Genomic DNA, 57179 nt, shown 5'->3' on the forward strand with positions numbered 1-57179 from the left:
TGGTCGATCCGGAGCAGATCGCCGAAGACCTCGGGGTTCTTGCCGTGCCGGTCCTCCATCTCCCGCAGCTGCTGGGCCTGCTGGTGGACGATGGCCTGCACCCGGCGGGCGATGTTCACAAAGGCGCGCTGGGCGGACTCGCGCAGATCCTCCTCGCGGGCGACCGCGTCGAGGATGGAGCTGAGGACGATCTGATGGTCCGGGGACGCGCCCACGGAGTCGAGGATGTCCTCGGGGAACTCGCCCTTGCGCAGCCGCTCCACGACCTCCGGCAGCAACTCGGCGACGAGCCGGTTGTTCTCGGCCTGGGCGTGGGCGAGATGGGCCTCGCGCTCGGCGAGCCGGGCGGAGAGCAGGGTGACGCGGCGGCCTCTGCGCACGGTCTCGGCGCAGGAGATGGCGATGGCGAGGACGGCGACGATGTCGACCCAGATGACGACGGTCCGGGCGGAGCCGGAGACGACGGCCGCCGGGATGACCGCGGCGATGGCGGTGACGACGACGGGGACCAGCCACACAAGGGAAGCCGCAGGCCGCGGATTTCCGGTCGACGTTTCCTGTCGGACCATCAGCACCCTCAAACCATCGGAACGGGAATGATCATATGACGACAGTCGGCGAGCATATCCATGTCCGGTTAGGACAGATGACGGTGGGTTAATAAATTGGCGTGAAGTAGATGCTTCGAGATGGCGCAGAAGCCCAGGTCCAGCGGGAGTGGCGGGAGATGGGCGATTTTCGGCCAAATTAGAGGTTGAGTCAGCGGGGCCCGGTCGCCGCCCCGGACGGGGCAGGTGGCGCGGGGGGTGGAGGGCCGCCCGGAGGGGCGGGGCGGCCGGGGCGCCGCGCGGGCGGGATGAACGGAATCGGCCACCCGCCGCCCGGGGACATACCGGGAAAGACGGGACGGGCCCGGGTCCGGCGATCATCCACCGGACCCGGGCCCGTCCCCGGTGCCCCCGGACGGATCCGGGGGCATCATGCGCGAGAGGTCAGGCGGAGGCCGCCGCCGCGTCCGCCGCCTGCGCCCGCAGCGCCCGCTCGACACCCGAGCGGGACTCCAGCACCAGCCGCCGCAGCGCCGGCACCGGCCGCGCCGACTCCAGCCAGGCGTCCGTGGCGTCCAGCGTGGCCTGCGAGACCTGGAGCGAGGGGTAGAGACCGACCGCGATCTGCTGGGCCATCTCCGGGCTCCGCGAACCCCACACGCCCTGGACGGCGGCGAAGTACTTCTCCGCGTACCCGGCGAGCAGCTCCCGCTGGTCCGTCTGGACGAAGCCGCCGATCACCGCCTCCTGCTTGGCGTTCGGCAGGCTGTCGCTCTCCACGACCGCCGCCCAGGCCTCCGCCTTGGCCCGCGCCGTCGGCCGGGCCGCGCGCGCGGTGTCCGCGTGCCGCTCACCCGCCGCCGTGCGGTCCCGCTCGTACTCCGCCGCGATGGCGTCCTCGTCCAGCACCCCGGTCGCCGCCAGCCGCTCCACGAAGGTCCAGCGCAGCTCGGTGTCGACGGCCAGACCTTCGATCGAGTCGGTGCCGTCGAGCAGCGTCTGGAGGAGGTCCAGCTGCTGCGGGGTGCGCGCGGTGGCCGCGAAGGCCCGCGCCCAGGCCAGCTGGTGGTCGCTGCCGGGGGCCGCCGCCCGCAGATGTGCCAGGGTCGCGTCGGTCCAGCGGGAGAGCCCCGCCTCCCGCCACTCCGGCGCCGCGTACTGGTCGATCGCCAGCTTCACCTGGCGGTGCAGCGACTGCACCACACCGATGTCCGACTCCTTGCCGATGCCGGAGAGCACCAGCGAGAGATAGTCCCGGGCGGCCAGCTCGCCGTCGCGGGTCATGTCCCAGGCGGAGGCCCAGAGCAGGGCGCGCGGCAGCGAGGTGGCGAAGTCGCCCAGCCGCTCGGTGACGACCTTCAGCGACTCCTCGTCCAGGCGGACCTTCGCGTACGACAGATCGTCGTCGTTCAGCAGGACCACGGCCGGACGGCGGGTGCCCGCGGGCAGCGGCACCTGGGTCAGTTCACCGTCGACGTCCAGCTCGATCCGATTGGTCCGCACCAGCCGGCCCGCGTCCGCGGGGTCCTGGTCGTAGAAGCCGATCGCGATCCGGTGCGGGCGCAGCGTCGCCTCGCCCTTGGCGCCGGCGGGCAGCGCCGGGGCCTCCTGCCGTACCGCGAAGGAGGTGATGACCCCGTCGGCGGAGACCTCGATCTCCGGGCGCAGCACATTGATGCCGGCCGTCTCCAGCCAGAGGGTCGACCAGGAGGTGAGGTCCCGGCCCGAGGTCTTCTCCAGCGCGCCGAGCAGATCGGTCAGCACGGTGTTGCCGAAGGCGTGCTCCTTGAAGTACGCCCGCACCCCGCGGAAGAAGGCGTCCTCGCCGACATAGGCCACCAGCTGCTTGAGGACGGAGGCGCCCTTGGCGTAGGTGATGCCGTCGAAGTTCACCAGGACGTCGTCGATGTCCCGGATCTCCGCCATGATCGGGTGGGTGGACGGCAGCTGGTCCTGGCGGTAGGCCCAGGTCTTCATGGAGTTCGCGAAGGTGGTCCACGAGTGCGGCCAGCGGGAGCCCGGGGCGTCCGCCTGGCAGGCGATGGAGGTGTACGTGGCGAACGACTCGTTCAGCCAGAGGTCGTTCCACCACTCCATGGTGACCAGGTCGCCGAACCACATATGGGCCAGCTCGTGCAGGATGGTCTCCGCGCGCACCTCGTACGCCGCGTCCGTCACCTTGGAGCGGAAGACATACTGGTCACGGATGGTGACCGCGCCCGCGTTCTCCATCGCGCCCGCGTTGAACTCCGGCACGAAGAGCTGGTCGTACTTGGCGAACGGGTAGGCGTAGTCGAACTTCTCCTGGAACCAGTCGAAGCCCTGCCGGGTGACCTCGAAGATGGCGTCCGAGTCCAGGTACTCCGCGAGCGAAGGACGGCAGTAGATGCCCAGCGGCACGGTCTGCCCGTCCTTCTCGTACGAGCTGTGCACCGAGTGGTACGGGCCGACGATCAGGGCGGTGATGTACGTGGAGATCCGCGGCGTCGGCTCGAACCGCCAGACGTTCTCCACCGGCTCGGGAGTCGGCGAGTTCGAGATGACCGTCCAGCCGGCGGGCGCCGTCACGGTGAAGCGGAAGGTGGCCTTCAGGTCCGGCTGCTCGAAGTTGGCGAAGACCCGGCGGGCGTCCGGCACCTCGAACTGGGTGTAGAGATACGCCTGGTCGTCCACCGGGTCGACAAAGCGGTGCAGACCCTCGCCCGACTGGGTGTACGCGCAGTCCGCGACGACCGTCAGCTCATTCGGGCCCTCGTGCAGATGGGGCAGGGCGACCCGGGAGTCCCGGAAGACGGCGGCCACATCGAGCCGCTTGCCGTTCAGGGTGACCTCGTGCACCGCCTCGGCGACCAGGTCGATGAACGACTCCGCGTTCTGCTCCGCGCAGTCGAAACGCACGGTGCTCACCGAACGGAAAATGCCACCCTCCTGCGCACCGGTCAGATCGAGATCGATCTCATAGGCGTGGGTGGTGAGCAGTCGCGCCCGCTGCTGGGCCTCTTCGCGGGTCAGGTTCGTGCCAGGCACGCTGTCATCTCCTCGTTCATGACGTACTTCGTCAGATTTGCCGCCATCCTTCCACGGCGGGCGGCGGGGGCGCGCGCCGGTATTTGCCCGGCTCGCCGGGGGTGCGAGGTCCGAAACCCGCCGGAGCCCCGGACGGCCCACGGGCAGGCTGGGCCCATGACCGACACCATCACCCCGGCACACCACGCCCGGCCCGCCGCCCTCCGGTACCGGGCCCTCCCCATCGACCCCGCCGTCCTGGACGGGCTGCGGACCACCGACGACGCCGGACGGCCCTGCCTCCCGTACACCGTCACCGAGGAGGGGGCCCCGCTCCGCTGCTGTCTGCGGCGCGCCCGGGTGGGGGAGTCCATCGCCCTGGTCTCCTACGCCCCGCTGCGCCGCTGGGCCGCCGAGCGGGGGGTGGTGCCGGGGGCCTATGACGAGCAGGGGCCCGTCTTCATCCATGGGGCGAGGTGCGGAGGCCCGGCCTCCGGACCCTTCCCGGGCTCCTCCTCCGGACCCTTCCCGGGGCCGGCGGAGCACCTCTTCGTCCGGGAGGGTGTGCTGCGGACCGTACGCCGTTACGACGGCGAGGGGCGGATCGCCGGGGGCCGGATGGTGGAGTTCACCGAGGACGCGGTGGCCGATCTCGACCGGGCGCTGGACGAGGCCTTCGCCGACCCGGCGGTGGCCGTGGCCCATGTCAGGGCGGTGGAGTACGGCTGCTTCCTCTTCGAGGTCCGCCGGCCGTGAGCGACGGTCCCGTCCGTGGGTGCCGCGCCCGCCGGGCTCCGGCTCACCGGGTCTCCGGTACGGGCGCTGCCCCGGTCGCCGCCGCCGCTCCGGTGACGGCCGCTGCCCCGGAGACCGCCACCGCTCCGGTGACGGCCGCCGCGAACTCCCGGGCCAGGGCCGTGCCCTCGCCCCGCCGCCAGATCACCCCGAGCGAGGTCGGCGGCAGCCCGTCCACCGGCACGAAGACCAGACCGGGCCGTGCGTAGTACTCGGCGGCGGGCCGGCAGAGCAGCATCGTGCCCAGCCCGGCGGCGACCAGCGTCAGCCCCTCCTGGAGGGTGCTGACCTCGGGCCCGTCCCGGTGACCCGGTGCCTGCGCCAGGCGCCAGTACTCCGGGGCCGGGCCCGCCGGGGCGATCAGCCCGGCCTCGGTCAGCTCCCCGGCGGGCACCGCCGGCAGGGTCGTGTAGCGGTGCCCTGCCCCGACCGCGAGGGTCTGCGGCTGCCGGGAGAAGACCGCCCCCAGCTCCAGATCGGGCTCCGCCACCGGCAGGGTCACCACCGCTGTGTCCACCTCGCCCCGCCGCACCGCCCCGAAGGGATCCGCCAGCGGCAGCTCGACCACCGTGGTCACCACCCCGGGACGGTCCGTGCGAAAGGCGGTGATCGCCCGCATCATCTGCGCGTTCACCAGGCACTGGAAGCCGATCCGCAGGGTGCCGGTCCGGCCCAGCGCCGCCTCCCGCGCCGACTCGACCACCGAGGTCAGCCGCTCGTACGCCGGGCGCAGCTCGGTCAGGAACCGTTCCCCGGACGGGGTCAGCCGGACCCGCCGGCTGGTGCGGTCCACCAGCCGGGTCCCCACCCTGCGCTCCAGCGCGGCGAGCAGCTGGCTCACCCTGCTCTGGGACAGATAGAGCCGCCGGGCCGCCCGTCCGAAGTGGAGTTCGTCGGCGAGGGCGAGAAAGCACTCCAGCTCCCGTGTCTCCAGCTGACCCATGCGCCCCGGCCCCTTTCCGCCCGTCCGGGGCCCGATCGATGAGCCCCGCTCATGGAAGGCTGAGCACTTCACCGTTGTTCCCGCCCCGGGCCGGGCCGAGGCTGGAGGGCATGACCACCGATCTCTCCCGGACCCCCGCCGGACCCGAACGGACCCCGCCCGCCGGATCCGCGCCCGTGCCGCCCGTGCCCGTGCCCGGAGCCGCGCCTGCGCCCGGACCGGCGCCCGCGCCCGGCCGGGGCGCCGCCGTCCTCGCCACCGCCGGGGCCACCTTCACCGTCGTCACCTCCGAGATGCTGCCCGTGGGACTGCTCAGCCCCATGGCCGCCGGACTCGGTGTCTCCGAGGGCGCGGTGGGCCTCACGGTCACCCTCCCCGGGCTGATCGCCGCCGTCACCTCGCTGCTGCTGCCCACCCTCGCGGGCCGCGCCGACCGCCGCACCCTGCTCTGCGGGCTGCTGCTGGTCCTCGCCGCCGCCAACGCGCTCTCCGCGCTCGCCCCCGGTTTCGGGGTGCTGCTCGCCGCCCGGCTGCTCGTCGGTGTCTGTGTCGGCGGGGTCTGGGCGCTCGCCGCCGGGGTCACCCACCGGCTGGTCCCGCCCGAGGGGGCGGGGCGGGCCATCGCCGTCGTGTTCAGCGGGATAGCCATCGCCTCGGTCCTGGGTGTCCCGGGTGGCGCGCTCATCGGTGAGCTGGCCGGGTGGCGCTGGGCCTTCGCGGCCGCCGCCGTGCTCGCCCTCACCGTCGCCGTGCTCCTCGCGGTCCTGCTGCCGCCGCTCCCGGCCGGGCGGACCGTCCGTCCCCGGGAGGTGGTGGCCCTGCTGGCCCGTCCGTCGGTACGGAGCGGACTGGCCGTGGTGGTCGCGCTGGTGACCGGGCACTTCGCCGCGTACACCTATGTCCGTCCGGCGCTGGAGCGGGTCGACGGGGTGGCGTCCGGGGCGATCGGCGGACTGCTGCTGCTCTACGGGGTCGCGGGGATCGCCGGGAACTTCCTGGGCGGCGCCCAGGCCGCGCGCTCACCGCGCCGGACGCTGCTCGTCGTCTCCGCCGCGCTCGCCGTGCTCCCGGCCCTGCTCGCGGGGACCGCCGCGCTGCTCTGGCTCTCGGTGGCGCTGCTGGTGGGGTGGGGGCTGGCGTACGGGGCGGTCTCGGTCTCCGCGACCAACTGGATGCAGGCGGCGGTGCCGGACGCCCGGGAGGCGGCGTCGGGCCTCTTCTCGGGGTTCTTCAATCTGGCCATCGCGGTGGGCGCGGGGGTCGGCGGGATGGCCGTGGAGGGCTTCGGGGAGGCGGGGGCGCTGCTGCTGGGCGCCGGGCTGGCGGCGCTCGCCTTGGTCCTGGTGACGGCGGCCCGGGAGCCGGGCACCACCGGCTGAGGCCCCGGGAACGGGAGCGGGCCTGCCCCAAGGCGATCCGCCCCGGGACAGGCCCGCTCCGCCGTTCGCCGGCTCGGGCGGTGGATCAGGCGGCGGAGCCCTTCAGCTCCTCGGCCACCAGCTCCGCGATCTGCACCGCGTTCAGCGCGGCACCCTTGCGGAGGTTGTCGTTGGAGATGAAGAGCGCCAGCCCGTGCTCCACCGTCTCGTCCACCCGGATCCGGCCCACATAGGAGGCGTCCCGGCCCGCCGCCTGGAGGGGGGTCGGGATCTCGGACAGCTCCACGCCCTCGGCCCCGGCCAGCAGCTCGGTGGCGCGCGCCACGCTCAGCGGACGCTCGAAGCGGGCGTTGATCTGGAGGGAGTGGCCGGTGAAGACCGGCACCCGGACACAGGTGCCGGAGACCTTCAGCTCCGGCAGCTCCAGGATCTTGCGGGACTCGTTGCGGAGCTTGCGCTCCTCGTCGGTCTCGAAGGAGCCGTCGTCCAGCAGATTGCCCGCGAGCGGCACCACATTGAAGGCGATGGGGCGCTGGTACACGGCGGGCTCGGGGAAGTCCACGGCCCGGCCGTCGTGGGTGAGGCCGGTGGCGCCCTCGATGGTCCCCTTCACCTGGCCGTCCAGCTCCGCGACGCCGGAGAGGCCGGAGCCGGAGACGGCCTGGTAGGTGGTGGCGACCAGCGCGGCCAGACCCGCCTCCCGCGCCAGCGGCTTCAGCACCGGCATGGCGGCCATGGTGGTGCAGTTCGGGTTGGCGATGATCCCCTTGGGGCGGTCCTTGACCGCGTGCGCGTTGACCTCGGAGACGACCAGCGGCACCTCGGGGTCCATCCGCCAGGCGGAGGAGTTGTCGATCACGACGGCACCCTGTCCGGCGACCTTCTCGGCCAGCGCGCGGGAGGTGGCGCCGCCCGCCGAGAAGAGGGCGATGTCCAGACCGGAGAAGTCGGCCGTCGCGGCGTCCTCGACGGTGATCTCGCGGCCCTCCCAGGTGATGGTGGACCCGGCGGACCGTGCCGAGGCGAACAGCCGCAGCTCCTCGACCGGGAACTTCCGCTCCGCGAGGATTCCGCGCATGACTGTGCCGACCTGACCGGTGGCTCCGACGATTCCGACCCTCACGGACGTCTCCTTCGTACCTGTTCGTACTGATTTCGGTGGCGGGGTGCCGCTCCATGATGCGTATGTCCCCGGCCGGGTTGTCCAGTCCATTGTCCAAGGGGCGGAACGTGTGACACGCCTCATGCCCGACGCGGGCGCCCCCGGGTACGGCGAAGGGGGCGCCCGCCGGACCGGCGGACGCCCCCTCTCACCTCAGGGAGGCTACGGCGTGACCTTCTCGATCACGGCGCTGCCCGCGCCCGCGGTGGTGCCGCGCGCGTTCTCCAGCCGGGCCTCGCCGAAGAACTGACGTCCCTCGGGAGCCGCACCGGCCACCACGACCTCGGCGGTGACCTGCGTCGACTCACCGTGGCCCAGCTTGACGGCCGCGTTGCCCGGGACATCGATCCGGCCCAGCGCGGGCGTGAAGTAGACATCGCGGTAGTCGTACGCGGTGCCGCCCGCGGCCACGTCGTACCCGATCACCTGGAAGGTGTAGGTACCGGCGGCCGGACGGGTCAGGCTGACGGCCTCCTCGGAGTCGCCGTCCGCGGAGGAGCCCACCCGGACACCGTTGCGGAGGACCACCAGGTCGAGGTCGGCGTTGGCGTCGGAGACATTGCCGATGGCGACGTCGAGACGCTCGACACCCTCACCGATGACGGTCGTGGTCCGCCGGACCTCGCCCATCTGGATGGTGGGGCGGTCGACCTTGGCCGAGCCGAGCGAACCGCCGGCCAGCTTGCCGTCGACGGTGGCGCCGTTGTTGGTCACCTTCCACTGGACCGGGGCCGGGGTGCCGATCTTGGCCTCGGGGATGGTCTGGACGGCCGGGTCGAAGTCGGCGCCCAGCACGGTGATGTCCAGCTTGAACGGGTTGTCCAGCAGCGGCGAGGTACGGCGCGACTCGACCTCGATCTCCCAGACACCCGGCGCCGGGTTCTGGTACGACCGCAGGTCGGGGCGGCAGGTGTTCGCCGGGTTGTAGTGCGGGTAGCAGTAGATCGTGGCGCTGTCCTCCATCTGCACCCCGTACGGGTGGAGGGAGATGAACCGCGTCTGGCTGTTCTGCGCGAGCCCGCCCAGCGCGACCTCCAGCGTCTTCGCGCCCTCGGGCACGGTGACGAAGTACGAGGTGTGGCTGTTGCGCTGCACCGTGCTCTCGGCGGAGAAGGTGTAGCCGGGAGCGGCCAGCGGGGTGGAGACCACCACGGTCGACAGGATCTGCTTGTCGACGCCCTCGGTGCGCGGGTCGTCCGCCTGGAGGATGGCGCTGTGGACACCGGCGGTCTTCGCCCGCGCCTGCACCGTGACGGTGACCGGCTGGTTCAGCGGCAGCCGGACCCGGTCGCCGTTCAGCAGCCGGAAGGTGCCGTCGTTGTACTTCCAGCTCAGGTTGTGCCAGAGCGCGCCCTTGGGACCGGAGGTACGGGTGACGGTGATGTCGTACGTACGCGACTTGTTGACCTTGAGGCCACCCTCGCGGTCATAGAGACCGGTGCCGAAGCCGGGCGTCTTCAGCGCCTCGTCGATGGCGGTGTCCACCGGGGCCTTGACGTTGTACTCGTGCGCCTTGGCACCGTTGCGGACCGAGTCCCAGGCATCCACGATGTCGATCAGACCGGCGCCCTGCTCATGCGCCTTGGTCCCGCTGATCTTCTTCGCGGTGGAGGTCAGCGCGGTGCGCAGCTTCGCCGGGGTCAGGTCGATCCCGCGCTGCTTCGCCGCCGACAGCAACAGCGCGGAGGCGCCCGCGACCTGCGGCGAGGACATCGAGGTGCCCTGCATCATCGAGTAGCCGGGCGGCAGCTCGTAGCCCGCCTCGGCGACCGGGCCACCCTTCGACCAGGTCTGGGTGGTGTTGATCGCCGCACCCGGGCCGGTGATGGTCGGCGTGAAGCCGCCGTCCTCACGCGGACCCCGGGAGGAGAACGGGATCATCGCGTACTTCTTGGTGACGCCGGAGCCGTAGTTGGCGGCCCAGGTCTCCTTGCTGATGGCCGCGCCGACCGAGATCGCCTTGTCGGCCACGCCCGGGTCGCCGATGGTGTTGACGCCGGGGCCGTCGTTGCCCGCGGAGATCACCAGCTGGACGCCGTAGAGGTCGATGAGCCGGCTGTACATCGCCGCGCGGACGTTGTTGCCGTCGTTCAGCGCCGGCAGACCGCCGATGGAGATGTTGACGATGTCGACACCGCGCTCGATGACCAGGTCGGCCAGACCCTCGGTCAGGGCGACATTGGTGCAGCCGCCGCTCCAGGTGCAGGCGCGCGAGGAGACCAGCTTGGCGCCGGGGGCGGCACCGTTCATCTTGCCGCCGAAGAGGCTGTTGGCGGCGGTGATGCCCGCGACATGGGAGCCGTGGGAGCCCTCGATGATGCCGAGGTTGACGAAGTCGGCCTTGGCGCCGGCGGCGTTGTGGACGACGTCCTCACGGACCTCGATGACAAAGGGGATCCGCTCGGCGACCGGGGTCGACGGGTCGTCCTTGCCGAAGTAGCCGAGCTGGTGGCCGTTGCGGAACGGCTTCATCACCTTGTCGTTGCGGAAGTTCGCGTCGTTGTTGAGGTCGACGCGGGCCGTCCGGGTCTGCCCGTCGTACAGCACGCCCCAGCTGTCGGTGGTGTCACCGTCGCGGTTGAGGTCGCCCGCCATGTCGCCACCGAGGGTGGCGCGCTCCTGGAAGACGGCGAAGGTGTAGAAGTCGCCGTCGGGGGCGGTGTAGGTGCGGCCCCCGGCGGTGAAGGAACCGCCGCTGACGGCCTGGTCCATCCGCAGCCAGGTGCCGTCGCCGTCCACGACCGGGTCGGTCGCGGTCACCCAGTCGACGATCTTCCGCTCACCGGTGGTGGTCTTCTGGAGCGCGGGGTGGGCCGGGTCGACGCCCGAGTCCAGGATGCCGATGGTGATACCCCGGCCGTCGGCCTTGGGGTTCTCCTTGACGAACTGCACCGCACCGGTCTCGAAGGACGGGTTGTACGGGTTCTTCGCCGGGGTGTCCTTGCCGGGGGCCGGGTACGCCTGGGCCTGCTTGGCCGCGGTGCGCGCCGCCTTGGAGCGGTCGCCGCCCGGGGACGGGTCCTCCCGCTTGACCTCGTGCTTGAGGTCGATGCCCTGGACCGTGCTCAGCTTGGCCGCGGAGAGCAGCGCGGACTTCGCGCGCTTGGTGGGGATGGTGGCCCGCACATAGCCGAGGCGGTCGTAGGTCTTGCCCACGATCGTGCCCTCGACGGCGTCGAGCTGCTGGGCGACCTGCTCGGTCTCGCCGGGCTTGGTGGCGACGATGACCGTGACGGTCTTGTCGCCCTCGGCCTGGGCCTCGGCGAGCAGCTCCTCGTCGGCCGCGCCGAGCTTCTCGGAGGTCTGCGCGGTCTTGGCGCCGGCGTCGATCCGCGGGTCGTCGCCCGGGCCGTCGGCGAAGGCCGGCACGGTGCCGCCGGCGACCAGCGCGGCCACCATCGAGGCCGCCGCCGCGACGCGGGCGGCGCGTCTGCGGCCTGCGGTGGAGCGCCCGGATATGGAGCGCGGGGAATCGAGGGTCATCAGCATCCCTGGTTGTGAAAAAGAGACGGGTTCCCTGGTGGTGCGGTCAGTCCGGAATTCGGTGCCGGATGACCGCTCAGCCTTACGTACCGGACAGGGGTTTGTGGAGAGGTGGCGAAGACCTGATGGGTACATGGCATGGATCCGCCACCGTGGACAATGCGCCACAGGGAACAAAGGGGTCGATAGAGACCGCAACACCTTGCACAAGAAGGGCTTTTGGGAAGTCCGGCCCCGGAAGGACGCGGGCGCCCCAGAGGAAGAGCCGTCCGCATGGCGGAAGGTTCCCGGGTCCGGGAACGGTCCTTCCTGGGGGCGCTTTTCAGCCGTGCACGCGCCGGGCGCGTGATCAGTCGGTGCCGATCCGTTGTGCGCGGTCCCCTCCATGGCCGTCCTCCGCGCCGCCCACGCGCATCCGCCCCCTCGGGGGGCCTACCCACCCGGGGCCCAGGGCCGGTACTCCTGCCGGCACCGGGCGCGACACGCGCCGGTACGTGGACGGTCCGCCCCGGGCGGGCCCATGGCCCGGCCGGTCCTGCTGTCCTGGGCGGCGGCCCGCGCGGCCCAGGACTCCCGGACGGGCCCGTGCTCCCGACGGACCCGGTCCCCGGGTGGGCGATTGTCCCGGGCGGACCCGGTGTCCCGTGCCGGCCTGGGGTGCCGCACACGCCGGGTACATGGACGGTCCGCCCCAGCTGGTCCTGGTGTCCCGGGTGGACCCGGCGCCGGACGGACCCGGTGTCCCGGGGATCCCGGGGCGTGTCAGGGGATCGGTCACGCACCTGCCCGGCGCCGGACGGACCAGGGGCCCGTGCCGCGCACGGGCCCCTGGGCACCGGTCGAGTGGGTCAGGCGACCTGACCGGAGGTCAGCCCGCGACGGCGGCCGCCTCGGCGTCACGGCGCTGTCCCCGCAGACCCCGCGCCAGGTCGTCCCGGCACTCCAGCACGATCCGGCGCAGCGCGGGCGCCGCGTCCTCGTGCGCCGCCAGCCACGCGTCCGCCGCCGCCAGCGCCCGCTCGCCCTGGAGCGAGGGGAAGAGCCCGCCGACGACATCCATCCCGATCTGGATGGACCGCTCCGCCCACACCCGCTCCACGGCCGCGAAGTACCGGTCGGTGTACGGCGCCAGCAGCTCCCGCTGCCCGGCCTGGCCGAAGCCCGAGATGGTCGCGCCCACCAGCGCGTTGGAGAGCGCGTCCGACTCCACCACCGAGGCCCACGCCGCTTCCTTGACCTCCGCCGACGGCCGTGCGGCCAGCACCCGTACCTGGTGCCGCCGCCCGGCGGCGGTGTCGTCGCGCGCCAGCTCCGCGGCGACCGCCTCCTCGTCCGCCGCGCCGTGCGCGACCAGCGGCAGCAGCAGCGCCCAGCGCAGCTCCTGGTCCACCTCCAGACCGTCGATCTTCTCGGTCCCGTCCAGCAGCCCCTTCAACAGGCCCAGCTCGGCCGGCGAACCCGCGCGCGAGGCGAGGAAACGGGCCCAGGTCAGCTGGTGCTGGCTGCCCGGCTCCGCCGCCCGCAGCTCGGCGAGGGCGCCCTCGGCGAGCAGCCGCCCGCCCCGCTCGCGCCAGTGCGGCGCCACATAGTGGGCGAGCGCCGACTCGGCCCAGGCGTGCAGCATCTGGAGCACACCGATGTCCGTCTCGCGCCCCGCGAACCGCAGCACCAGATCGATGAAGTCCCGGGCCGGCAGCAGTGCGTCCCGGGTCATGTTCCACAGCGCCGACCAGGCCAGCGCCCGCGCCAGCGGATCCCGCAGCTCCCCGAGGGAGGCCCGCAGCGTGTCCAGCGACCCCGTATCGAAACGGATCTTGCAGTAGGTCAGGTCGTCGTCGTTGACCAGCACCAGCGCGGGGCGGTCCGCCCCCGCCAGCTCCTCGACCACGGTCCGCGCACCGGTCACGTCCACCTCGGCGCGGGCATAGCGCACCAGCTCGCCGCCCTCGTGCCGGTAGAGGCCGACCGCCACCCGGTGCGGGCGCAGCTCGTCGCCGTCCTGCACCACGGCCAGCTCGCCGATGGCGCCCCGCTCGTCGTACCGCAGCTCCGGGGTGAGCGCGTTGACGCCCGCCGTCTGGAGCCAGGAGCGGGACCAGGCGGTCATGTCCCGGCCGGAGGTCTCCTCCAGCACGGAGAGCAGATCGCCGAGCCGGGTGTTCCCGTACGCGTGCCGCTTGAAGTAGCGCCGCGCGCCCTCCAGGAACGCCTCCTCGCCGACATAGGCCACCAGCTGCTTGAGGACGGAGGCGCCCTTGGCGTAGGTGATGCCGTCGAAGTTGAGCTTGGCGTCCTCCAGGTCCCGGATGTCGGCGGTGACCGGGTGGGTGGAGGGCAGCTGGTCCGCCCGGTACGCCCAGGCCTTGCGGTTGTTGGCGAAGGTGATCCAGCCGTTGGTGAAGCGGGTCGCGCCGACCATCGCGTACGAGCCCATGAAGTCGGCGAAGGACTCCTTGAGCCAGAGGTCGTCCCACCAGACCATGGTGACCAGGTCGCCGAACCACATATGGGCCATCTCGTGCAGGATCACATTGGCCCGGCGCTCATAGGAGGACTGGGTGACCTTGCCCCGGAAGACGAAGTCCTCGTGGAAGGTGACACACCCCGGGTTCTCCATCGCGCCGATGTTGTACTCGGGGACGAACGCCTGGTCGTACTTGCCGAAGGGGTACGGGAAGTCGAACCGGTCGTGGAAGAAGTCCAGCCCCTGGCGGGTGACGAGGAAGATGTCGTCGGCGTCGAAGTGACGGGCGAGGCTCTTGCGGCACAGGGCGCTGAGCGGGATCTCCCGTACGGTGCCGTCCGCGTCCGTCCGCCGGTAGACATCGGTCTCGCAGTGGTACGGACCGGCCACCACCGCGGTGATGTACGTGGAGATCGGCAGGGTCTCGGCGAACCGCCAGACCCCGTCCGCCCCCCGCTCGCCCGCGCTGTTGTTCCAGACCTGCCACCCCTCGGGCGCCGTCACCTCGAACCGGAAGGGCGCCTTGAGGTCGGGCTGTTCGAAGGTGGTGAAGACCCGGCGGGCATCGGCGGGCTCGTAGTGGGTGTAGAGGTAGACCTCGCCGTCCTCCGGGTCGACGAAGCGGTGCATGCCCTCGCCGGTCCGGCTGTAGGCGCACTGGGCCTCCACCACCAGGACGTTCTCCTCGGCCAGCCCCTCCAGGGCGATCCGCGACCCGTCGAAGACCGCGGCCGGGTCCAGCGCGGTCCCGTTCAGGGTCACCGAGGTGACGGCGGGGGCGATCAGATCGGCGAAGGACGAGGCGCCGGGCTCCGCGCAGCGGAAGCGGAGCGTCGTCACCGACCGGAAGGTACGGGCCCCACCGCTCTCGCCGGACCCACCGTTCTCACCGGACCCGTCGTCCCCGGCGGATCCGGCGGGGGAGTCCCCCACGGCGGACCGCAGATCGAGGGCGACCTCGTACCCCTCGACGGACAGCAGCTCCGCCCGGCGGCGGGCCTCGTCGCGGGTCAGATTCTCACCGGACACGGGCACTCCTTCATGTTTTGTGCAGCAGCGCGCTCGGGCACCGCCTCAGCAGAAGCGACAAACGCCCCGATACTCCCATGGGCGCCCCGACTCCGGAATCGGGGAATCGGCTGGTGACCGACGGTGTTGTGGTGGAGGACACAACCGCCGGGCCCCGTCGGGCCCTCCGATTGGGAGTGAGATGTCAGAGAACGGCAAGACCCCCGTCGACTTCTGGTTCGATCCGCTGTGCCCCTGGGCCTGGATGACGTCCCGCTGGGTGCTGGAGGTGGAGAAGGTCCGGGACATCGAGGTCCGCTGGCATGTCATGAGCCTTGCCGTGCTCAACGAGGACCGCCTGGACGAGCTGCCCGAGGAGTACCGCGAGGCCCTCAAGGACGCGCTGGCGCCGGTACGGGTGGTGGTGGCCGCGGGGCAGCTGCACGGGGACGAGGTGGTCGGACCGCTGTACACCGCGCTCGGGACGCGTTTCCACAACCGGGGCGAGGGCGCCACCCGGGAGGCGGTGGCCGGGGCCCTCCAGGACGTCGGACTCCCCGCCGATCTGCTCGAATACGCCGACCGCGACACCTACGACACCGAGCTGCGCGCCTCCCACCGGGAGGGCATCGAGAAGGTCGGCCAGGACGTGGGCACCCCGGTCATCGCCGTACCCGGCGCCGACGGTGAGCAGATCGCGTTCTTCGGCCCGGTCGTCACCCCCGCCCCGCAGGGCGAGGAGGCGGCGAAGCTCTGGGACGGCACCCTGCTGGTCGCCTCGGTCCCCGGCTTCTACGAGATCAAGCGCACCCGTACCCAGGGACCGGACTTCTCCAACCTGCCCGCCTGACCCGGCCGGACCACCCGGGCCCACCGGGCTGGTCCGGCTCACCGGGGGCCCACCGGGTTCCCCGCACTCCCCGGACAAGGGAAGGACCCCCGCGAGTCATGTCCTCGCGGGGGTCCTTCTCTCATTCCGTCCGCGCGTGAAAGGTGAGAAGACGATCACGAGCAGGACGACCGCGGGGGCCGCGCGCCCGGGGGCACGCGGCCCGTCCGTCACGGGGCGATCAGCGGGGTGCGCTCCTTGGCCTGGGCGTAGCGCTTGGCCACGTCCTGCCAGTTGACGACCTTCCACATGGCGTCGATGAAGTCCACCTTCTGGTTCTTGTACTGAAGGTAGAAGGCGTGCTCCCAGGCGTCGAAGACCAGGATCGGCACCGAGCCCTGGCCGACATTGCCCTGGTGGTCGTAGACCTGCTCCACGATCAGACGGCGGCTGACCGGCTCGTACGCGAGCACACCCCAGCCGGAGCCCTGGGTGGTGGCGGACGCCTTGGTCAGCTGGGACTTGAACTTGGCGAAGGAGCCGAACGACTCGGCGATGGCGTCCGCCAGCTCCCCCACGCCGTCCTTGTCCAGCGGCTCGCCGCCGCCGTCGCCGGTCATGTTGTGCCAGTAGATGCTGTGGAGGATATGGCCGGAGAGATGGAACGCGAGGTTCTTCTCCAGGCCGTTGATCGACCCCCACTGCTCCTTGTCGCGGGCCTCCGCCAGCTGCTCCAGGGTGTCGTTGGCGCCCTTCACATACGCGGCGTGGTGCTTGTCGTGGTGCAGCTCGACGATCTGCGGGTCGATGACCGGCTCAAGCTCGGTGTAGTCGTACGGCAGATCAGGAAGCGTGTAGATGGCCATGGTCCGGTCCCTCCGACTGCTTATTGCGCATCCTTCGCATCTGCACGTTAGCAGTAGGAGAGAACCATTGGTGATCAGGCGTTGGACCTAGGCCGGTCGTCGGACCCGGATGGGCCGCAAGAGGGAGAAACCGCCGGTCAGCGGGTTAGGGAAGGCTTTCCTTCCTTTCTTTCGACGGGGGTTGGCCGGCCGGTTCCGGCGGTCCTCGGGGGCTCCCGGGAGCGCGGGCGGGGAGGCCGTGCTCAGCTCGCGCGGGCCCGTTCGCGGGCAGCGGTCAGCCGCTCCAGATGGTCCGTGTACGCGCCGGTGTAGAACGCGGCCCGCGCCGGGTCCGGTTCGACCACCGCCGTCGGCGCGGTCCACGCGGCCACGTCCAGCTCCCGGTCGTGCCGCCGGGCCGAGGCCAGGACGGCGCCCCGGGCCCCCACCTCGCCCTCCACGATCCGCAGCGGCCTGCCCAGCACATCCGCGAACAGCCGCATCCAGGCGGAGGAGCGCGTACCGCCCCCGCAGATCGCCAGCGAACCGGTGAGCCCCGCCGCCTCCAGACAGTGCCGGGCCGCGAAGCCGATGCCCTCACAGGTGGCACGGACCAGATCCGCGGTGGTCGTCTCCAGCGAGACCCCCGTCAGCTCGGCCCGCAGCCGGGGCTCCACAAAGGGCGCCCGCTCCCCGGACGGCGCGAAGTAGGGAAGCACCCGCACCCCGTGGGAGCCGGGCGGTACGGAGTCCAGCAGCCCGTCGACCGCGTCGTGCGCCACACCCGTGGTGCGCAGCACCCAGTCCAGTGCCGCGGTGCCGACCATCGCGGGCATCGCCCGCAGCCAGTGCCCCGCCCGGTCGGTGGAGATGTGCAGCCCGGCGGGCTCCCCCTCCAGATCCAGCTTCCGGACCGACACCAGCGAGGCCAGACAGGTGCCCACGATCAGCAGCCCGTCGCCGGGCTCGGTGACCCCCGCGCCCAGCGCACAGGCCGGCAGGTCATAGGGGCCGTTGGCGATCGGCACCCCCGCCAGCGGGGAGCCGTCGGCCACCGCCCCCACCGCGATCGGATCGCTGATCCGGGGCAGCAGCCCGCGCCGGTGACCCAGGCCCAGCGCCTCCAGCACCCCGTCGTCATAGGCCCGGGTGCGCGGGTCCAGGAAGGGCATCGAGGCATCCGACACATCCGTGGCCCGCACCCCGGTCAGCCGCTGGAAGACCATGTCCTTGCAGTAGACGGCCGAGGCGGCGGCGTCCAGCGCGGCGGGCTCGTGCCGGTCCAGCCAGGCCAGCACCGGCCCCGGACACCCCGGGAACATGGCGCTCCCGGTGCGCCGGAAGACCGACTCCACCACCCCCGACCCCTGCCAGCTGTCGACCAGGTCGTTCGCCCGGCCGTCCATCCAGGAGACGGCGGCACGCACCGGCCGGCCCGTCTCGTCCACCAGCCAGACCCCGTCGCCCTGACCGGTCAGACCGATCAGCTCGACGGGGCCCGGGACCGCCGCCGAGAGCGCGGCCAGCACCTCCGTCACCGCGCGGTACACCTCGTCCATGTCCTGCTCGGCCCGCCCTTCCCGCAGGGCGAGCGCGACCGGCCGCGACTCGATGTGCAGGGATTTCCCCCGCTCGTCGAAGGCGGCTGCCTTGACCATGGATGTGCCCGCGTCGATCCCGATGTACGTCACCACTGTCGACACTCCTCGTCGGATGGGGGAGAACGCCGGATGGGGGAGAACCCCGGGAGAACCGGGGGTACGGAGCTGTGGGCCCGCGCAGCTGTGGAGTTACGGGGGTTGTGGGCCTGCGGAGCCGTGGTGTTACGGGGGTGTGGTGTTACGGGGCGGTGGGCTCGGGGAGGTACGGGGCCGGGGCGGCACGAGGGCATGGAGCCGGTGGGCGGGCGGTGTCACACCGCGTGGGCCGGCGGCTCGCCCCGGGCATACCGCCCGACCTCCGCCGCCGCGATCTCCGCCGCCTTGCGGGCCACCGCCCGCGACGCCCCCGCCACATGCGGGGTGAGCACCAGATTCGGCGTCGTCAGCAGCCGGGAGTCCCCCGGAAGCGGCTCCTCCTCATAGGTGTCGAGGGCCGCCCCCGCGAGATGCCCGCTGTCCAGCGCGTCACAGAGCGCCGCCGTGTCCAGGAGCCCGCCGCGCGCCGCGTTCACCACCACCGCGCCCTTGGGCAGCAGCGCCAGCTGGGCCGCGCCGATCATCCCCCGGTTCTCCGGGGTGAGCCGGGCGTGCAGGGTCAGCACCCGCGACCGGGTCAGCAGCGCCTCCAGCGACTTCGCCCGCATCCCGTGCACATCGCCGCGCACATACGGGTCGTACACCTCCACCTCCGCGCCGAAGGCGCTGAGCACCCGGGCGACCCGGCTGCCGACCGCCCCGTACCCCACCAGACCGACGGGGGTGTCCTCCAGCTCCAGACCGGCATGCTCATAGGTGTAGTACGAGCCGTCCCAGGCGCCCTCCAGCGCCAGCGAGGCATGGGCCTGGGGGATCCGGCGCAGCGCCGAGAGGATCAGCCCCACGGTGAACTCGGCCGTCGACGCGGCATTGCGCCCCGGCGCGTAACACACCCGTACGCCCCGGGCGCGCGCCGCCGCCGCGTTGACATTGACCGGTCCGCCCCGGCAGACCGCGATCAGCCGCAGCGCGGGTGACGCGGCGAGCACCCGGTCGGTGAAGGGCGCCATCTGGGTGACACAGACCTCCACCCCGTCCAGCGCCTTGATCAGCTCGTCCTCGGCGTCGCTCGCCTCCGCCACCTCGGCCACCGGGCCGAACGGCTCCAGCGGCCACGGCAGGGTCAGCTCGGTCAGCTCCACCGCCGTCCCGGGGAGCGCGCGGTGCAGGGCGGCGGCGATCAGGGAGTTGCGTACGAAGTGGTCACCGGCAGCCAGGATTCTCATCTCGTTCCTCCGCGTCGTCGTCGGCCCGGGAACCGGCTGGAGCACCTCGCTCATCCGCCGTCCGGGCCTGCTGGGGAAGTCTCCGCTCCCGGCCCGCCCCCGCACCCCGGGGCGCGCCCGGGACGGTACGGCCGCCGCACCGCCGGGGCACCCGGCACTCCGGGAAAGGGGGAGCGCAGCGGATCGTAGTGGGCACCGGGACCCGATTCGGGGAGGCACCCGGTGTTCGACCGGTGTCGGGCGGCGGGTCCGCACATGGCAACAGAGCCTGGGGCAGGGGACCTGGAGCGTCAATCCTCCGCGCAGGGGGTTTCTCCCGGGGTGGCGTGAGAACGTCTGAAGGAGCGTGCGCCGGGCACCGGCGCATCCGAGGGAGGGAGCCGTCATGTGGATGGGGATCGACCTGGGCACCCAGAGCGTGCGGGCGCTGCTCGCCGACGACGAGGGCACCGTCGTCGGCAGTGGGTCCGCGCCGCTCACCGGCCGGCGGGCGGGCCCCGTCCACGAACAGTCGCCCGACGACTGGTGGACGGCGACCGTCACCGCCGTCCGCGCGGCGCTGGCCGGGGGCGACCGCCCGCGCGCGCTCGCCGTCTGCGCCACCTCCGGCACCGTGGTCCTCGCCGACGACCGGGGCCGCGCCCGGAGCCCGGCCGTGATGTACGACGACGGCCGGGCACCCGGCCGGGGCCCCGGCCGCGCCCGGCTGCTCCACCGCCTGTACGGCCCCGGGCTGATCCTGCATCAGGCCGATCTGATCACCGCCCGGCTCGCGGGCCGCCCGCTGCCCACGGATTCCAGCCATGCCCTCAAGACCGGATACGACCCCCTCGGCGGTGCCTGGACCGGCCCCGAGGAGCCGGGTCTGCCGGCGGTGGTGCGCCCCGGGACCGTCATCGGCGAGGTGGACCGCGCCGCCGCCGGGGAGACCGGCATCCCCGCCGGGACCCCCCTGGTCGCCGGGATGACCGACGGCTGCGCCGCCCAGATCGCCTCCGGCTCGCTCACCGTCGGCTCCTGGAACTCCGTCCTCGGGACCACCCTGGTGCTCAAGGGGGTCACCGCCGAACCGCCGCGCGACCCGGACGGCGTCGTCTACAGCCATCTCTCGCCGGACGGCCACTGGCTTCCCGGCGGCGCCTCCAATGTCGGCGCGGGGGCGCTCACCGCCGCCTTCCCGGGCGTGGACCCGGCCGCGCTCGACACCCTGGCGGCCGCCCATGAGCCCGCCGGGGCGCTCGCCTATCCGCTCACCGGCCGGGGCGAGCGCTTCCCCTTCGCCGCCCCCGACGCCACCGCGCTGCTGCTGGGCACCCCGGTGTCACGCGCCGACCACTGGGCCGCCCTGCTCCAGGGCGTGGCCTTCGCCGAACGGCTCTGTCTGGACCATCTGGACCTCATCGGCGCCCCCGTCGACGGGCCCCTCACCTTCACCGGGGGAGCGGTCCGCAGCGCCTACTGGACCCGGCTGCGCGCCGGGATCCTGGGCCGTACGGTCCGCGTCCCCGAGGTGAGCGAACCGGCCCTCGGCATGGCCGTACTGGCCGCCCTGGGGGCGGGGGCCGCGCCCTCGCTCGCGGCGGCGGCCGGACGGATGGTACGACCCGGCAGAACGGTGGTCCCTGAACACACCGACCGGTTCACCGAGCCGTATCTGGCCCTGGTGGCCGAACTCGAACGGCGCGGCTGGCTGCCGTCGGCGACCGCCGCGCATGCCCGCGCCCGAGCGGAACGCCCCGATGCGTCCTGACCCGTACCGCACCGATTCGTTCTGGTCCGTTCTGCTCCATCCTCCTCCATCCTGATCCACAACGCCCTGTGCAGCTGTCCCCACCGACCCCTGGGAGTCCCCTCATGACCGCGCGTCTGCTGCTGGCCCGGCACGGCCGGACCGTCTGGCACGCCGAGAACCGCTATGCGGGGATCAGCGATGTCGCCCTCACTCCCGAGGGCCGCGCTCAGGCGGACCGGCTCGGCGCCTGGGCCGGGCGCAACCCCGTGGACGCCGTCTGGACCTCGACCCTCTCCCGTGCCACGGAGACCGCCGCCCCGGCCTGCGCGGCCCTGGGACTGATCCCGCACCGCGATCCTGAGCTGCGCGAATGCGACTTCGGCACGGTCGAGGGCCGCCCGCTGAAGGAGTACGCGGCCGAGGACCCCGAGGCCGCCGCCGCCTTTGTCCGGGACCCCGTCGCCCACCCCTTCCCCGGCGCCGAGGACCCGCGCGCCGCCGCCGCCCGGGGCTCGGCGGCGCTGCGCCGGATCGCCGCCGCCCACGACGGGGAAAGCGTCCTCGTCGTCGCCCACAACACCCTGCTCCGGCTGGTCCTCTGCGAACTCCTCGGCATCCCGCTCGCCGACTACCGCCGGGTCTTCCCCCAGTTGCGGAACGCGGCGGTGAGCGAGGTCCGCCTCGACGGCGGTACGTCGCCCGCCGCGCTGCTCTCCCTCAACCTCCCCGTGGACGGCCCATCGGCTGATCGCCAGGGCTGATTGATAGTTGGTCATGGCACAATCTCGCCTCCGAACAGGGATCCGAACAGGGGTCCGACCGAGGGGCGGGTTGAGGATGGCACGGCTGGGACGCGGGCTGCCGGTGGCACTTCTGACGGGGGCGCTGCTGCTCACCGGGTGCGGCGGCGGGTCGGACGGGGATTCTGGCGGGGATACGGGGAAGAAGGCGCCGGTGTCGTCGGCGGAGCCGGTGGCGGAGAAGGCGGCCGAGGTCCCGGCGGAGCCCGCGGCGACCTCGGCGAAGCCCGCCGGTGGCGGGGCGGATCGGGAGGAGCCGACCGTCGCCGAGGTGGAGAAGGACTTCCGGGCCGCCGTACGCGGTACCGAGGGCAGGCTCCGGTTCATGGAGATGCCCGGGGAGCGGCAGGACTGTGCGGTCACCGCGGTGATCCCGCTCTCCCAGAAGCCGAAGGGGGCCGTGGACATCCAGCGGATCGCCGACCGGCTGGTGGAGCGGGGCTGGAGCCGCGGCGGCTCCGGGAAGAAGCCCCATATCGCGGAGGGCATCGCGTCGATGGTGCTGGAGCAGGGCGTCTGGGCGGTCACCCTCGCCTCCGGTCCGGTACCGGACGGGGCCGAGGCGAAGGCCGGGGGCGAGTACGCCATCGCCCTCGACGCCATCGGCGGCTGCGGCGACCCGGACCGCAAGGCGTCCGGGAAGAGCGGGACGAGCGGGAAGACGGCGAAGAAGAGCGGCGGGCAGGCACCCGCGAAGTCCGCCAAGGGGACCAAGTCCCGGTAGCGGCTCCGGGAGCTGCGCCCGGAACATGCCCGTGCCCGCACCGGAGAACCGGTGCGGGCACGTTCCCGCGGCGGCGGGGTCGCTCAGACGTCCGAGAGATCCGCCGTCGTCCGGCGGCTCGCCCGGAGCTGGCGGGCGTACCCCACCAGACAGAGGGTGAGGGTCAGCGCGCCCGAGTAGTAGAGCTGGGTACGGGTCTCCGGCTCACGGGCCATCAGCACGAAGACGGTCACCATGCCCGCCAGCGCCACATAGGTCAGCCAGGGGAAGAGCCACATCCGCACCACCAGCTTCTCCGGCGCCTCCCGCTCGGTGCGGCGGCGCAGGATCAGCTGGGAGACCGCGATGAAGAACCAGACGACCAGGATGATCGCGCCGATCATGTTCAGCAGCCACATGAAGATGTCGTCCGGCCGCCAGTAGCTGAGCAGGACACAGAGGAAGCCGAAGCCGGAGGAGACCAGGACCGCCATCCAGGGCACCCCGTTGCGGGTCCGGCCCAGCGCCTGGGGCCCCTGCCCCCGGACCACCAGGGAGCGGGACATCCGGGACGCGGCGTAGATATTGGCGTTCATCGCGGAGAGCAGCGCCACGAAGATGACCACATTCATGATCTGGGCGGCGCCGGGGATGCCCAGATGGTCCAGGGTGGCGACATACGGCCCCTGCTCGGTCACCTGGGGGTCGTCCCAGGGGACCAGGGTGACGACGACCGCCATCGAGCCGACATAGAAGATGGCGATCCGCCACATCGCGGTCCGCACCGCCCGTGCCACACCCTGCACCGGATGCTCGGACTCGGCCGCCGCGATGGTGACCGTCTCCAGACCGCCGTAGGCGAAGACGGAGGCGAGCAGACCGAAGACCAGCCCCTCGGCGCCGTTCGGCAGGAAGCCGCCCTCGCCGGTGAGGTTGGCGAGTCCGGGCGCGTCCGTGTCGGGCAGCACCCCGGTGATCGCGAGCAGGCCGATCCCCAGGAAGAGCGCGATGGCGGCGACCTTCAGCGCGGCGAACCAGAACTCGAACTCGCCGAAGTTGCGCACCGCCGCCAGATTGGCCGCGGTGAAGACCGCGGTGAAGACGGCGACCCACATCCACTCGGGCGTGCCCGGCAGCCAGCCGGTCATGATCTTCGCGGCGCCGATGCCCTCCAGGCCGACGACCACACAGAGCAGGAACCAGTAGATCCAGCCGCTGGCGAAGCCCGCCCAGGGGCCGATGGCCCGCCCGGCGTGCACCGAGAAGGTGCCCGACGCGGGGTTGGCGGCGGACAGCTCGCCGAGCATCCGCATCACCAGCATGACCAGCAGGCCGGAGAGCGTATAGGCGATGATGATCGAGGGGCCCGCCTGGGCGATACCGGCGCCGGAGCCGACGAAGAGCCCGGCACCGATGACGCCGCCGAGGGCGATCATCGAGAGATGGCGCTGTTTCAGACCGTGCGAGAGGCCCGGTGCCCCGGGGCCGCCGTCGGCGGAGGACCCGACCGGCGGGGGCGCGGAAGTCTTGGACATAGGGGTGCCCTGTTCGTCTGGCGGAGGGTGAGCGGGGGCTCCAACTGAGCATGCGCGCTGATCAGAGGGCAACGGATGTCCATGAAAAGATCACAAGCCTTACACAAAGTGCACATCCGAGCACGGTGCGAAAGCGGCCTGCGGTGCAGCAGAGTTTGTGAGAACTCTACAGCTCCCCCGTGGGCGCGATGGGTGACGGAGGTCACGCGGCCGGGTGCATGATCCGCATCTTTGTGTGATCCCCATGAATGCGCCGCCCCGGCCTTTGTCATTGGGGCAATGGTGCCCCCCGGGGCCCTGGGCTACGGTCGCTGTGTTCTGCATCGAAGTCGTCGGAGTCACCGAAGTCATCGACGTCGCACGTCACCGAGTCACCTGCCCCCTCGCCGCGGAGTCCCGATGAGTACTGCCACTGTCCTGTCCCGTCCGGGCGCCGTCCTCGCGGACCTGCTGCCCGCCTCCCGTACCCGGGACATCGCCCTGGTCGCCGGAGGTGCCGTCCTCACCGGCCTCGCGGCGCAGATAGCCGTCCCGATCCCCGGCTCCCCGGTCCCGGTCTCCGGCCAGACCTTCGCCGCCCTGCTCGTCGGCACGGCCCTCGGCGCCCGGCTCGGCTTCCTCTCCCTCGGCCTCTACGCCATCGCGGGCATGGCGGGCATGCCGTGGTTCGCCGAAGGCACCTCGGGCTGGGGGATGCCCTCCTTCGGCTACATCGTCGGCATGCTCCTTGCCTCCGCCGCCGTCGGCGCCCTGGCCCGCCGGGGCGGTGACCGCTCGATCCCGCGCACCGCCGGCACCATGGTCGTGGGCTCCGTGATCATCTACGCCGTCGGCGTGCCCTATCTCGCCCTCGCCACCGGGATGACCCTCTCCCAGGCGGTGGCCGCGGGCCTCACCCCGTTCCTGATCGGCGACGCCGTCAAGGCCGCCCTCGCGATGGGCGCCCTGCCCGCCGCCTGGAAGCTGGTCGGCCGCAAGGGCTGACGCCCGGCCCCGCTCCCTGCCACGAAGCCGCGCCCCTCGGGGGCGCGGCTTCGGCCTTTTTGCGGGCGGACGGATGCCTGAACATTGCCCTGGTGTCCATGTGTGAGGAACTGTCCGCTGAGCCGTTTCTGGCCATTTCTCCCCCAGCCCCCCGCGTGATAGCCGGTGATGGTTAAAGATGGTCCCCGTTCGGGATTCGGTAAACCGAAGGGAACGCAAATGAGTTATTTAGCAGATCGAGCCATGGCGATAAAGTGCGGAAAGAGTATCGCGATTGTGGCTCTGTCGGCCTTCGCCATCGCTCTCTCTGCACCCATATCCGGCGCTGCGCATCAAGCGGAATGGGTGAGGGGGTGCCGTGGCTATTGGTACAGCACCTCGGGTCATGCATATTGCTACAATGCGACCAAGGGCTCAGGTCTGGTGTACGACGTCAATTATGACTGCACTGCCCAGATGGACATCTGGCGTGCACGCAGCCTTCCATACGGCTACCAGGGCAAGTGGGACTCCGACGAGTGCACTTTCGAGATCAACTCAACGCGTGTCGCCTGACGTCTGAGTTCCACCGCGGCGGGTCCGCCCTGGAAGCGGGCCCGCAGTGCATTCACGGAGAGAAATGTCCATGCAACTCGCTCCCGCCGTTCGAACGGTCTCCCTCGCTCAGGGATACGGTGACCGGCGAATCATCGAGAATCTCGATTTATCCCTCCGCCCGGGTGTGACCGGACTGCTCGGCCCCAATGGTGCGGGCAAGACGACGCTTCTGCGGACCCTCGCCACCATCGCACCGCCCCGGAGCGGCACCCTGGAGTTGTTCGGGGAACCGGCCCGTACGGAGCGGGATGTACGACGGGCGCGCCGGCGGATCGGGTATCTGCCCCAGGAATTCGGCTATTACCCGGGGTTCTCCGTAGCCGATTTCGTCCACTACTGCGCCTGGCTGCGTGAGGTGCCCCGGGCGCGGGCCGTTCCGGAGACCGAGCGGGCCCTCGCCGCCGTCGGCCTCGCCGACCGGGCACGCGACCGGATGAAATCGCTCTCGGGCGGCATGCTCCGCCGCGCCGGGATCGCCGCGGCCATCGTCGGCTCCCCCTCGCTCGTCCTCCTCGACGAGCCCACCGTCGGGCTGGATCCCGCCCAGCGCCTCGACTTTCGCGACCTCCTCCGCTCCCTCGCCCGCGACGGCGCCGCCGTCCTCCTCAGCACGCATCTGGTGGAGGACGTGGGAGCCGCCTGCGAGACGGTTCTGGTCCTCGCCGACGGCCGTTTCGTCCACCGGGGCACCCCCGGGGAACTGGCCGGTCTCGCGGCGCCGGCCGCCCCCGGCGACAGTCCTCTGGAGCGCGGCTATATGACCGTTCTGGGACGCGGTGCGACAACTGGGAGCGCACCGTGCTGAGGACCTACCGCACCGAGCTGAGGCGCTCACCGCTGCTCACCGCCTTCCCCGTGATGATCGCGGTGGATCTGGCCGTGCTCTTCGGACGGAGCCGGTACTGGATCGGTGTCTGGCCCGAGGCGAGCGCCGCGGCCCAAGTGGTCACCCTCTTCCTCGGGCCGATGGTCGCCGGGGTCTCCGCCTGGCAGGCCGGACGGGCCTCCCGCGCGGGTATGCCGGAGTTCCTGCTGGGCGCCGCGCGCCCCGGCTGGCGGGTCGAGGGCGCACGGCTGGCCGCCACGCTCACCCTGGGATTCGCCGCGTACGCGATCGGCTGTCTCACCGCCGCCGCCGTCTCCTGGCGCGACGCGGGGCCGGGCTTCCTCTGGCCGTCCTATCTGCTGCTGGGGGCGAGCACGCTGCTGCTGTTCGCCTCGGTGGGCCATCTGGCCGGCCGGTGGTGGCCCTCGGCCGCCTTCACTCCGGTGATCTGCGCGCTGGGCGGGTTCATCGCCCTGCTCGCTCAGCCCGTCAAGTTCAATGTCCTCGCCGGTGCCCCGGACACCCACCTGCGCCCTCTGGCGATCACCGTCCGGCTGCTCCTCGCGCTGCTGCTCGCCGTGATCGCGGTAGCCGCGCCGCCCCTGCCGGGGAGGGCATGGCGGACGGTGCCCCGGCGCCCGGTGTCCTGGGGCACCCGGGGTGTGACCCTCGGGGCCGTGGCCTGTTCCCTGGTCGCCCTGGCGGCCCTGCCCGCCGCTGGAAGCCTGCGGATGGAGCGTCCGGCGGTCGTGCCCGAGTGCTCCCGGGCCGCCGAGGAGGCCCCGCGGGTGTGTGTCTGGCCCGAGCACCGGAAGTATCTGCCGGAGCTGGCGGCCCTCGCCGAGCGGCTCGCCGAGCCCACCCAGCCCTGGATCAAGGCACCGGACACCTTCCACCAGTTCGGGCTGAGAAGGGCCCGTCTGGGGGACCGGGGCTTCGACATCGCCGAAGGTCATGTCAGGACCGCCGCCATCGCCATGTCCCACCAGGTGTTCGCCGCCTCCTTCGGCCGCTGCCTGCCCCCCGATGGGGCGAGCCGGGCCTGGCAGGCCGTCGACAACCTCCATCTGTGGCTGGAGTACAAGGCCATGGGCCGGGATCCGGCCGTCGCCGACCGAGGGCTGACCCTCTCGGGTGTCTCCGGTGCCCAGCGGGCCGCCGGGGCCGCCGCCCGGATGTCCCCCGCCGAACAGCGGAGCTGGGTGGACCGGGAGCGCCGGGAACTGCGCGAGGAATCCTGGTGCGAGCCCGATGACCGTGGCTGACCTCCTCCGGTACGCCCGGGTGCACCGGGCCGTGCCCATCCTCTGCGGGGCGCTCGCCGTGGCCCTGGTGTCGGCCTTCTTCGGAGGCGCCAGGATCGCGCTCCCCTCCATCGGCAGTGGGGGGTACAGCACGGGTGTCCCCTACCGCCAGGAGCTGCCGCTGCTGTCGGCCGTCTTCCTCACCGCCGCTTTCGGCGGCGGGATGTCGGCCCACGAGGAGGCGGGCGCCACCCGGATGCACCGAGTGCGCGCCAGCTGCCTCGCGGTCCTCACCCTGTTGGTCTGTGCGCTCTCCTTCGGGGCGGAGGCGCTGGCGGTCGGACCCCAGCTGGGGGTGGTGTACGTCCGCTCCCTGCTGATCTGGTTCGGACTGGCTCTGCTGTCGCTCCGACTGTTCGGGCCGCAGCTGGCCTGGGTGCTGCCGCTGGCCTCGGTCTTTCCGGTGGTCTGGTACAGCGGCGGCTGGTGGGACTGGACCGCGGCCCCCGCCGCCGACCCGCTCGGCTGGGGGTTCGCGGTCCTGAGCCTGCTTCTGGGTACGGCCGCCCTGGCCGCGACGGCCCGGCGCCGGGCGGCCGTCCTGGCCCTACCGGGCCGGCGGGGGCGGCGTCGCGCTGCCCCGGCGGTCCCCGCGGAGCAGGGCGATCGTCACCACCACCGCGGCCACCAGGAGCGACAGCAGCACCTGTTCCCGGCCGGTGTCATCGAAGAGCATATAGACCAGGACAAAGACGATCATTCCGATAGTCGCCCAGGTCAGCCAGGGGAAGAGCCACATCCGTACCACCAGCCGCTCGGGGGCCTCCCGCTCGATGATGCCGCGCATCCGCAGCTGGGTGCAGCAGATCACCAGCCAGACGAAGAGGGCGACCGCGCCCGATGAGTTCAGCAGAAAGGCGAAGACGGTGTCCGGCCAGCGGTAGTTGAAGAAGACCGCGACAAAGCCGAAGAGCACCGAGGCCAGGATCGCCGTCCGGGGCACACCCCGGGCGTCCGTACGGGCGAAGGAGCCCGGCGCGTCGCCCCGGCGGCCCAGGGAGAAGGCCATCCGGGAGGCGGTGTAGAGCCCGGAGTTCAGACAGGAGAGCACGGCGGTCAGCACGATGACGTTCATGATCTCGCCGGCGTGCGGGATGCCGATGGAGTTCAGCGCCGCCACATAGGAGCCGTCCTCGGTGATCGAGGGGTCGTTCCAGGGGAGCAGGGTGAGGACGACGAAGATCGAGCCCAGATAGAAGAAGGCGATCCGCCAGATGACACTGTTGGTCGCCTTGGTCACCGCCCGCTGGGGGTCGGCCGACTCGCCCGCCGCCAGGGTGACGATCTCGCTCCCCATGAAGGAGAAGACCACCATCAGCACCCCGGTGAGGATCGCCCCGTACCCCTCGGGGAAGAATCCCCCGGCGTCGCTGAGATGGGCGAAGCCGGAGCCCGGGTTGTCCGAGCCGGGCAGCAGTCCGAAGACGGCCAGCAGCCCGATCACGATGAAGGCGCCGATGGCCACCACTTTGATGCCGGCAAACCAAAATTCAAACTCGCCGTATGACCCCACCGAGGCGAGGTTGGTCGCGGTCAGCACCACCATGACGATCAGCGCCCACGCCCACTGCGGGACCGCCGGGATCCAGCCCTCCAGGATCACCGCCCCGGCGGTCGCCTCCACCGCGAGGACCACGACCCAGAAGAACCAGTAGAGCCAGCCGATCGAGAAACCGGCCCAGCGGCCGAGCCCCCGGTCGGCGTACTCGGAGAAGGAACCCGAGGTCGGATGGGCCGCCGCCATCTCCCCGAGCATCCGCATCACCAGGACGACCATCGTGCCGACCAGCGCGTACGAGACCAGGATGGCGGGCCCGGCGGCCCGGATCCCGGAGGCGGAGCCCACGAAGAGCCCCGCGCCGATGACCCCGCCGATGGCGATCATCGAAAGATGGCGGTTCTTGAGGCCTGCCTGAAGGCCGTCACCCTGGGACTCCATGGACCGCCGCATCCCCGGCTCCTCGGGTGGTTCGCCTTCTTTTCGCAGGGTGTCCTGGGATGTCATAGGGGATTCCTTAGGTCGGGAACGGCGTTGTTCTCGGACGGGGATGGACCCGCTGACTGATACCCCGCCGCCTCCGTGCCACACTCGGAACATGCGTGTGTACCTCGGCTCCGACCATGCCGGTTATGAACTCAAGAACCACCTCGTCGAGTGGCTGACCGCTCACGGGCACGAGCCCGTCGACTGCGGCCCGCACATCTACGACGCCCAGGACGACTACCCGCCGTTCTGCCTCCGCGCCGCCGAGCGCACCGTCGCCGACCCGGAGAGCCTGGGCATCGTGATCGGCGGCTCCGGCAACGGTGAGCAGATCGCCGCCAACAAGGTCAAGGGCGTCCGTGCGGCCCTGGCGTGGAGCGAGCAGACCGCCGCGCTCGGCCGGGAGCACAACAACGCCAATGTGATCGCCATCGGCGGCCGGATGCACTCGGTGGAGGAGTCCACCAAGTTCGTGGAGATCTTCCTCAGCACCCCGTACTCCGGCGAGGAGCGGCACACCCGCCGGATCGAGATGCTCTCCGCGTACGAGACCACGGGCGAGCTGCCCCCGATCCCGGCCCACCACCCCCAGGGCTGACACCGGCACACCGGACCCGGGTCCCCTCGGGGCCCGGGTCCCGTAACCCCCCCGTCCGCCGACTTGGAGTCCGCCGTGCCCGAAGGGCATACGATCCACCGCCTCGCCCAGGACCACCGCGCCCGGTTCCTCGCGCGCCCGGTCCGGGTCAGCAGCCCCCAGGGCAAGTTCTCCGACTCCGCCGCCCTCCTCGACGGCCAGGTCATGACCGGCGCCGAGGCCCACGGCAAACACCTCTTCCTCGGCTTCGGCGCGCTCGGCTGGGTCCATGTCCACCTCGGCCTCTTCGGCAAGGTCGACTTCGGCGATGTGCCCGACACCCACCGGCCGCCGCCCACCGACACCGTCCGGATGCGGATAGCCGCCCCCGGCGCCCATGTCGATCTGCGCGGACCCACCACCTGCGCCCTGATCACCGACGGCGAGAAGGGCGCGGTCCACGACCGGCTCGGCCCCGACCCGCTGCGCCCGGACGACGACCCGGACCGGGTCTGGACCCGGATCTCCCGCTCCCGCACCACCATCGCCGCCCTGCTGATGGACCAGAAGGTCATCGCGGGCGTGGGCAATGTCTACCGCGCCGAGGTGCTCTTCCGGCAGGGCATCGACCCCTACCGCGAGGGCCGGGCGATCACCCGCGCCGAGTGGGACACGATCTGGGCCGATCTGGTCGCCCTGATGCGCGAGGGCGTACGGAACAACCGCATCGACACCGTCCGCCCCGAGCACACCCCCGAGGCCATGGGCCGCCCGCCGCGCGTGGACGACCACGGCGGCGAGGTGTACGTCTACCGCCGGGCCGCGCTCGGCTGCCATCTCTGCGGCACCGAGATCCGGACGGCCTCGCTCGCCGCCCGGAATCTCTTCTGGTGCCCCGGCTGTCAGCAGCGCTGAGCCCGTACGGCGTCAGAACTGCTGGGCCAGCCAGGGTGGCACCGTGCTCCCGAAGGCCAGCGACGCCGTCTCCAGCGCCCCCGGCGCGCACTCCCGTACGAGACCGGCGTCGGCCAGCTCCCGCAGCGTGATCCCGCCCAGATAGGCCGAGCCCAGCTCCCGTACCGACAGCGAGAGATCGGCCGGGTCCGCCGTCCGGGCACAGACCGCGCCGGAGGGATCCCCGCTCAGCCGCCAGCGGCCGGTGTTCCAGAGGCAGAAGGGGTCCGTCACCTCCAGCACGGTGTCCACCGGCACCCGGTAGGCCCGGGCCGCCAGCGCGGCGCCCACCTCCACCAGCCGCAGATGGAGCCCGTCACGGAGCCGGGGCTCGCAGCGCCGGGGGTCGGCGACCCGATGGAGCAGCGGTTCGTCCAGCGGACGGTTGAGGGCATGGACCGAGGAGGTCAGATCGATCCCCAGGAGAAAGCGCCACAGCTCGGTGGCGGAGGACGGATCGAGCCCGTGCAGCTCCCGCAGGGTCACCGTGCCGACCGGTCCCGCATGGCTCCACGCCGGCCGGACCTGGTAGAGGGCGAAGCCGCTGGGCTCCCCGTCCCGCTCCGCCAGCACGCACTGGAGCGGGGAGCCGCCGCCGCGATCCGACGGCGGGTCCAGCAGCGGCCAGGCGTCCCAGGCCCCCGGCCGCAGCATCCCGCCGGGACGGTCGGCGGCGAGGCGGTCGCGTATCGCCGCACACCCCTCGGCCGCGTGTACGGGGTCCACACTCCGCAGCCGGACCCGGGCGTCCGGGGGCTCGGTGATCCGGGCCCGGTCGCTGTCCACCTCCAGCGCGAGCTGACGGCTGGCGATCCCGTAGCCGTACCGGCCGTAGATGGCGGGCTCCGAGGCGGTCAGCACCGCCAGCGCCTCGCCCCGCGCCCGTACGTTGTCGAGCTGGTGGCGCATCATCGCGGTGAGGATGCCCCGCCGCCGATGGGTGGGGACCACCCCGACCATGCTCACGGCGGCCGTCGCCACCGGGGCGGGGGCGCCACCGGAGCGCCCGCCCGGCACCGTCATCCGGAAGGAGTAGGCGGCGGCCGCGCCCACACAGCCACCGTCCTCCCAGACCCCCAGCGACCGGTCGTACTCGGTCACCGCCGCGCGCAGGGCCCGCCGCTCGGGCGGTGGCTCCATCCCGCCGTAGGCCCGGCTCAGGTCCTCGTACCAGGTGTCCCAGTCGCCCGGATCCAGTACACGGAGATCATTTGTCATATGCCATGGCTACCAGTCGATACGTCGATACAGCGATCTGTTTTTCCCCGCATTGTCACAGGGGTCCCTCTGCACGAAAGAGCGATGGATCGATAAGGTCACACGACAATGGGTCATGGCGGCGGAGTGGGTTCGGTCAAGGCACGGTGGCACAAGGCGGTGCACCGGGCCCGGGTGGCGTTGCGCAAGTCCGCCGTCGACTACTTCCGGGGCGACGGCTCGGACACGTTCGCCCTCACCGGGCTGCTGCTGACCGTCCCCGCGCTCACCTTCGGCACCATCGTCCTGCCCGAGTGGATCTCCCCCTCCGCGCTGGTCCTGCCGATCGTCGCCGGAGCGCTGCTGCTGCGCCCGGCGAGCCTGCTCGGGCTCTACGCGACCTGCGCCGCCGGGCTGATCGTGGAGACCTTCGTCCTCGGCCCCTACACCGAGGGCCCCGGCCGGGTCACCCCCGGCACCGTGCTGACCGTCGCCGCGTGCGGCTTCTTCGGGCTCCTGATCGCGCAGTTCCGGGCCCGGGTCGGCGTCCCCTGGCGGCGCGGCGGCACGATGCTCTTCGACCTGCGCGAACGCATCCGGGTCCAGAGCGCCCTCCCCGCGCTGCCGGTCGGCTGGAACCACGAGATGGCCCTGCGGCCCGCCGGTGGCCAGTCCTTCTCCGGAGACTTCGTCGTCGGCGCCCGCACCCATGGGGGCCGCACCCTGGAGGTCGTCCTCACGGATGTCTCCGGCAAGGGCATGGACGCGGCCTCCCGTGCGCTGCTCCTCTCCGGCGCGTTCGGGGGACTCCTCGGCTCCCTGCCGCCGCACGGCTTCCTGCACGCCGCCAATGGCTATCTCCTCCGGCAGGACTGGGACGAGGGCTTCGCCACCTCCATCCATCTCGTCCTCGACCTGGAGTCCGGCGACTACGAGCTGCTCTCGGCGGGCCATCTCCCCGCGCTCCAGCTGAACGCGGGGACCGGGCGCTGGGAGGAGAAAAGCGCGGAGGGGCCGCTCCTTGGGGTCTACGACGGCGCCCAGTTCGACCCGGTCAAGGGGGCGCTCCGCCCTGGCGACGTCCTGATGCTCTTCACGGACGGGCTCGTCGAGGCGCCGGGGCGGGACCTGGACGAGGGGATGGACCGGCTGACGGGGGAGGCGGACCGGTATGTGACGGCGGGGTTCGCGGGGGCGGCGTGGCACCTGATCGAGGCGGTCGCGAAGGATGTCAACGATGACCGTGCGCTGCTGATCATCACCCGCGACCCTTGAGGGCCCGGCCCGCCTTGCGACGGGGGCCAAAAATCAGCCTCTCCGGCGTTTGAGGAGCGGGGTTCGGGGCTGGCCCCGACGTGTGCCCGAGGCTGCTCGGGCCTGAGGTCCGTCCTCAAGCTCCCCCAGACTTCGTCCGGGGGGACCCCCATCGGGCTGAGTTTGTGCGGGCAGCCCGTACCCAGGGGGCTTGGGGCGAGGTGACTCGCATGTGCGGGGGCGGTGGCCTCCGGGCTCACCTCCTCGGGGCCGGCAGACTGAGGAGAAGGTCTAGCTCGGGGGCCGTCCGCCGGTCCCCTGCGGGGGCGACCCTGCACCCCCCGACCTCGTGCCACGAGGAACGGGCGCCTTGTGGTGCGGGCGGTCCGCGACGGGGAGGTCAGAGAAGGTCCGGCTCGGGCGTCTCGTGTTCGTGGGACCAGCGGGCGGTCTTCCGTGCCTCGGCCATCTCCGCGTCGGTCGCCAGGAGGTGGTCCAGCCGCCCGGCCCGGGCGTCCGTGATGAACACGGTGAGGGCGACCCTGGGGACGATCAGCGCGGGCTGGGGGCTGTCGCAGTCCCGCAGCCGGATCATGCGCAGGCCGTAGGGGCCATCGGGTGCTGGTGTCGCGTTGAGGGACATGGGTGTCTCCCTGAGGGTGTGGTGGGGGTGGGTTCTACGGGGTGGGCCCCGGCCGCGTGTGCGGGGTGGCGGCCGGGGCCCTGGGGGCCCGCCCAGGGCAGGGTGAGGGCGGGCCCCGCTTGGGGAACCGCCCTCCGTGGCCCGGAGAGGATCACCGCTGAACCAGCGGGCCACGGAGGACGGGGCTTCAGAGCCGGTCGGCCAGGCTCAAGGTGTGCAGGCCGACCGAGAGCGACCACGCCGTGAGCAGGGCCACGGTCCGGGCTATTGACCTGCCTCGTCGCTCTCGCACGAATGTGCCCTTCTGACGATCTGATGGAACGGACCGAACCGCAGCCGCAGTTCGTGCTCCTCCCGTATCCGCAGGCGAAGCGCTTGCAGCAGAGGGCTGTCCTCTTGCGGTACGTCCGGTTCCGGGACGGAATGCCAACCCATGGCGCTCCTCTCCGTAGCGGAACGGCTACCCGGTGATGCCAGAGTGGCCTAGAGTCGGCCCACCCTCAACTTGTACGGAACGAACGGGGAGTTGTCTTCCTCATGGTGAACCGAAAGCATCTGGATCCCGAGGAGTCGCCAAAAGCAGCGTTCGGGCTGCGTTTGCGCAGACTGCGGGATGAGCGCGGCTTGACCCAGGACGATCTGGCCGAGCTGATGGGGTACTCCGGTACGCACATCTCAGCCGTGGAAACCGGTCGGCGGTCTCCAACTCCCCACTTCGCGCACAGGGCCGACAGAGCGTTGGGGACCGGGGACCTGTTCGAGCGCGAGGGGGACGCGGTCCGGCACAGCGCTCTGCTGGAGGGCTTCCCGGAGTACGTCGTACAGGAGCAGCGCGCGACGGAGATCAGGCTGTTCGAGGTGGGCATCATCCCGGGGCTGCTTCAGACCCCGGAGTACGCGAAGGCCATCACCTCGGGCGCGGTGCACAGGGGAGCGATCACGGAACAGCAGGCGGAGGAGCGGCTGGATCTCCTTGCCCGGCGGCAGGCGTCCATAGGGCGAGCCCCCGTGCCATTCGTCCACGTAGTTCTTGATGAGAGCTGCCTGCACCGAGTGGTCGGCGGTACCCCGACCATGGCGGCCCAACTGGAGCGACTGGCGGAGGTCGCGGCGCTGTCATCCACGGTCTTCCAGGTGGCTCCCTACTGTCTGGGTGAGCGCCGTTCCTTCGACCTGCCCGTGACGTTGCTGACCCTTGCCAATCGGTCTCACGTGGCCTACGCCGAGTCCGCGCAGCAAGGGGTCCTGGAACGCAACGCCAGGTTCGTACAACCCCTGTTGACGGCCTACCATCAGCTCCAAGTCGAAGCGCTCTCACAGGCGGAATCTATTTCCATGATCCGTGAGTTACGAAAGGGCACCCCGTGACAACCGACTCCCTCCGTTGGTTCAAGTCCTCGTACAGCAGCAACGGCGGCCAGTGCGTAGAGGTCGCCGCTGATCTCACCGCTACTGGCGTCGTCCCCGTGCGGGACAGCAAGCGCCCCACCGGCCCCGTGCTGATGGTGTCCGTCGACGCCTTCGCAGGTCTCGTCACCTTCGCCCGGTCCGCCGACCTGTAGAAACTTGACGCCCCGACTCCGCAGAGAGGGAACGCTCTCATGACCGAACCCTGCACGTGGATCAAGTCCAGCTACAGCAACAACGGCGGCAACTGCGTGGAGGTCGCCGCCGATCTCACCGCTACCGGCATCGTCCCGGTGCGGGACAGCAAGCGCCCCGAGGGCCTGGTCCTGATGGTGTCCGTCGACGCCTTCGAGGGCCTGGTCGACCTCGCCAGGTCAGCCGACCTATAGCACCAGAACGTACAACGGCCCCACTCCTCGGACCGGAGGAGTGGGGCCGTTCGCTGTGATCACGCCGCCGGGTCGGCCTCGAACGGGGGCGGCGCGGGCACAACGGCGGGGGTCGCCATGCCGTTGTGGTTCAACGAGTGGGGAGTCAGCTCAACACTCCGGATCAGTACGCCGGGCACCTCGGCCACTCGTTCCAGGGCCTGTGACATGGCGTCCTGGAGGCTCTCCGCAGGGAAGTAGCAGACGAACTTCGAGTATCCGGGCCCTTCCTCCGGACCGAGGAAGCCATCGGCGAAGCTGTCGAGTCCGTCGATGGTGTCGGACTGCTCCGGGGTGAAGGGGGTCAGCGTATGCAGGACAAAGTGCCAGCTACGCACAGCGGCTGTGGTCTCGGGTGAATTCATCGATCCTCTTAGCGTGGTCGCCAGCGTCCCGGGGAGTGCAGAAGACCGTCATCCTGCCGTTGCAGCGACAGCAGATGACGATGCCCCACCGGTGTTTGTTCTTGTCGTGCGTCACCTTCAGCCCCGCTGCCTCCGCCCGCCTGAGCGCCGACTCGACGTCCTTCTTCTGGTGCCGGTCACCAAGTCCCATGCCACCACGTCTTAACGCCCCGCCGGGAGGGGACAAGGCGGAACGGGGCCGAATCGCCCGGACGGGTGATGGGCCTGGGATCCGTGGGACAGCGAGCGCCCGAGGGTCCCGTGCTGATGGTCTCCGCCGACGCCCTCGCCCGGTCCGCCGACCTGTAGCACCAGAACGCACAACGGCCCCACTCCTCGGACCGGAGGAGTGGGGCCGTTCCCGGTGATCACGCCGCCGGGTCGGCCTTGAACGGGGGCGGCGCGGGCACCACGGACGGGGTGGCCATGTCGTTCGCCGCGAGGTCGAAGTGGTCCAGCACCACGCTGCGGACCAGGACACCCGGGAAGTCCTCGAAGCGCTCCAGGGTGTCCGCGATGGCGGCCGTGAGGCTCTCGGCCCGGACGACGCAGAGGAACCCTGAGTATCCCGGTCCCTCTTCCAGTCCGATGCCACCCTCGGCGAATCGATCCAAGCCGTCCAGGACGTCTTTCTGTTCCTCGGTGAGCGGGGCCGCCAGTACGAGGTTGAAGTACCAGTCACGCACAGCTGCGGTGCCTCTCTGTGAACTGATCAATCTTCTTCGCTTCCCGTCCCTGATTCTGAGGAGTGCAGTACACCACCTCAGATCTGGAGCAGGGGCAGCAAATGACCCATCCCCACCGGTGTTTGTTCTTGTCGTGGGTCACCTTGAGCCCTGCCGCCTCCGCTCGCTTGAGGGCTGCTTCCACGTCCTTCTTCTGGTGCCGGTCACCAAGTCCCATGGCACCACGTCCTAACGCCCCGCCGGGATGGCACAAGGAGGAACGGGGCTGATTACCCCGGACGGGTGACGCCCCAGGCGGCGTCAGCGGGTCGCCGCGCGGGCAGGGAGGACCGCTGAGGCGACGCCGAGGACCACCACCGCGAGGGCCAGGGACCCGTACAGCATCGGTGGGACATAGGGGGAGCCGCCGGTGATGCCCCGGACCATCGGGATCAGCGTGGCGAAGGCGATGGCCGTGCCCAGGGCGATGCCCGCGAAGGTGACCAGGAGGGCCTCCCAGCGGATCATGCCGAGGACCTGGCGGCGGGTGGAGCCGACCAGGCGGAGCATGGTCAGTTCGCGGCGGCGGTCGAGGACCGTCATCACCAGGGTGTTCGCCGCGGCCACCGCCGCGAAGCCGCCCAGGACGGCCGCCATCACATGGTTCGCCCAGGAGTTCAGCTCGCGGTCCTCGGCGGCGCCCGCCGTGAAGCCGGCGCGGTCCTGGACGGTGCCCAGCGCCGTGAGGCCCTCGGTGGCCCGGTCCGAGGCGCGGACGAGGACCGTTCCCGGGTACGGGGAGGTGAGATGGGGCCGCAGGACCGATACGGGCAGGGTCACCTCGGCGAGGCCGAGGCCCCGGCCGTAGACCGCGACCACCTCGGCGGAGGACTTCGTACCGTCCGGGAGGTGGAAGGCGAACCGCTCGCCGACCGTGACCCCGGCCGAGTCGGCCACCCGTTCGTCCAGGGCGATCCGGCCGGGCCGCAGGGAGTCCAGGGAGCCCTTGACCACCTGGAGGTCCTGGACCCGGGCCAGGTCGGCGACCCGGCCGTCGTACCCCTGGGTGGTCGCGGTCGCCAGCGAGGCCTCGGGTCCGGCGTCGATGGTGACCACGACGGAGGTCTGGGTCAGCGAGACGGCGGCGCTCACCCCGGGCACCCGGGCGGCCTGCCCGGCGGCGTCCAGGGGCAGCGGGCCGCCGGCCTTCCCGACGACGATCCGGTCGGCGGTGATCCCCTCCCGCTGCTGCTCCTCGATCGCCCGGTCGGTGCTGGTGTGCAGGAAGAGCAGGACCGAGGAGAAGGCCGTCGCCAGCACGATCGGGGTGATCGCGGAGGCGAGCCGGCGGGCGTTGCTGCGGGAGTTGGCGGCGGCCAGTGAGCCCGGCGCCCCCGCCGCCCGCAGCGGAAGGCCGAAGAGCGCGGCACAGGCGCGGGCGATCAGCGGCCCGAGGAGCGCCACGGCGAGCATGAAGAGCATGACCACGCCGAGCGCCGCGTTGGCGGCGTTGTTGCCGGAGGTCTGGGCGGCGAGCCCGGCGAGGGCGACTCCGCCGCCGACGGCGACCAGGCCGAGAGGGGTACGGATCGGGGCGAAGCCCACCCGTTCCACGGAGGCGTCGGCGAGTGCCTGGCCCGGCCGGATCCGCGACGGCTTGCGCGCGGCGAGGAAGCCCGCGCAGAGCGCGGTCAGGACCACCGCGGCGACGGCCACCAGCGGCGGGATCCAGCCGATGTGCAGCTCCACGGCCCGGGGCAGCGCCCCCTTCTCCCGGAGCTGTCCGAACCACCAGGAGGCCAGCGCGATGCCGGGCAGACAGCCGATCGCCCCGGCCAGGGGCGCGATCAGCAGCGCCTCGGTGGCGATGGAGCGCCGTACCTGACGGGGGGTCGCGCCGATCGCGCGCAGCAGGGCGAACTCGCGCCGCCGCAGCCCGACCGAGAGGGCGACCGTACCGGCCGCGGTGAAGACGGAGACCAGGGTGGCGACCCCGCCGAAGGAGCCGCCGAGTCCGATCAGGGTCTCCCGGGCGGCGGCGAGACCCCGGTCCTCGACGGCGCCCCGGTCGTCCCCGGTGCGGACCTTGGGCCGGTAGTGGCCGCTGCCGAAGACCTCGCCGAGCCGGTCGGCGACGGTCGCCGCGGCCGTGCCGGGCTCGGGCAGCACCGCGATGGCGTCGATCTTCCCGGGGTGCCCGGAGAGGGCCAGGGCGTCGGTGTCGCTGAGCCAGACCGAGCCGGGGCCGACGCCCCGGCCGGGGTCGGCGACGGTGCCGGAGACCCGGAACTCCCGGGTCCCGCCGGGGGTCTCCAGGGTGATCCGCTCGCCGGTACGGGGGCCGCCGGGGCCGGTGACGGCCTCGCCCGTACGGGGTGCGCGCCCGGTCTCCGGCTCGGTGCCGGTGAAGGCGGTGGAGCCCCAGCCGTACGCGGTCAGCCCGCCGGCCTGGGCGCGGACGGGGAAGGCGATGTCGGGAATGGCGGCGGCGACCCCGGGGACGGCGGCGGCCTTACGGGTCAGGGCGTGGTCCAGCCGGGCCCGGTCGGGGGTGTCCGTGTAGGAGTCGTGACGGTCCTCGCCGCTGCCCACCCAGAGATGGGCCCGCTGGTCGGCCTCGACCACCACGGGGGCGCCGGTGTACCGCTGCGGGGGTACGGAAGCCCGTACCCCGCTCTCCAGCAGGATGCCGCAGGCGGTCACGATCGCCGAGGTCAGCAGGAGCGCGATGAAGGTCCCGGCGAAGGCCGAGGGCTTGAAGCGGATGGCCGCGCGGGCCAGTCCGTTGCGGCGGGCGGTCACAGCGCGGCCCCGGTGAGGTCCCGGGTGTCGCGCCGCTCGGTCAGCGCCCGCATCCGGGCGGCGATCCTGCCCGGGTCGCCGCCGGGCACGGAGTCGGCGATGGCGCCGTCGGCGAGGAAGAGGACATGGTCGGACCAGGCGGCGGCGACCGGGTCATGGGTGACCATGACGACGGTGGCGCCGAGCCGGTCCACGGCCGACCGCAGCAGGCCGAGCACCTCGGCGGCGGTGGTGGAGTCCAGCGCTCCGGTGGGTTCGTCGGCGAAGACCACATCGGGCCGGGTCACCAGGGCGCGGGCGAGGGCCACCCGCTGCTGCTGACCGCCCGACAGTTCGGCGGGGCGGCGGTGGCCCTTGTCGCCGAGTCCGACCTGGGTGAGGACCTCGGCGGCGCGCCGCCGGTCCGGGCGGTCGCCCGCGAGCCGGGTGGGGAGCAGGACGTTCTCCTCGACCGTCAGCGACGGCAGCAGATTGAACGCCTGGAAGACAAAGCCGAGGCGGGTACGGCGCAGGACGGTCAGCTGGTTCTCCTTCAGCTCCGTCAGTTCGGTGCCGCCGAGCCGGACCGAGCCCTCGGTGGGGCGGTCGAGTCCGGCGGCGCACTGGAGGAAGGTGGACTTCCCGGAGCCGGAGGGGCCCATGACGGCGGTGAAGCTGCCCCGGGGGAGGGCCAGATCGATCCCGCGCAGGGCGTGGACGGTGCCGCTTCCTTTGCCGTACCGGCGGCGGACTCCGCGCAGCTCCACGGCGGCGGTCCCGTCGGCGGGGCTCGCCCCCGGTGCCGTCCCCGGATCCCGCCTCTTGCCGCGTCGCAGCCCCATCGTCTTCTCCGTTGTTGGTGTTTGTGCAGGTCAACGGTGTCGACACTAGGGACGGTGAAGGGGTGTGGACCATGGCGTCCACCGGCGGAAAGGGGGTGGGGACAGCCCCACCGCCGGAGGGGGGTCCACCGACTTACTTGCTCACATCAATTATTTGCTATTCTAATTACTGACGGTTCCTTGACGGTTCTTTGACGCCCTCTTGACGCCTCCCCGCTGCCGGTCACCATCGACGTGAGGACGAGCCCATCGGACACGCAGACACCCTCATAGCCATGGGTGGCGCCTTCCTCGCCGCCGCCTTCCTCGCCCGTCTCGGCGGCCGGATCGGCCTGCCGACCATCCCCCTCTTCATCCTGGCCGGGATCCTCCTCGGCCCGCACACCCCCGGCATCGTGCTGCTGTCGGACCCGCACGACCTGGAGATGCTCTCCGCCCTCGGCCTGGTCCTCCTTCTCTTTTATCTGGGACTGGAGTTCCACCTCGACGACCTGAAGACCGGCGGCCGCAAGATGGCCCTCGCCGGCGGCGTCTATCTGCTGCTCAATGTCGGCGCCGGACTCGCCTTCGGCTTCGCCCTCGGCTGGGGCACCTCCGAGGCCCTGGTGCTCGCCGGTGTCCTCGGCATCTCGTCGTCGGCCATCGTCACCAAGGTCCTGGTCGACCTCGGACGCATCGGCAACCCCGAGACCCGGCCCATCCTCGGCATCATCGTGGTCGAGGACGTCTTCCTGGCGCTGTATCTCGCGGCGCTCCAGCCCATCCTCTCCGGCGCGGACAGCCTCTCCGCCGCGGTGATGGACGGCGGCAAGGCCTTCGGCTTCCTGCTGCTGCTGGCGCTCGCGGCGCGCTTCGGCACCCGGGTGATCGGGCGGCTCATCAACACCCGGGACGACGAACTGCTCGTCATCTCCTTCCTGGGCGCGGCCGTCTTCATGGCGGGCGTCTCCGAGTGGTTCGGCGTGGCCGACGCGATCGGCGCCTTCATGGTCGGTCTGATGCTCGGCAGCACCACCTCCGGTGAGCGCATCCGCAAGCTGGTCCATCCGCTGCGGGACGCCTTCGGCGCGATCTTCTTCTTCGCCTTCGGGCTCTCCATCGACCCGGGCGATCTGCCCACCGTGCTCTGGCCGGTGCTCGCCGCGGTGGTCGTGACCCTGGCGATGAATGTCCTGGCCGGACTGGCGGCGGCGCGGATCTACGGCTTCGGCCCCGGTCCCGCGGCCAATATCTCCACCACCCTGCTGGCGCGGGGCGAGTTCGCGCTGATCCTCGCCACCATGGCGGCGGGCGCGGGCCTGGACGACCGGCTCTCCCCCTTCATCGCCGGGTATGTCCTGATCCTGGCGGTCCTCGGACCGCTGACGGCGGGACAGTCGGGCCTGCTCGCCCGGATCCTGCCCGAGCGGGAAGCGATACCCGCCGGCCGCTGAACCCGAGCCGCCCCGGCACGCCCCGGCATGTCCCATCGGTCACCGGTGGGGCGGCCGGGGCGCCGTCGTCCGGTCACCCGGGTGCGACCATCGTCCCCATGAACGACAGCGCCCCGACCCGTACCGACAGTGCCCTGACCCGTACCGACGGAGGACCGGCCCGTACCGACGGAGGACCGGCCCGTACCGACGGAGGACCGGCCCGTACCGACGGAGGACCGATCCGTACCGCCGGAGTACCGATCCGCACCGCCCGGGAGGCGGACATCCCCGGGCTGCTGGAACTCGCGGCCGAGGTGGAGCACTGGTTCGGCCCGATGGTCGCCGAGGAGGGCTTCCACCGGGCGCTGCGCACCCATGTCGTCCGGGGTACGGCACTGGTCGCGGAGGAGGGCGGCGCCCTCACCGGCGGGCTGCTCTTCGACCCGGCGGAGCCTGTGAATCCGGTGAATCCGGTGGACCCGGCGGATCCGGTGGATCCCGGGGACCCGGCCGCCCACCATGTCGACTGGCTGGTGGTCTCCGCCCGCGCCCGGGGCACCGGTGTCGGCCGCGCCCTCATGGCGGCGGCGACGGAACGCTTCGTCACACCCCCGGCCACCGTCGAGGTGGTCACCTTCGGCCCCGACCACCCCGGCGCCGTCACCAGCGGGGCGCGGGTCTTCTACGAGCGCCTCGGCTTCCTCCCGGGCGCGGCGGCGGAGCCCGGCCCCGAGGGCGGCTCCCGCCAGCGCTACCGGCTGCGGCTGCCCGGCTGAGAACGGCCTGCGGGGCGCCGGTCACCCGATGCCGCGCGGATACGCGGTGACTGTGCCGGGAGCGTCACAACGACCCGGCCTCGTCCGTCCCGTGTCGGTCCACGTCCCCCGGTCCCGCCGAGCCCGCTTTTCTGAGGCGGCCCAGCGTTCCGCCCCGGCCCGAGGGGTCCAGGGCGCGGGTGGTGCGGGCGAAGAGGTACTCGGCGCGTTCGTAGGAGAGGCGGGCCCGGCCGGTCTCCGGGCAGAGGTCGGCCGAGGGGGTGCGGGCGGGGCCGGGGCGGCGGTCGGTGAGGAAGAGCGGCCCCCGGGTCCGTCCCGCGAGCAGCTCCGGCAGGAGCGCGGCGGTGCCCGAGCGCCAGCGCACCCAGCGCCGCCCCGACCGGGCCCGGCGGTCGGCCAGGTCCAGCCGCTCCGCGTCGAGGCCGAGCACCGCCGTCACCGGCGCCCCCGACTCGTACAGCAGCCGCCACAGCGTCCGTTCCCGTACGGGGATGTCGGTACGGAGCCACAGCGCGTCCCACCAGTCCTCCCCGGCGGGGCCCGGGGCCGTGCGGGCCGGGGCCGGGGCGGTGGTGCGGCGGGGGATTCGCGCCACCGGGTCCTCGGGCAGCTCCGCCCAGCGGGCGAACGAACCCACCGCCGCGCGGTGGCGGTTCCAGGTCGCCGGGGCCACCCCGTCCCACACCGAGGTGAACACCCCCGCCACCCGCTCGGCGTTCAGCTCGGTCAGGGGGAGCCCGTCGCCCAGGGAGCGGCGGAGCCGGTCCAGGGTCCGCCGGTACGAGAGGGCCGTCGCCGGCTCCAGCCCCGCACCGGCCAGGAACTCCCCGGCCGCGCCGCCGAGGGTCGGTCCCTCCGGCGCCGGGGGTGGGCCCGCGCTCTCCGCCCGCCGCAGCAGAAAGGCCCGCTCGGCGGTGTTACGGGTGAGATCCGCCGCCCGGCCGAACTCGATCCGCGCCTCGGCCGCCCGGCCCAGACGCAGCAGCAGATCGCCCCGGGCGGCGGGGAGCAGATGGTAGTCCCGTAGGGACGGTTCGGAGGCGAGGGTGTCCAGCCGGGCCAGCCCCGCCGCCGGGCCCTCGGCCATCCCGGTGGCGATGGCCGAGTTGAGCCGGACCACGGCCGTCGGCACCAGCCGCTCCAGCGCCCGGTAGAGCGCGGCGATCGAGGCCCAGTCGGTCTCCTCGGCGGTGGCCGCCCGGGCGTGGGTGACCGCGATGGCCGCCTGGAGGACATAGGGGCCCGGGACGCCGCCGAGGTCCCGGGCGCGCAGCAGCGCGGCGAAGCCCCGGCGGACCAGGAGGGGATCCCACCGGCCGCGGTTCTGCTCGTGGAGCGGGACCGGCTCCCCGCCGGGGCCGGTCCGGGCGGCGGAGCGGGACTCCTGGATCTCCATCAGCGCCACCAGGCCGTGGACCTCGCTCCGGTCCGGGGCGAGCCGGGCGAGCAGCCGGCCGAGCCGCAGCGCCTCCAGGGTGAGCGAGGGCCGCAGCAGATCCTCGCCGGAGGTGGCCGTGTACCCCTCGTTGAAGATCAGGTAGATGACCTCGAGGACCGAGGAGAGCCGTTCGGCCAGCTCCTCGGTGTCCGGCAGCTCGAAGGCCACCCCCTCCTCGGCGAGGGCGCGCTTGGCGTCGGCGATCCGGCGGGCGATCACCGTCTCGGTCGCCAGGAAGGCACGGGCGATCTCCCCGGCGGTCAGCCCGCCGAGGAGCCGCAGGGTGAGTGCCACCCGGGCGGGGGTGGGGAGGACGGGGTGGCAGGAGACGAACATCAGCCGCAGGACGTCGTCGTCGTCACCGGACGGCCCGTCACCGGACGGCTCGTCATCGGACCGTCCGGCGCCCGACCGCGCGTCGCCGGACCATCCGTCGTCCGGGTCCGCCGGCCCGTCGTACCCGCCGTCGTAGCCGCCGGCGTCCCCGTATCCGTACCCGGGGGAGCGGGCCAGCTCGTGCGCCAGCTCCTCCTCCCGCCGCTCCCGCAGCTTCGAGCGGCGGATGTGGTCGACGGCGCGGCGTCGGGCGACCGCCGTCAGCCAGGCGCCCGGAGTCTCCGGGACGCCCGACCGGGGCCATCGCTCCAACGCCGCGACCAGGGCCTCCTGGGCCAGCTCCTCGGCGAGGCCCACATCGCGGACCAGCCGGGTCAGACCCGCGACGATCCGCGCGGACTCCAGCCGCCAGACCGCGGCGACCGTCCGCCGGACCCGGTCGGCGGCGGCCTCGTCCGCGGTCCCGGCGGGGGTGTCCCCGCCGGTGCGGGGGTCGGGGCCCGTCATGCGGTCACGGCCCGAAGACCTGCTGGATCCGGCTCTCGCCGTCGCCCGCTATCCGGCGGAAGCGGCGGCCCAGCTCGACCGCCTCCTCCTCGGAGCCGACCTCCACCAGGGCGAAGCCCACGATGGCCTCCTTCGCCTCGGTGAAGGGCCCGTCCGTGACGGTGATCGTGTCGCCCTCGGAGATCAGACGGGTGCCCATCGGGGCGAGCCCGCCGGTGGCCAGCAGCGCTCCGGAGGCGGTCAGCTCCTCCACGAAGGCCCCCATCTCCGCGAGGAGCCGCTCGTCGGGGGCGCAGCTGGTGGTGGTGTTCAGGGTGGTCATCAGATAGCGCACGGTGTGCTCCTTCTCGGTGGCCCCGGGTGGTCCCGGTGCTCGTTCCTCTGCCTCCACGTCGAACAGACTATGTGACAGGGAATGCGGCCGTTCCCTGTCACATGGGCCGGGCGACGTGAGGGCAGGAACCCCGAAGCGGGGCCCACCACCCGGACCACCGAGAGGCAGACACCGCCATGACCACGCCCACCCTCCCCGCCACCGCCGCCCGCACCGTCACCGCTCCCCGTACCGCGGCCTCCCCCGGTGCCCGTACCCGGAGCACCCGCGCCCTGCTCACCGCCGGTGCCGCCGCCGCCCCGCTCTGGACCGTGGCCGCCCTCTCCCAGGTGGTGCTCCGCGACGGCTTCGACATCACCCGCCACCCGCTGAGCGCCCTGAGCAACGGGGAGCTGGGCTGGATCCAGATCGCCACCTTCCTGCTCACCGGCGCGCTGCTGGCCGCGGGCGGCCTGGGGCTGCGCCGCGATGCCGGTACGGGCCGCTGGGCGCCCCGGCTGCTGCTGCTCGCCGGGGTGGGGATGATCGCGGCCGGGGTACTCGTCATGGATCCGGCCGACGGCTTCCCCGTCGGCACCCCGGACGGGCCGCCCGCCACCCTCTCGGCGGCCGGGATCGGTCATATGGCGGCCGGGACGCTCACCTTCACCTCGCTGATCGCCGCCCACTGGGTGCTCGCCCGGCGGGCCGCCCGCGCCGGGCTGCGGGGCCGGGCTGTCCTGTCCGGAGTGGCCGGAGCGGCGCTGTTCGTCGGCAACGGCTGGGCCATGTCCGGCGCCCCCGCGGGCACCCTGGTGCTGGCCGTCGGCGCGATCACCGCCCTGCTCGGGGTCACCGCCGTACTGCTCCCGCTCCGCTCCGCCGCCCGGACCGCCCGCTGAGGCCGCCGGCCCGTCACGGGGAGGACCGGCCCGGCACCGGGAGGGGCGGCCGGTCACCGGCGGGGCCGGCCCATCACCCGGAGGGGCGACCGGCGGCGCGCACCGGCCGGTCGTACAGTCGGAGGCATGTCACACGCATGGAGTCTCGCGGAGGTCGAGGCCGTCGCCCGGCAGGCCCACTCCGGCCAGACCGACAAGGCCGGACGGCCGTACGCGGAGCATCTCGCCGCCGTGGCCGAGGGGGTGCGCTCCCGGGGCGGCAGCGCCGAACAGATCGCGGCGGGCTGGCTGCACGACGCGGTGGAGGACCACCGGCTGTCGCTGGAGTGGCTCCAGACGGCCGATCTGCCGCAGTCGGTCAAGGACATGGTCCTCGCCCTCACCCGGGGCGAGGACGAGGAGCTGGAGTCCTATGTCCGGCGGATCCGGACCACCCCGGGCGCGCTGCTGGTGAAGGAGGCCGATCTGGCCAGCAATACCGACCCGGCCCGGCTCGCCGCGCTGGACGAGCCGACCCGGGACCGGCTCATCGAGAAGTACGCGAGGACCCGGGAGCTGCTGGGACCCGGCTAGCCCCCGCCCCTCGTCCGGCATCGGCTCCCCGTCCGGTGTCCGGAACCCGGGTGGCGTCCGGCCCCCTGCCCTGGGTCGGCACACCGCCCTCACGGCCCCGTGCGGGAACGCCGCCCCCGTCGCCCGCGTTGGCCGGAGCGCCGCTCCCGCCCTGGGCATCGGTGTCCGCGCGGAAGAACCAGCGCAGCTCGGGCTCGGTGGCCCAGCGCAGCGCCCGGTGGACCGGCGGGGTGCACATCAGGGTGACCAGGGCCCCCATGGCCAGGGTGAGCAGTACCACCCCGGCGGGCTCGTGCGGCCAGTCGTTCGCCGTGAAGAGCCCGGTGTACTCGGCGGTCTTCAGCGGCAGTCCGTGCAGCAGATAGCCGGCGATGGTGCCGAGGCCGAGCATCGTGAACCAGGTACGCCGGCGCGGTACCCAGGCGAGGAACGCGGCGGTCAGCACCGTACCGGCGACAAAGAGCACCGCCGTCGCGAGCAGCCCGCTCCACCAGGGCATGTCCAGCTCCTGGGAGCTGGAGTTGCGGTACAGCCAGTCCAGGGTGATCAGGGGCGCCACCCAGTAGGCGATGCCCAGCGCCACTCCGAAGACCGGGACCGCCAGCACCCGGGCCTCCCGGCGGCGCAGCAGCCGGAAGTGCTCGGGCCGCAGGACCAGGCCGAGGACGAAGAACGGCATGAACTGGAGCACCCGCTGGAGGTTCAGGTCCTCCCCGATGCCGGGGGTGACCGAGGCCAGCGCGGCGATGACGAAGGCCACCGTCAGGGGATGGCGGATCTGCCGCATCAGGGGGGTGAGCAGCCTCCAGATGAAGAGCGCGCCGAGGAACCAGGTGAGGTAGAAGGGGTCCAGCAGACTGATCGGATGCCCGGGATCGCCACCGGCAAACTTCTTGAACAGCGAGTAGACCGTCTCGAAGACCACATAGGGCACGGCGACCGTGGTGACCAGCCGTCTGAGCTGCTGCGGGCGCCCGGACCAACTCCGTGAGAAGTAACCGGAGATGACGATGAACGCCGGCATGTGGAAGGTGTAGACGACCAGGTAGAGGGTGCGGACGACGCGGTTGTCGTCCATGACCGGTTCCCAGGCGTGGGCGATGGCGACCAGGACGATCGCCAGATACTTCGCGTTGTCGAAGAACGGGTCACGGTCGTGCCGGGCCGGCGCGGTGGGGAGGGTCGGCCGGTTTCGGGTAAGGGTGGCAGGGGCGGTGGCGGGCTCCCGGGCCTTGGGTCCCGGAGCCCTGCGATTTCCAAGCGGAGCGGGGAACATTCGAGGCACCATAGTCGGGCCGGACGAATGCGTAAAACCCCCGACAGCGAATCCACGGCAGAATGCCCACCAGAGTGAACTGTCTCCTATGCCCCAATTAATCCCCCTTAAATGGGGCATATCAATACGGGTCTGGCTTCCTGTGAAATTGCTGTGTGACACAGGTCTAATTCGCCGGGCCCGGCCGCAGCCCGCCCGGAGGCTCCCTGAGTGGAATTCGGCGGGGCAATTCCCCGTGGTGCGGAGCCCCTGCTGACCCGGGGCGCCGCACCGGCCGGCCGGGCCCCGGCGGCGGTGCCGGAACCGGGGTGCGGCGGGCGGAAACACCCGTACGGGACGGCCGGTGGCGGGCCGTGTTCCGCGGATGGCGTGATTCCGCCCCTGATGGTTTGCCGGACCAGGAATGAGCGGCCGCTGTCGGTGGCACGATTGCTGCGGAGGCGGGGGATGTTCGCGAGTGCGGACCTCGCCGGTGGGGAAACCGAGCGAGAGTGTGATCGATTGTGGCCATTTCAGTCTCTGCCGTGCTGCTCCTGGGGATCATCTTTGTGATCATGATCCGCTCGGGTCAGCTCAAGGGCGGTCCGTCGATCGTCCCGATACTCTTCGGCTTCTTCCTCGCCTCGTCCGGGCTGGCCCCCGAGATCGAGCAGGCGCTGGACTCGATAGCGCAGGCGATCAACGACATCAGCTTCTGAACGGGCGGCTTCCCGCGGGCCGGTTCGGGTGCGGGCCGGTTCGGGCGAACGCGCCCCGGGTGCCGGGGTGCCTGCCCGAGCGGTCACGGGCCCGCCCGCCGTCTCCCCGGACGGCTCCGGGAACGCCGAAGGCCCGATCGGTTTCCCGACCGGGCCTTCGGTCTCCACGAGCGGGCGACGGGAATCGAACCCGCGTAGCTAGTTTGGAAGACTAGGGCTCTACCATTGAGCTACGCCCGCACTGTTGTCGCACCGCGCCCCGGACCAGGCGGCAGGCGCATTCGAAGAGATCGAGTGAACCGGCCCGGCCGACCGCGGTACGAGGAGCATCGTAGCGGGTCACGGCCGCGTACCGCACACCCCCTCCGTGCCGCCGCCGCCCCGCTCCCCGGGTCGGCACGGCACTCCGTGCCCGGTCGCCCGTAAATCGGGCCGACGGGGCCGCTGTGAACATGTACCCTACGTCTCGCACCGACGGGGTGTGGCGCAGCTTGGTAGCGCGTCCGCTTTGGGAGCGGAAGGTCGTCGGTTCGAATCCGGCCACCCCGACCAACATCAGCGTCGCCCCCTCTCAAGATCGCATTGTGGGGCGGCTTCCGCGTGCGGCTACTATGCAAACTACGTGCCCGCGTGTCCGGCGAGGCGTCCGTCCGACCGAGTGGGACGACCGCGACGACGACCGGGCCCGGCCAGCCGTACCGCCGCAGCCGCGGTGGCCACGGCGGAACCCCAGAATCAGCCACAAGGAGACCGAACCGTGAAGAGCGCCGTGGAGACCCTGAACCCGACCCGGGTTCGGCTCACTGTCGAGGTGCCCTTCGAGGAGCTCAAGGACAGCCTCGACGCGGCGTACAAGAAGATCAACCAGCAGGTCACGGTGAAGGGCTTCCGCAAGGGCAAGATCCCGGCCCGGGTCATCGACCAGCGGTTCGGCCGTGGCGCAGTGCTGGAGGAGGCCGTCAACGACGCCCTTCCGAAGTTCTACACCGCCGCGGTCAACGAGGCCGACATCGACCCGCTGGGCCAGCCCGAGGTCGACATCACGGAGCTGAAGGACGGCGAGACGCTGAACTTCACCGCCGAGGTCGACGTGCGTCCCGAGATCGAGATCCCGGACTACTCCGGCATCGAGGTCACCGTGGACGCCATCGAGGTCGGCGACGAGGATGTCGAGAAGGCCGTGCAGGAGCTGCGCGAGCGCTTCGCCTCCACCGCCCCGGTCGAGCGCGCCGCCCAGGACGGTGACGTGGTCACCGTGGACCTGGAGGCCAAGGTCGACGGCGAGGTCCTCGCGGACGGTGTCGCCGAGGGCGTCAGCTACACCATCGGCTCCGGCGAGCTGCTGGACGGCATCGACGAGGCCGTGACCGGCCTGGAGGCCGGTGGCGAGGCCACCTTCACCTCCGAGCTGAAGGGCGGCTCCGCCACGGGCAAGGAAGCCGAGGTCACCGTGAAGGTCACCACGGTCGCCCAGCGTGAGCTTCCCGAGCTGGACGACGAGTTCGCGCAGCTCGCGAGCGAGTTCGACACGCTGGAGGAGCTGAAGGCCGACAGCCGCAAGCGCCTCGCCGACATGAAGCAGTACGACCAGGCCACCCAGGCGCAGGAGCGGGTGCTGGAGGAGCTGCTGAAGCTGGTCGACGTCCCGATGCCCGAGAAGCTGCTCGAGGACGAGATCAACACCCGCAAGCACAACCTGGAGCACCACCAGCTCGGCCAGATGGGCCTCGACCTCGCGAAGTACCTGGAGATCCAGGGCAAGACCGAGGAGGAGTTCGTCGCCGAGACCAAGGAAGCCGCGGTCAAGGGCATCAAGACCCAGTTCATCCTGGACGCGCTGGTCTCCCGCGAGAAGCTCAGCGTCAACCAGGAAGAGCTGACGGAGCACCTGATGCGCCGTGCCGCCTCCTCCGGCATGAGCCCCGACCAGTTCGCCAAGGCCGTCGTCGAGGGCAACCAGGTCCAGGTCCTCGTGGGCGAGGTCGCCCGCGGCAAGGCGCTGGCCAAGGTCGTCGAGTCCGCCAAGGTGGTCGACACCGACGGTGAGATCGTCGACATGTCGGACGACGAGGACGAGACCGAGACCGCCGCCGAGACGGTCGAGGCCGTTGTCGACGGCGACGAGGCCAAGGGCGAGGAGAAGGCGGAGGCCTGATCCTCCCGCCGCGGAGGGTCCGACCCTCCGCCGCCGGAGCCGGGCCCGCCCCGGCCCGGCACCGCTCGCACCACCGTGTGCACAGGGCCCGGACGCCACACGCGTCCGGGCCCTGTCCCGTACCCCGCCCGGCACCCCGCCCCGGGGCCCTTCCGGGCCCGGGGCACCGCCCGGACGGCGGCTTCAACCCTGCCCCGACCACCTTGCGCTCCGAGCGAACAGTTCGGGAACCGGGATGGCGTTGTCCCACCTGCGCGTTAGGGTCCATGGATACGAGGGCAGGGGAGTACCCGGCCCCAGCCCCGGGGAGCAGACAGCCCCGGCGACACAGACGCTGACGACGGCAGGCAAGGCCGTCAGAGACGAGCAGGTGGACTACGTGACGATTCCGAAGCCTTACGCCGCCGGAGAGCCGTCCCTGGGTGGCCTCGGTGACCAGGTCTACAGCCGGCTGCTCGGCGAGCGCATCATCTTCCTCGGTCAGCAGGTCGACGACGACATCGCCAACAAGATCACCGCGCAGATGCTGCTTCTCGCCGCCGACCCGGAGAAGGACATCTTCCTGTACATCAACAGCCCCGGCGGCTCGGTGACGGCCGGCATGGCGGTCTACGACACCATGCAGTACATCCCGAACGACGTGGTCACCATCGGTATGGGCATGGCCGCCTCGATGGGCCAGTTCCTGCTCACCGGTGGCACCCCCGGCAAGCGCTTCGCGCTGCCGCACACCGACATCCTGATGCACCAGGGCTCGGCCGGCCTCGGCGGCACCGCCTCCGACATCAAGATCCAGGCCGAGTACCTGCTGCGCACCAAGCAGCGCATGGCGGAGATCACCGCCCGGCACTCCGGCCAGACCGTCGAGGCGATCATCCGCGACGGCGACCGCGACCGCTGGTTCACCGCCGAGGAGGCCCGGGACTACGGCCTGATCGACGAGATCATCACCGCCGCCTCGGGCGTGCCGGGCGGCGGCGGCACCGGCGCCTGAGCCCGGTCCCCGGCCCGGTGCCGTACCCCAGACCTCCAGCCAGCCCAGCTCCGCCGGGCGCCCCCGGGCGCCGGGCGGAACGTCACCAGGGACGTGAGAACACCACCATGAGCAACTTTTCCGCGAGCGGTCTCTACACCGGCCCGCAGCTGGACAACCGCTATGTCGTCCCCCGCTTCGTCGAGCGCACCTCGCAGGGTGTGCGCGAGTACGACCCGTACGCGAAGCTCTTCGAGGAGCGCGTGATCTTCCTCGGGGTGCAGATCGACGATGCGTCCGCCAACGACGTCATGGCGCAGCTGCTGTGCCTGGAGTCGATGGACCCGGACCGGGACATCTCCATCTACATCAACAGCCCCGGCGGCTCCTTCACCGCGCTGACGGCGATCTACGACACGATGCAGTTCGTCAAGCCGGACATCCAGACGGTCTGCATGGGTCAGGCCGCCTCGGCCGCCGCGATCCTGCTCGCCGCGGGTACCCCCGGCAAGCGCATGGCGCTGCCGAACGCCCGTGTCCTGATCCACCAGCCGTCCTCGCAGACCGGCCGTGAGCAGCTCTCCGACCTGGAGATCGCGGCCAATGAGATCCTGCGGATGCGGGTGCAGCTGGAGGAGATGCTGGCGAAGCACTCCACCACGCCGATCGAGAAGGTCCGTGACGACATCGAGCGCGACAAGATCCTCACCGCCGAGGACGCGCTGGCGTACGGTCTGATCGACCAGATCGTCTCCACCCGCAAGACCACGGTCACCGTCTGACCGGCGCGCGGCCCTTGGCGCGGATCACGACCTTGTGAACCGTGCCAAGGGGGGCCCGAACATGGGCCCCGGCAAGGTACCGTCGGATATGAGGCACCAGGAGTCGGCTGCACCAAGCCGCTCCCAGGCGAAGGGGAAGCACCTCGTGGCACGCATCGGTGATGGCGGCGACCTGCTCAAGTGCTCGTTCTGCGGAAAGAGCCAGAAGCAGGTGAAGAAGCTCATCGCAGGTCCCGGTGTGTACATCTGCGACGAGTGCATCGATCTCTGCAACGAGATCATCGAGGAGGAGCTGGCCGAGTCCTCCGAGGTGCGCTGGGAGGAACTGCCCAAGCCCCGTGAGATCTACGAGTTCCTCGAGGGCTATGTGGTCGGGCAGGAGCCCGCGAAGAAAGCTCTCTCCGTGGCGGTGTACAACCACTACAAACGGGTTCAGGCGGGCGAGACGGGCGGCGCCCAGGGCCGTGAGGACGCCATCGAGCTGGCGAAGTCCAACATCCTGCTGCTTGGCCCCACCGGCTCCGGCAAGACCCTGCTGGCGCAGACCCTGGCCCGCATGCTGAACGTCCCCTTCGCCATCGCCGACGCCACCGCGCTCACCGAGGCGGGCTATGTCGGCGAGGACGTCGAGAACATCCTGCTGAAGCTGATTCAGGCGGCGGACTACGACGTCAAGAAGGCCGAGACCGGGATCATCTACATCGATGAGATCGACAAGGTCGCCCGCAAGAGCGAGAACCCCTCGATCACCCGTGATGTCTCCGGCGAGGGCGTCCAGCAGGCCCTGTTGAAGATCCTGGAGGGCACCACCGCCTCCGTCCCGCCGCAGGGCGGACGGAAGCACCCGCACCAGGAGTTCATCCAGATCGACACCACCAATGTGCTCTTCATCGTGGGGGGCGCGTTCGCCGGTCTGGAGAAGATCATCGAGTCCCGGGCGGGCGCCAAGGGCATCGGCTTCGGCGCCACCATCCGCTCCAAGCGCGAGATCGAGGCCAGCGACCAGTTCCAGGAGGTCATGCCGGAGGACCTGGTGAAGTTCGGGATGATCCCCGAGTTCATCGGCCGACTCCCCGTCATCACCTCCGTGCACAACCTCGACCGCGAGGCCCTGCTGAAGATCCTGGTCGAGCCGCGCAACGCCCTGGTCAAGCAGTACCAGCGGCTCTTCGAACTCGACGGTGTGGAGCTGGACTTCGACCGCCCCGCCCTGGAGGCCATCGCCGACCAGGCGATCCTGCGCGGCACCGGGGCGCGTGGACTGCGCGCCATCATGGAGGAGGTCCTCCAGTCGGTGATGTACGAGGTCCCCTCCCGCAAGGACGTCGCCCGGGTGGTCATCACCGCCGATGTGGTCCGCAACAACGTCAACCCGACGCTGGTGCCGAGGATCGTCAAGAACGACGGCCGCCACGAGAAGTCCGCCTGACCCCACCGGTCGCGGTACGGGAAAGGGGCGCCCCCGACGGGGAGCGCCCCTGAACACCCAAGGCAGGACCGGCGGTCCGCCCGGATCTCTCAGACCTTGGTACGGCCGGTCCGGTACAGCTCGGTGGCCAGCTCCGCCACCTTCGCCTCGGTGAAGGTGGAGTCCCCGCCGAGCACACTGGCCACATCGATACCGATCACCGCGGTCACGGTGCTGTGGTCGGCCCAGATGCAGATCGGGACCTGCCAGTTCTTCGGCATCGGACCGGAGTCGTCCTTCGGGGTGAACTTGGCCTCCTGGCACTTCATCAGCGCCCCGTCGAGACCCTTCGGGGAGACCGACCGCGCGGTGCCCAGCAGCTCCACCTCGGTCTTGCCGTCCGAGCCGGCGGCGCCCTCACGGGCGGCGGCGAAGTAGGCGTCGATCGCCTCGGCCGGGTTCCCGATCTCGCCCCAGACGCCGTTCACCATCATCATGCGCTGCTTCAGCGGCTCCGCGTCCGAGCCCGCCTTGTACTCCGCCTGGACCTCCTGAGGATCCTTGACGCCGATCTTCTCGGCCTCCTTGCGGTCCTCGTCGCTCATGGTGGCGCCGGAGCGCAGCTCGCCCCGCTTGAAGTCCCCCACGGTCGCCGGCGGGGTCAGCTTGTACCCCTTGGTGGCCGCGGAGACCCCGCTGTCGCCCCCGTCCCCGTCACCGTTCCCGAGCAGCAGTACGGCACCGGTGGCCACGACGGCGAGGGCCACCACCGACGCACCGATGATCAGCGCGGTCTTCTTCTTCCCGCCGCCGCGCGGCGGCACCGGCGGCTGTCCCGGGTAGGCCTGGTGGACCGGGGCACCCGGCTGGCCGGGCTGCTGCGGGGAACCCCACTGACCGGGCTGCTGCGGCGGCGGGTACCCACCGGGCCCGTCCGGCTGCCCGTACGGACCCGGCTGCGGCTGCCCGTACGGGCCGGGCTGCTGCGGCGGGGCATACGGACCCTGCTCCGGCGGGGCGTACGGGCCCTGCTCCGGTGGGGCGTAGGCACCCGGCTGCTCCGGCCGGTCGTAGGGACCCGGCTGGGCGTACGGGTTCTCCGTCCCCTGCGGCGGAACACCCGGAGGGGCCTGCTGGGGATAGCCGTACCCCGGACCGCCCTGCTGCGGATGGCCGTAACCCGGCTCACCCTGCTGCGGATGGCCGTACCCCGGGCCGTCCTGGTGGGGATGACCGTATCCGGCCTGGCCCTCGCCCTGCCCGCCGTAGGGCCCCGGAGGGCCGTAGGGACCGGGCTGACCATAGGCCCCCGGCTGCTGGGGCGGTCCGCCGTACGGGCCCGGCTGGTCGTGGCTCATTCTGGGTTCCCCTCCAGATATTTATGTCGTTCGAACATCCTCACTCACCGGACGGGCACCGGAAGCGGTGGGGGTCACACCGTTACCGAACTTTCCCGTTTCAGTACGCCGCTGTGACACCTCTAAAATGAGCGGTGTGACCGACAAGACTCAGCAGACGCCAGCCAGCAACCCCGAACTGCCGACCCAGTACACGCCGGCCGAGGTAGAGGGGAAGCTGTACGAGCGCTGGGTGGAGCGGGGCTGGTTCACGGCGGACGCCACGAGCGACAAGCCGCCGTACACCATCGTCATCCCCCCGCCGAATGTCACCGGAGCCCTCCACCTGGGACACGCCTTCCAGGTCACCCTGATGGACGCGCTCACCCGCCGGAAGCGCATGCAGGGGTACGAGACCCTCTGGCTCCCCGGCATGGACCACGCGGGCATCGCCACCCAGAACAAGGTCGAGCAGCAGCTCGCCGAGGAGGGCAAGTCCCGCCACGACCTGGGCCGTGAGGCGTTCACGGAGCGGGTGTGGCAGTGGAAGGAGGAGTACGGCGGCCGGATCCTCGGCCAGCTCCGCCGGCTCGGCGCCGGGCTCGACTGGAGCCGTGAGCGCTTCACCATGGACGAGGGCCTCTCCCGCGCCGTCCAGACGATCTTCAAGAACCTCTACGACGACGAGCTGATCTACCGCGCCGAGCGCATCATCAACTGGTGCCCGCGCTGTCTCACCGCGATCTCCGACATCGAGGTCGAGTACCAGGACGACGCCGGTGAGCTGGTCTCGCTGAAGTACGGCGAGGGCGACGAGACCCTCGTCGTGGCCACCACCCGGGTCGAGACGATGCTCGGCGACACCGCCGTCGCCGTCCACCCGGACGACCCGCGCTACGCCCATCTGATCGGCAAGCGGATCAAGCTCCCGCTGACCGACCGCACCATCCCGGTCGTCGCCGACACCCATGTCGACCCCGAGTTCGGCACCGGCGCGGTCAAGGTGACCCCCGCCCACGACCCGAACGACTTCGCCATCGGCCAGCGGCACGGCCTGGAGTCCCTCACCGTCATGGACGAGCGGGCGGTCATCACCGTCCCCGGCCCCTTCCAGGGCCTGGACCGCTTCGAGGCCCGCTCCGCGATCGTCCAGGCCCTGCGCGAGCAGGGCAGGGTCGTCGCCGAGAAGCGCCCGTACGTCCACTCCGTCGGCCACTGCTCCCGCTGCCACACCACCATCGAGCCCCGGCTCTCGCTCCAGTGGTGGGTCAAGGTCGGCCCGCTGGCC

49 protein-coding genes and 2 tRNA genes (2 of these 51 running past the window's edge) are annotated in these 57179 nt (G+C 71.7%); 27 read left to right on the forward strand and 24 right to left on the reverse strand.

The window, feature by feature from the left end; all coding sequences use genetic code 11:
* Together ABT354_RS03990 and pepN (ABT354_RS03995) are read right to left on the reverse strand one after the other, a co-directional pair.
* Positions 1-569 carry the 5' portion of a sensor histidine kinase gene (locus tag ABT354_RS03990; protein ID WP_351489178.1) on the reverse strand. Its footprint begins 874 nt before the window's first position, so the window shows 569 of its 1443 coding nt (coding positions 1-569); it begins with the start codon at positions 567-569; its stop codon lies off the left edge, out of view.
* Between the two features lie 423 nt (positions 570-992).
* Entirely contained in the window at positions 993-3575 is a 2583-nt protein-coding gene (pepN, locus tag ABT354_RS03995; RefSeq protein WP_351488627.1) for an aminopeptidase N, read from the reverse strand.
* Positions 3576-3731: 156 nt separating this feature from the next.
* Between pepN (ABT354_RS03995) and ABT354_RS04000 the strand changes: the two genes are divergently transcribed.
* Positions 3732-4310: a DUF1203 domain-containing protein gene (locus ABT354_RS04000; RefSeq protein ID WP_351488629.1), complete on the forward strand. Its 579-nt coding sequence runs from the start codon at positions 3732-3734 to the stop codon at positions 4308-4310.
* Between the two features lie 43 nt (positions 4311-4353).
* Here the strand turns inward: ABT354_RS04000 and ABT354_RS04005 are convergent, their stop codons facing one another.
* A complete protein-coding gene (locus ABT354_RS04005) occupies positions 4354-5292 on the reverse strand; it encodes a LysR family transcriptional regulator (protein ID WP_351488631.1) in 939 nt (312 codons plus the stop codon).
* Between the two features lie 110 nt (positions 5293-5402).
* Between ABT354_RS04005 and ABT354_RS04010 the strand changes: the two genes are divergently transcribed.
* Entirely contained in the window at positions 5403-6671 is a 1269-nt protein-coding gene (locus ABT354_RS04010) for an MFS transporter (RefSeq protein WP_351488634.1), read from the forward strand.
* Positions 6672-6756: 85 nt separating this feature from the next.
* Here the strand turns inward: ABT354_RS04010 and ABT354_RS04015 are convergent, their stop codons facing one another.
* The 3 genes from ABT354_RS04015 to pepN (ABT354_RS04025) form a co-directional block, all read right to left on the reverse strand.
* Entirely contained in the window at positions 6757-7794 is a 1038-nt protein-coding gene (locus tag ABT354_RS04015; protein WP_351488637.1) for an aspartate-semialdehyde dehydrogenase, read from the reverse strand.
* Positions 7795-7995: 201 nt separating this feature from the next.
* Entirely contained in the window at positions 7996-11322 is a 3327-nt protein-coding gene (locus tag ABT354_RS04020; protein ID WP_351488640.1) for a S8 family serine peptidase, read from the reverse strand.
* Positions 11323-12184: 862 nt separating this feature from the next.
* A complete protein-coding gene (gene pepN, locus ABT354_RS04025; protein ID WP_351488643.1) occupies positions 12185-14809 on the reverse strand; it encodes an aminopeptidase N in 2625 nt (874 codons plus the stop codon).
* A gap of 181 nt (positions 14810-14990) precedes the next feature.
* On the opposite strand from pepN (ABT354_RS04025), the gene ABT354_RS04030 reads away from it, so the two are divergent.
* Positions 14991-15638: a mycothiol-dependent nitroreductase Rv2466c family protein gene (locus ABT354_RS04030; RefSeq protein ID WP_351488646.1), complete on the forward strand. Its 648-nt coding sequence runs from the start codon at positions 14991-14993 to the stop codon at positions 15636-15638.
* Positions 15639-15847: 209 nt separating this feature from the next.
* Here the strand turns inward: ABT354_RS04030 and ABT354_RS04035 are convergent, their stop codons facing one another.
* The 3 genes from ABT354_RS04035 to ABT354_RS04045 form a co-directional block, all read right to left on the reverse strand.
* The gene (locus ABT354_RS04035) at positions 15848-16483 is read right to left on the reverse strand and encodes a superoxide dismutase (protein ID WP_351488649.1); all 636 of its coding nucleotides are present in this window, start codon (positions 16481-16483) and stop codon (positions 15848-15850) included.
* 242 nt (positions 16484-16725) lie between these two features.
* Complete coding sequence (locus tag ABT354_RS04040; protein WP_502983314.1) at positions 16726-18153, reverse strand: FGGY family carbohydrate kinase; 1428 nt, start codon at positions 18151-18153, stop codon at positions 16726-16728.
* 221 nt (positions 18154-18374) lie between these two features.
* On the reverse strand, positions 18375-19385 hold the full coding sequence (locus ABT354_RS04045) for an NAD(P)-dependent oxidoreductase (protein ID WP_351488654.1): 1011 nt from the start codon (positions 19383-19385) through the stop codon (positions 18375-18377).
* A 385-nt stretch (positions 19386-19770) separates the two neighbouring features.
* Between ABT354_RS04045 and ABT354_RS04050 the strand changes: the two genes are divergently transcribed.
* From ABT354_RS04050 to ABT354_RS04060, 3 genes are all read left to right on the forward strand, one after another.
* Positions 19771-21135: an FGGY-family carbohydrate kinase gene (locus ABT354_RS04050; protein WP_351488656.1), complete on the forward strand. Its 1365-nt coding sequence runs from the start codon at positions 19771-19773 to the stop codon at positions 21133-21135.
* A gap of 104 nt (positions 21136-21239) precedes the next feature.
* Positions 21240-21878 carry a histidine phosphatase family protein gene (locus ABT354_RS04055; protein ID WP_351488659.1) on the forward strand — a complete coding sequence of 213 codons (639 nt, stop codon included), beginning with the start codon at positions 21240-21242 and terminating at the stop codon, positions 21876-21878.
* Positions 21879-21954: 76 nt separating this feature from the next.
* Positions 21955-22641 (forward strand): hypothetical protein, encoded by a 687-nt coding sequence (locus tag ABT354_RS04060; protein ID WP_351488662.1) that lies wholly within the window; start codon positions 21955-21957, stop codon positions 22639-22641.
* An 83-nt stretch (positions 22642-22724) separates the two neighbouring features.
* Here the strand turns inward: ABT354_RS04060 and ABT354_RS04065 are convergent, their stop codons facing one another.
* Positions 22725-24155, reverse strand: coding sequence for an amino acid permease (locus ABT354_RS04065; RefSeq protein ID WP_351488665.1), 1431 nt, complete (start codon positions 24153-24155; stop codon positions 22725-22727).
* 399 nt (positions 24156-24554) lie between these two features.
* Between ABT354_RS04065 and ABT354_RS04070 the strand changes: the two genes are divergently transcribed.
* The 4 genes from ABT354_RS04070 (at position 24555) to ABT354_RS04085 (ending at position 27827) form a co-directional block, all read left to right on the forward strand.
* Positions 24555-25139, forward strand: coding sequence for a biotin transporter BioY (locus ABT354_RS04070; protein WP_351488668.1), 585 nt, complete (start codon positions 24555-24557; stop codon positions 25137-25139).
* Between the two features lie 219 nt (positions 25140-25358).
* Positions 25359-25694 carry a hypothetical protein gene (locus ABT354_RS04075; protein WP_351488670.1) on the forward strand — a complete coding sequence of 112 codons (336 nt, stop codon included), beginning with the start codon at positions 25359-25361 and terminating at the stop codon, positions 25692-25694.
* Between the two features lie 70 nt (positions 25695-25764).
* Positions 25765-26541 carry an ATP-binding cassette domain-containing protein gene (locus tag ABT354_RS04080; RefSeq protein ID WP_351488673.1) on the forward strand — a complete coding sequence of 259 codons (777 nt, stop codon included), beginning with the start codon at positions 25765-25767 and terminating at the stop codon, positions 26539-26541.
* Positions 26535-27827 carry a DUF7224 domain-containing protein gene (locus ABT354_RS04085; RefSeq protein ID WP_351488676.1) on the forward strand — a complete coding sequence of 431 codons (1293 nt, stop codon included), beginning with the start codon at positions 26535-26537 and terminating at the stop codon, positions 27825-27827. Before ABT354_RS04080 ends, ABT354_RS04085 begins: the two co-directional genes overlap by 7 nt.
* Positions 27828-28413: 586 nt before the next feature.
* Here the strand turns inward: ABT354_RS04085 and ABT354_RS04090 are convergent.
* Complete coding sequence (locus tag ABT354_RS04090; RefSeq protein ID WP_351488678.1) at positions 28414-29871, reverse strand: amino acid permease; 1458 nt, start codon at positions 29869-29871, stop codon at positions 28414-28416.
* A gap of 91 nt (positions 29872-29962) precedes the next feature.
* On the opposite strand from ABT354_RS04090, the gene ABT354_RS04095 reads away from it, so the two are divergent.
* On the forward strand, positions 29963-30448 hold the full coding sequence (locus ABT354_RS04095) for a ribose-5-phosphate isomerase (protein WP_351488680.1): 486 nt from the start codon (positions 29963-29965) through the stop codon (positions 30446-30448).
* Between the two features lie 75 nt (positions 30449-30523).
* Entirely contained in the window at positions 30524-31342 is an 819-nt protein-coding gene (locus tag ABT354_RS04100) for an Fpg/Nei family DNA glycosylase (protein WP_351488682.1), read from the forward strand.
* A gap of 12 nt (positions 31343-31354) precedes the next feature.
* Here ABT354_RS04100 and ABT354_RS04105 read toward each other — a convergent pair whose 3' ends face one another.
* Positions 31355-32599 (reverse strand): GNAT family N-acetyltransferase, encoded by a 1245-nt coding sequence (locus ABT354_RS04105; protein ID WP_351488684.1) that lies wholly within the window; start codon positions 32597-32599, stop codon positions 31355-31357.
* Positions 32600-32707: 108 nt separating this feature from the next.
* Here ABT354_RS04105 and ABT354_RS04110 point away from each other — a divergent pair, with 108 nt between their 5' ends.
* The gene (locus ABT354_RS04110; RefSeq protein WP_351488686.1) at positions 32708-33853 is read left to right on the forward strand and encodes a PP2C family protein-serine/threonine phosphatase; all 1146 of its coding nucleotides are present in this window, start codon (positions 32708-32710) and stop codon (positions 33851-33853) included.
* Between the two features lie 379 nt (positions 33854-34232).
* Here the strand turns inward: ABT354_RS04110 and ABT354_RS04115 are convergent, their stop codons facing one another.
* Positions 34233-34475, reverse strand: a complete 243-nt coding sequence (locus ABT354_RS04115) for a hypothetical protein (protein ID WP_351488689.1) — start codon at positions 34473-34475, stop codon at positions 34233-34235.
* Positions 34476-35012: 537 nt separating this feature from the next.
* Between ABT354_RS04115 and ABT354_RS04120 the strand changes: the two genes are divergently transcribed.
* Genes ABT354_RS04120 through ABT354_RS04130 form a run of 3 tightly spaced genes read left to right on the forward strand, consistent with a single transcriptional unit; the run spans position 35013 to position 36271 of the window.
* Complete coding sequence (locus tag ABT354_RS04120) at positions 35013-35843, forward strand: helix-turn-helix domain-containing protein (protein ID WP_351488692.1); 831 nt, start codon at positions 35013-35015, stop codon at positions 35841-35843.
* Positions 35840-36037: a DUF397 domain-containing protein gene (locus ABT354_RS04125; RefSeq protein WP_351488694.1), complete on the forward strand. Its 198-nt coding sequence runs from the start codon at positions 35840-35842 to the stop codon at positions 36035-36037. Before ABT354_RS04120 ends, ABT354_RS04125 begins: the two co-directional genes overlap by 4 nt.
* Positions 36038-36076: 39 nt before the next feature.
* On the forward strand, positions 36077-36271 hold the full coding sequence (locus ABT354_RS04130) for a DUF397 domain-containing protein (RefSeq protein WP_351488697.1): 195 nt from the start codon (positions 36077-36079) through the stop codon (positions 36269-36271).
* A gap of 59 nt (positions 36272-36330) precedes the next feature.
* On the opposite strand, the gene ABT354_RS04135 is transcribed toward ABT354_RS04130, so the two are convergent.
* From ABT354_RS04135 to ABT354_RS04160, 6 genes are all read right to left on the reverse strand, one after another.
* The gene (locus tag ABT354_RS04135) at positions 36331-36648 is read right to left on the reverse strand and encodes a hypothetical protein (protein WP_351488700.1); all 318 of its coding nucleotides are present in this window, start codon (positions 36646-36648) and stop codon (positions 36331-36333) included.
* Positions 36641-36865, reverse strand: coding sequence for a hypothetical protein (locus ABT354_RS04140; RefSeq protein WP_351488703.1), 225 nt, complete (start codon positions 36863-36865; stop codon positions 36641-36643). Before ABT354_RS04140 ends, ABT354_RS04135 begins: the two co-directional genes overlap by 8 nt.
* Before the next feature lie 217 nt (positions 36866-37082).
* Positions 37083-37400 carry a hypothetical protein gene (locus ABT354_RS04145; protein WP_351488706.1) on the reverse strand — a complete coding sequence of 106 codons (318 nt, stop codon included), beginning with the start codon at positions 37398-37400 and terminating at the stop codon, positions 37083-37085.
* Positions 37393-37617 carry a hypothetical protein gene (locus ABT354_RS04150; protein WP_351488709.1) on the reverse strand — a complete coding sequence of 75 codons (225 nt, stop codon included), beginning with the start codon at positions 37615-37617 and terminating at the stop codon, positions 37393-37395. The genes ABT354_RS04145 and ABT354_RS04150 overlap by 8 nt, the downstream gene beginning before the upstream one ends.
* Before the next feature lie 83 nt (positions 37618-37700).
* Positions 37701-40181 carry an FtsX-like permease family protein gene (locus ABT354_RS04155; protein WP_351488711.1) on the reverse strand — a complete coding sequence of 827 codons (2481 nt, stop codon included), beginning with the start codon at positions 40179-40181 and terminating at the stop codon, positions 37701-37703.
* Entirely contained in the window at positions 40178-41002 is an 825-nt protein-coding gene (locus ABT354_RS04160; RefSeq protein WP_351488714.1) for an ABC transporter ATP-binding protein, read from the reverse strand. Before ABT354_RS04160 ends, ABT354_RS04155 begins: the two co-directional genes overlap by 4 nt.
* 275 nt (positions 41003-41277) lie before the next feature.
* Here ABT354_RS04160 and ABT354_RS04165 point away from each other — a divergent pair, with 275 nt between their 5' ends.
* Both ABT354_RS04165 and ABT354_RS04170 read left to right on the forward strand, forming a co-directional pair.
* Positions 41278-42435, forward strand: a complete 1158-nt coding sequence (locus tag ABT354_RS04165) for a cation:proton antiporter (protein ID WP_351488717.1) — start codon at positions 41278-41280, stop codon at positions 42433-42435.
* 317 nt (positions 42436-42752) lie between these two features.
* A complete protein-coding gene (locus tag ABT354_RS04170; protein ID WP_502983328.1) occupies positions 42753-43193 on the forward strand; it encodes a GNAT family N-acetyltransferase in 441 nt (146 codons plus the stop codon).
* Between the two features lie 64 nt (positions 43194-43257).
* On the opposite strand, the gene ABT354_RS04175 is transcribed toward ABT354_RS04170, so the two are convergent.
* Entirely contained in the window at positions 43258-45474 is a 2217-nt protein-coding gene (locus tag ABT354_RS04175) for a DUF6596 domain-containing protein (RefSeq protein WP_351488720.1), read from the reverse strand.
* Between the two features lie 4 nt (positions 45475-45478).
* On the reverse strand, positions 45479-45865 hold the full coding sequence (locus ABT354_RS04180; RefSeq protein WP_502983315.1) for a YciI family protein: 387 nt from the start codon (positions 45863-45865) through the stop codon (positions 45479-45481).
* Positions 45866-45984: 119 nt separating this feature from the next.
* Here ABT354_RS04180 and ABT354_RS04185 point away from each other — a divergent pair, with 119 nt between their 5' ends.
* Entirely contained in the window at positions 45985-46689 is a 705-nt protein-coding gene (locus tag ABT354_RS04185; protein ID WP_351488723.1) for a DUF998 domain-containing protein, read from the forward strand.
* 126 nt (positions 46690-46815) lie between these two features.
* On the forward strand, positions 46816-47262 hold the full coding sequence (locus tag ABT354_RS04190) for an HD domain-containing protein (RefSeq protein WP_351488724.1): 447 nt from the start codon (positions 46816-46818) through the stop codon (positions 47260-47262).
* On the opposite strand, the gene ABT354_RS04195 is transcribed toward ABT354_RS04190, so the two are convergent.
* Positions 47216-48538, reverse strand: a complete 1323-nt coding sequence (locus ABT354_RS04195; RefSeq protein ID WP_351488727.1) for an acyltransferase family protein — start codon at positions 48536-48538, stop codon at positions 47216-47218. The genes ABT354_RS04190 and ABT354_RS04195 overlap by 47 nt on opposite strands.
* 503 nt (positions 48539-49041) lie before the next feature.
* Here ABT354_RS04195 and ABT354_RS04200 point away from each other — a divergent pair.
* Positions 49042-49236 carry a hypothetical protein gene (locus ABT354_RS04200; RefSeq protein ID WP_351488730.1) on the forward strand — a complete coding sequence of 65 codons (195 nt, stop codon included), beginning with the start codon at positions 49042-49044 and terminating at the stop codon, positions 49234-49236.
* A gap of 169 nt (positions 49237-49405) precedes the next feature.
* On the opposite strand, the gene ABT354_RS04205 is transcribed toward ABT354_RS04200, so the two are convergent.
* A tRNA-Gly gene (locus tag ABT354_RS04205) sits at positions 49406-49476 on the reverse strand.
* A 235-nt stretch (positions 49477-49711) separates the two neighbouring features.
* On the opposite strand from ABT354_RS04205, the gene ABT354_RS04210 reads away from it, so the two are divergent.
* From ABT354_RS04210 to clpX, 5 genes are all read left to right on the forward strand, one after another.
* Positions 49712-49788: transfer RNA gene (locus ABT354_RS04210), tRNA-Pro, on the forward strand.
* Positions 49789-49993: 205 nt separating this feature from the next.
* Positions 49994-51391 (forward strand): trigger factor, encoded by a 1398-nt coding sequence (gene tig / locus ABT354_RS04215; protein ID WP_351488733.1) that lies wholly within the window; start codon positions 49994-49996, stop codon positions 51389-51391.
* Positions 51392-51770: 379 nt separating this feature from the next.
* Entirely contained in the window at positions 51771-52385 is a 615-nt protein-coding gene (locus tag ABT354_RS04220) for an ATP-dependent Clp protease proteolytic subunit (RefSeq protein ID WP_351488735.1), read from the forward strand.
* 107 nt (positions 52386-52492) lie between these two features.
* Positions 52493-53146, forward strand: coding sequence for an ATP-dependent Clp protease proteolytic subunit (locus ABT354_RS04225; protein ID WP_351488738.1), 654 nt, complete (start codon positions 52493-52495; stop codon positions 53144-53146).
* A 145-nt stretch (positions 53147-53291) separates the two neighbouring features.
* Positions 53292-54575 carry an ATP-dependent Clp protease ATP-binding subunit ClpX gene (clpX, locus tag ABT354_RS04230; RefSeq protein WP_003957582.1) on the forward strand — a complete coding sequence of 428 codons (1284 nt, stop codon included), beginning with the start codon at positions 53292-53294 and terminating at the stop codon, positions 54573-54575.
* Positions 54576-54664: 89 nt separating this feature from the next.
* On the opposite strand, the gene ABT354_RS04235 is transcribed toward clpX, so the two are convergent.
* On the reverse strand, positions 54665-55912 hold the full coding sequence (locus tag ABT354_RS04235; protein ID WP_351488742.1) for a chromosomal replication initiator protein DnaA: 1248 nt from the start codon (positions 55910-55912) through the stop codon (positions 54665-54667).
* A gap of 136 nt (positions 55913-56048) precedes the next feature.
* Between ABT354_RS04235 and ABT354_RS04240 the strand changes: the two genes are divergently transcribed.
* Positions 56049-57179: the start of a valine--tRNA ligase gene (locus ABT354_RS04240; RefSeq protein ID WP_351488745.1), read on the forward strand. The gene runs 1491 nt beyond the window's last position; only the first 1131 of its 2622 coding nucleotides appear in the window; the start codon lies at positions 56049-56051; its stop codon lies off the right edge, out of view.

Source organism: Streptomyces sp. NPDC000594, assembly GCF_040299965.1.
In the GTDB taxonomy this organism is placed as follows: domain Bacteria; phylum Actinomycetota; class Actinomycetes; order Streptomycetales; family Streptomycetaceae; genus Streptomyces.

Excerpts from the sequence above, each read along its gene's own strand:
- ABT354_RS04165 (WP_351488717.1), top strand. The coding sequence starts at position 41,278 with ATGGGTGGCGCCTTCCTCGCCGCCGCCTTCCTCGCCCGTCTCGGCGGC.
- ABT354_RS04050 (WP_351488656.1), top strand. The coding sequence starts at position 19,771 with ATGTGGATGGGGATCGACCTGGGCACCCAGAGCGTGCGGGCGCTGCTC.
- ABT354_RS04000 (WP_351488629.1), top strand. The coding sequence starts at position 3,732 with ATGACCGACACCATCACCCCGGCACACCACGCCCGGCCCGCCGCCCTC.
- ABT354_RS04075 (WP_351488670.1), top strand. The coding sequence starts at position 25,359 with ATGAGTTATTTAGCAGATCGAGCCATGGCGATAAAGTGCGGAAAGAGT.
- ABT354_RS04115 (WP_351488689.1), bottom strand. The coding sequence starts at position 34,475 with ATGTCCCTCAACGCGACACCAGCACCCGATGGCCCCTACGGCCTGCGC.
- ABT354_RS04235 (WP_351488742.1), bottom strand. The coding sequence starts at position 55,912 with ATGAGCCACGACCAGCCGGGCCCGTACGGCGGACCGCCCCAGCAGCCG.
- ABT354_RS04195 (WP_351488727.1), bottom strand. The coding sequence starts at position 48,538 with ATGTTCCCCGCTCCGCTTGGAAATCGCAGGGCTCCGGGACCCAAGGCC.
- ABT354_RS04175 (WP_351488720.1), bottom strand. The coding sequence starts at position 45,474 with ATGACGGGCCCCGACCCCCGCACCGGCGGGGACACCCCCGCCGGGACC.
- ABT354_RS04225 (WP_351488738.1), top strand. The coding sequence starts at position 52,493 with ATGAGCAACTTTTCCGCGAGCGGTCTCTACACCGGCCCGCAGCTGGAC.
- ABT354_RS04185 (WP_351488723.1), top strand. The coding sequence starts at position 45,985 with ATGACCACGCCCACCCTCCCCGCCACCGCCGCCCGCACCGTCACCGCT.
- ABT354_RS04045 (WP_351488654.1), bottom strand. The coding sequence starts at position 19,385 with ATGAGAATCCTGGCTGCCGGTGACCACTTCGTACGCAACTCCCTGATC.
- ABT354_RS04170 (WP_502983328.1), top strand. The coding sequence starts at position 42,753 with ATGGTCGCCGAGGAGGGCTTCCACCGGGCGCTGCGCACCCATGTCGTC.
- ABT354_RS04120 (WP_351488692.1), top strand. The coding sequence starts at position 35,013 with ATGGTGAACCGAAAGCATCTGGATCCCGAGGAGTCGCCAAAAGCAGCG.
- ABT354_RS04090 (WP_351488678.1), bottom strand. The coding sequence starts at position 29,871 with ATGACATCCCAGGACACCCTGCGAAAAGAAGGCGAACCACCCGAGGAG.
- ABT354_RS04055 (WP_351488659.1), top strand. The coding sequence starts at position 21,240 with ATGACCGCGCGTCTGCTGCTGGCCCGGCACGGCCGGACCGTCTGGCAC.
- ABT354_RS04060 (WP_351488662.1), top strand. The coding sequence starts at position 21,955 with ATGGCACGGCTGGGACGCGGGCTGCCGGTGGCACTTCTGACGGGGGCG.
- ABT354_RS04160 (WP_351488714.1), bottom strand. The coding sequence starts at position 41,002 with ATGGGGCTGCGACGCGGCAAGAGGCGGGATCCGGGGACGGCACCGGGG.
- ABT354_RS04140 (WP_351488703.1), bottom strand. The coding sequence starts at position 36,865 with ATGGGACTTGGTGACCGGCACCAGAAGAAGGACGTCGAGTCGGCGCTC.
- ABT354_RS04020 (WP_351488640.1), bottom strand. The coding sequence starts at position 11,322 with ATGCTGATGACCCTCGATTCCCCGCGCTCCATATCCGGGCGCTCCACC.
- ABT354_RS04035 (WP_351488649.1), bottom strand. The coding sequence starts at position 16,483 with ATGGCCATCTACACGCTTCCTGATCTGCCGTACGACTACACCGAGCTT.
- ABT354_RS04010 (WP_351488634.1), top strand. The coding sequence starts at position 5,403 with ATGACCACCGATCTCTCCCGGACCCCCGCCGGACCCGAACGGACCCCG.
- ABT354_RS04095 (WP_351488680.1), top strand. The coding sequence starts at position 29,963 with ATGCGTGTGTACCTCGGCTCCGACCATGCCGGTTATGAACTCAAGAAC.
- ABT354_RS04065 (WP_351488665.1), bottom strand. The coding sequence starts at position 24,155 with ATGTCCAAGACTTCCGCGCCCCCGCCGGTCGGGTCCTCCGCCGACGGC.
- ABT354_RS04110 (WP_351488686.1), top strand. The coding sequence starts at position 32,708 with ATGGGTCATGGCGGCGGAGTGGGTTCGGTCAAGGCACGGTGGCACAAG.
- ABT354_RS04070 (WP_351488668.1), top strand. The coding sequence starts at position 24,555 with ATGAGTACTGCCACTGTCCTGTCCCGTCCGGGCGCCGTCCTCGCGGAC.
- ABT354_RS04005 (WP_351488631.1), bottom strand. The coding sequence starts at position 5,292 with ATGGGTCAGCTGGAGACACGGGAGCTGGAGTGCTTTCTCGCCCTCGCC.
- ABT354_RS04105 (WP_351488684.1), bottom strand. The coding sequence starts at position 32,599 with ATGACAAATGATCTCCGTGTACTGGATCCGGGCGACTGGGACACCTGG.
- ABT354_RS04130 (WP_351488697.1), top strand. The coding sequence starts at position 36,077 with ATGACCGAACCCTGCACGTGGATCAAGTCCAGCTACAGCAACAACGGC.
- ABT354_RS04190 (WP_351488724.1), top strand. The coding sequence starts at position 46,816 with ATGTCACACGCATGGAGTCTCGCGGAGGTCGAGGCCGTCGCCCGGCAG.
- ABT354_RS04150 (WP_351488709.1), bottom strand. The coding sequence starts at position 37,617 with ATGGGACTTGGTGACCGGCACCAGAAGAAGGACGTGGAAGCAGCCCTC.
- ABT354_RS04080 (WP_351488673.1), top strand. The coding sequence starts at position 25,765 with ATGCAACTCGCTCCCGCCGTTCGAACGGTCTCCCTCGCTCAGGGATAC.
- ABT354_RS04030 (WP_351488646.1), top strand. The coding sequence starts at position 14,991 with ATGTCAGAGAACGGCAAGACCCCCGTCGACTTCTGGTTCGATCCGCTG.